Genomic DNA, 57,671 nt, shown 5'->3' with positions numbered 1-57,671 from the left:
GCAATCGCCGCACCCTGCGCTTGCAAAGCCGCTTCGGCGGTTTCAATCGATACCGCCTTAAAGCGAATTTTATCGCCGGAACGCAGTTGCCCCATCTTCCACTGCTCAGCTTCGATAATGGTGACCGGACAGACAAAGCCCCCTAGGCTTGGCCCGTCTTGCGCCAGAATGACCGGCATATCACCGGTAAAATCGACCGCGCCAATAGCATAGGCATTATCGTGAATATTGGAAGGATGCAGACCGGCTTCGCCCCCGTCGGAACGGGCCCAATCCGGTTTCGGACCGACCAGACGAATACCGGTACGGCTGGAGTTGTAATGCACTTCCCAGTCGGCATTAAAGAATTTTTCAATATCACTTTCGGTAAAGAAATCCGGCGCACCTTGCGGACCATAAACCACCGCGATTTCATAGTGATTGGTTAGTTCCGGAATCTGTTGCTCGCTCAGGCTTGGCAACTCTTCTGGGATCTCCAGATTATGCAGTCGTAACACATCACCGGTGCGCAACAAACGACCGCCATGGCCGCCAAAACCGCCTAGCGAGAAAGTGGTTTTACTGCCCATATAATCCGGCACATCAAAACCGCCAAGTACCGCTAGATAAGCGCGTTGCCCCAACGCTTTTATGACTTTGGTTTTCAATTGCTGACCGGCTTTAACCTTGACCGGCTGATACATCGGAATCGCTTTTTTATCTAGCTTCGGCTGCACATCGGCACCGGTCAAACAGATAACCGTATCGGTATCGAATTTCAGACTGATACCGGAGACTGTCATCTCGATGGTCGCGACTTCCTTATCATTATTCAGACAGCGGTTCGCCAACTGGTGCGACAAAGCATCCATTGGCCCGGACGGCGGCACACCAATATCCCAAAAACCGACACGCCCCGGATAACTCACCAGCATTGAGTGCGTTCCCGGGTTGGTGACTTCAATGGTATTCGGCGTATGGCTAAAGCCGTTCAAGAAACGGGTAAACAGACCTGCGCCCTGAACAAAATTATTGTTCTTACTCAAAGCAGCAAGGTAAGCAAGGTTAGTTTCAAAGCCGTGGATTCGCGATTCATGCAAAACTTGTTGTAGCTTTTGTACCGCTTCTTCACGGTCTTTGCCTTTAACAATCAGCTTGCCCAACATCGGGTCATAGAAAGAACTGACCTCGATGCCGCTTTTACACCACGTTTCGATTCGACAGCCATCAGCAATTGACCACTGAGTAATCTTGCCGGTGCTCGGCTGGAAATTCTTAAACGGGTCTTCGGCGTAGATACGCACTTCAATCGAATGGCCGTCTGCGGCAGGAATCTGTGCGGCACTAAGCGGTAAGGTATTGTCATAGGCGACGCGAATCATCCATTCGACCAAATCGACACCGCGCACTTCTTCGGTAATACCGTGCTCTACTTGCAAGCGAGTATTCACTTCCAAGAAATAGAAATCATTGGTATCACTATCATAGACATATTCGACCGTACCGGCCGATTGGTAGTTAACCAATTTACACAATTCAACCGCATAGACCTCCATCTCGGCAACCTGTTGCGGATTAATGCCGACAGCCGGAGTTTCTTCAACCACTTTCTGGTTACGGCGCTGCAAAGAACAATCACGCTCACCAAGTGATACCACTTCACCACGGCCGTCACCAAACACTTGAATTTCAATATGGCGTGCATTGACGACGAATTTCTCCAAGAACAACCCAGCCTGACCGAAAGAGTTTTGGCTTAAACGCTGAACTTGTGCAAAGGCTTCACTTAATTCCGTTTCGCTATCGCATTTCTGCATACCGATACCGCCACCACCAGCGGTGCTCTTCAGCATTACCGGATAACCGATTCGAGCCGCTTCAGTAAGCGCTTCTTCTGGGCTTTCCAATAAAGACGAACCCGGTAGCAACGGAACACCGGCTTTGGTCGCGAGTTCACGCGCGGTGTGTTTCAAACCGAAATCGCGAATATGTTCAGGCGTCGGACCGATAAAACGAATTCCAGCCGCTTCGCAGTCATCGGCAAAACCGGTGTTTTCACTTAAAAAACCATAGCCCGGATGAACCGCTTCGACACCGAGTTTGACCGCTTCAGAAATAATTAAAGGCACATTTAAATAGGTTTCGCTGGCCGCATTGCCCGGCAGGAAGATCACTTCATCCGCCATTTGAACATGCAGTGAAGCGCGGTCCGCTTCCGATGCCAGAACAACCGAACCCATTCCCATTTTTTTGAGGGTGCGGATGACACGAGTGGCAATCGCCCCACGGTTTGCAATGAGCACTTTATTAAACATTTACTTTCCTTTAATTCCGAGCTAAAACAGTCTTTTTATTGTTTGAGTTAGTCGCAACGACATGAGTACGTCGTAATCGTTTTTATTCCCAAACGATTAATTCGACCGGCGTCGGGTTATAACCATTACAAGGGTTATTCAACTGAGGGCAGTTGGAAATCAGCACTAATACATCCATATCCGCCTGCATTTCGACATAACGTCCCGGAGCAGAGATACCGTCGTCAAAATCCAAATGACCGTCCGGCGATACCGGTACATTCATAAAGAAGTTGATATTGGAGGAAAGCTCATCTTTGGTCATGGCTTTGCCGTGATTGCATTCACATTTGCTCAACGCCTTTAAAAAGGAGTCGCGGCAAGAATGCATATGACGTTTATCAATCGAATAACGCACGGTGTTACTTTCCGCCGAACAAGCACCACCAATGGTGTCGTGACGACCGCAGGTATCGTCAACAATCGTCAGCATCGGATTCCCCAGATTAGAGCGCAAAACACTGCCAGTGGTCAGATAAATATTGCCCTGCTCGCGAATGGTATCGGTCGCCGAATAGCGCTCAGCTTGGTCATCGGCTTTATAGAACAAGGTATCCACGGCTTGGTTGCCTTCCAAATCAACAATGCGAAAATATTGACCGGCTTTTACCTCATGCATCCAAGGATCGCCTGCCTTGACCACTTCACGATACACAATGCGGTTTTCATCAAATTCAGGCTTAGTCATTTGGGTTTTCTCCGTAGTAAACTTTGGTGTTGTAGTAAGCGCGTTCATTTTCGCCACGGTGCAAACGACATGGGTCGTCTTGTGCCACCGGATTGGCTTTGAATACTGACAACTCGATTGGTTGCGGCGCATATTCCGGGTTCGGGTCCATCGGATGCTGAGCAAAACTCAGGCTGACAATCGAGTCCATTTCAAAACGCAAATCGACATAATCACCAGCTTTCGAATTGCCTTCAATAAATTCCATTGTGCCTTCATCGCTGACACGAACCTTGCTGAACCAGTTAACGGTCGGCATGATGTCGTTAGTGCCTAGCCCCCATTTTTCGAGCTCGTTTAACAGGTTTTCAAAACCGTTTTTGTAGTAGTCGTTATGCGCTTGCTGATAATCTTTTTCGCCGTACTTTTTCTTCACCGAAGCCGCATTGGAAATACCGCCGATGGTATCGTGCCAACCGCAAGTGTCGGCAATCACCGAACACATCACTCGTCCCATATCGCTAAAACACATATTCGGCACAGTCAAAAATGCAGTTTTCTGCGCTTTCAGAGTATCCGGCATGTTGTAACGTTCGTTCTTCACTTCAAGGTTATTGATAAGCATCGAAACATTCGCAGCACCGTTAATGTCAGTAATACGCAAAACCGTACCGCGGCGAATCACGCCGGACCAGTGCGCCCCACCAGGAAAGGACTCTGTCCAAATATGCCCTTGATAAGTTTCGCTTGCTGCGGCTTGTGTCATGTGATCTCTCCTGTCTTAATTTTGCTTGGTGTAGATTGGCGGAAGTGCTGAATGGGTCAAATACAGATTGCCGTTCTTTACCCCACGATTCGCTTTTAACTCGGCACTGATTTTCTTTAAATCCTGCGCCTTGCCTTGCATTAAATTGACTTCCAGAGTGTGTTGATCCATCAGTTGAATCTGAAGACTGGAAATAATCTCCGCCACATATTTATGTTTCAGTGCGTTTAACTTCTGCTGCAAATCCGGCACCGAATGGTCGTACACCATGGTGAAAGTTCCGGCCATGATCTCATTGGTATGATCCTGACGGAAAGCCGCCGCCTCTTTACGAATTAAATCGGCAATCAAAGCCGAACGGTTGTTGTAACCATTGGCCTTGACTAAAAATTCCAACTCTTCCGCGACACTTCCCGGTAGGGAGACGCTGGTTCTAATTAATTCACTACTCATATCTAAAAAATATCCGGTACATCTGATTTAACGGAAACCATGCGAACCATGCTCAGTTTCTCTTCCATATCGACTTCCTCTTCTTCCGAATGCACCAAGCTTTCTAAATACGCTTTGGTGGCAAGGAACTCTTCCGATAGAAAAGTATCTTCTTTACGAGGTCTTGGCAAGGGCACATTCAGGGTTTCCACCACCTCGCCCGGATGCGCCTTCAACACCAAAATACGGTCTGCTAGGTAAATCGCCTCTTCTAAATCGTGCGTGATAAAGAAGATGGTGATATCGATGTTTTTCCAAATCTCCAACAGATACTTTTGCATCTTCAAACGGTTCTTTGGATCCAGCGCCGAGAAGGGTTCATCCATCAACAATACCTTTGGCTTATTAGCCAAAGCACGGATAATCGCCACACGCTGTTTCATGCCACCCGACAACTGATGCGGATAAGAGTTGGCAAAACGCTCTAGCCCAACCAAATCAATCCACTGCAAGGCTTCTGCTTCAGCAGAGATTTCCGACATACCGTTTTCCACCAAACCAAACATGACATTCTTCTTAACCGTCAGCCACGGGAATAGCGAGTAACTTTGAAAAACCATTCCGCGATCCGGACCAGGACCTGAAACCACTTCATCATTGATACTAATCACGCCTTCTTCATAGGTTTCTAATCCGGCAATCAAACGTGCCAAGGTCGATTTACCGCAGCCAGATGGTCCAACCACGCAGACAAATTCACGTTTGTAGGCGGTAAAATCAATATCGTTTAAAACTTTGACCATCTTGCCGTCATGCCCAAAACTCTTATGCATGCCGGAAATCTTCAAACTTGGTGGACGTTGTAGAATCCTCTGGTTTCGATCTTCAATTTCCGGCGTATTCCACTTAGCTAACGGATGCTCTGTTGTCACAAGATTCCCCTCGATTATTTGTTTTGGTGCCATGGGAACAGGCGTTTACCGAAGTGCGCTAAAATCATGTCGGTAATCAGACCGATTAAACCAATCATCAAAATAGCTGCGAACACATTGTCGAAATTCTTATAGCGCGCCTGCTGAGTAATAAACCATGTAATCCCTGAACTGGTTCCGATTAATTCAGCAACAATTAGATAAGTCCAAGCCCACCCGAGCAAGATACGCATGTCGCGGTATAAATCTGGCAACACGCCCGGCAGAATCACTTTGCCAATCATTCTGCGACCTTTACAGCCAAGTGTTAACGACGCTTCAATCAGCGCGATATTCAATTTTCGAGTGGTTGCCGCGACAATCAGTACCATCTGGAAGAAAGTTCCAATAAAGATAATGGCGATTTTCGGCGCGTCATAGATCCCTAAGACCGCAACCGCCAAAGCTCCAAAGGCCGGAGCCGGTAGATAACGGAAAAATTCGGTAAAGGGTTCAATTAGGTAAGATGCTGAACTGTAAGTACCGGCTAAAATCCCCAGCGGCACACCGAACAGCATCGCCCAGAAAAAGCCCCATGCAATGACCTGAATTGAGTGCAATAAGCTCTCGTGCAACCAAGGTTCATTACTGCGTTTTGGAGGCGTGGTAAAGGCGGTGTACATCGCCGTCATCACTTCATGCGGTGCCGGCAAATAAACGGGGTTCGACGGAATCCCTTGCGGCAGTTGCTCCACAGTTGCTTCAGGTGTTTTTTCCAGAATCTTGTTACGCTCGATTTCAAAGACTTCTCTATCGACCAAAGAACCTTCACGGAAATAACTGACCTGCCCAGGGCTGGTGATTTCCATCTGCGGATGCCAAATATATGGACTGTAGCTCACCAAACACCACAAAAGAATCGGCAGCAGAAAACTGGCGGCGGTGAGAAGACGTTTTGAAGTTTTGTCTAATTCAGTTCTGGGACTCGCCCAACTGGAAAAACGCTCATTCATGTGCTCATTACCATTCGGTTTAGGCCTTTCGCAGCTAAGAATACACCGCAAACGCCAATTTATTACTAATTACTAAAAACGTAATAAGCAATGGGCATACCAAATGTAAAAAACGCTTAATACAAAGGTTTACTGGCTCCTTTCCTGAAAACAATCAAAAAAATTGCACCAAAAAATTACATTAGACGAACCAATAAGGAAGGAAATTTAAAGAATAAATAGAAAGTAGAGCATTGATCAACCGTGTATCCAAGCCAAATAATAACCAACTTAAAATCAATCACTCAGCACCAAATTTAGCGCTCTTAGAAACGAAAAAACCCGGTATAAAACCGGGTTTTAAAATATGGTGGCTACACCGGAGTGCAAAAAGCGATGATAATAACTTGATATTTAACACATTTTTAAAATTAAAAAACCAAAATACCGTCACTAACACCGTCAACAACACAATCCAAATACCACCAATCTAACCCAACTCTCTTCATATTTTGATTAAACTATTTTCCGTTCACAAATTTTGGATATAGAAATGACAAACGAAGAATACCTTGAGCTTGTAAAACTAAAAGCTAAACAGAATGACCCTGCTGCTTTACATCTATTAGCAATGATGTACAAGGATGGCAAATCCAATAAACAAGGTGATCCATTTGAGCAAAATCTCTCAAAATTTCTTGAATGTGAAAAGAAAGCTGCAGAATTAGGCAATATTGATGCCTTAATGACTCTAGCAAAAACTTACAAAGATGGACTCGAACCAGACATACAAACAGATAATGATTTATATATTCACTACTTATCAGGAGCAGCAAAAAAAGAAAACATAGAAGCTCTAAACCTACTCGCAAATGAATATTTAAATGGAAAAGTTATTGAAAAAAATTTAAATAAGTTTTATGAATTAACTCAAACTGCAGCTTCTACAGGAGATTTAACAAGCTTATTTAATTACGCGATCGCTCAGAGAGACGGGCTTGGCACTGAAAAAAACCTCAATGCTTATACATCAATTCTTAGGGAGCTTGCTGAGCAAGATTACGCTGATGCAATCTACAATTTAAGCCTATGCTATCAATCAGGAGATGGAGTTCCGCAAAGTGATGAATCTTTTGTAAGCTGGACAATAAAAGGAGCTAATTTAAATCATCCAGAAGCGGTATTAAATTTAGGACTGATACACAAAAAAGGGCTATTAACACCTGTAGACATTAATAGCTACAAATACTGGCTGAATAAAGCTATTGATCTAAACAGTGGTCGGGCTCACTTCCAACTGGGTATGGAATACTATTCGAATGGAATTTTTCCACAAAACAATGAACGGTTTGTTCGCTTACTAGAAGCAGCAGCAAAACTCGGCTTTGTTGATGCTTCAGTCAACCTAGCTTTTTACTTCAAAGACTCTGGTAACTCTGAAGAAGCATTAAAGTGGACTAGGTTTGGAGCTGAAAATAATATTCCTCAATCTCAGCATAACCTTGCAATAATGCACAAAGAAGGCTATCACGAGACCGTTAATCTCAGCAACTATATATATTGGTTAGAAAAAGCAGCAGAATCCAACTATGCGCCATCTTTAGCAAATCTTGCACATGCATATTTATCTGGTATTGGAGTGAATGTCGATTACGACAAACATATCGAACTACTAGAAAAAGCAGCTGAGATAGGGGATCCTAATTCAATTCATTTCCTAGCTGAATATTACTACTTCGGTTCAATTGCACAAGAAAAACGGGCATTCCCAGAAGACTTAGATAAAGCTGAAGAGCTTTTCAGAATAGTTGAAAAGTTTAAAGCGAATGGACTAAGAGGTTTTATTTATGCTAACTCAATCGAAGCATCAAAGAATAGCTCTGTGATGACAAAAGAATCTTTGACAATAATAATTTATAACCTTTTAGAGCTTCACAAAAAAATAATTGAGATAAAAGAAAATAAACACAAAGTTAATGCCAGTGAATTTGGAGAAATATCACATTTCACATCATATTCGGCATTACAGAGCATGTTGCAAAATAACTCTACCAATGTGCTAAGACTCTACAACGCTGCTTATATGAATGATCCACTTGAAGGCAGAACTCTTACAAGAGAAACTTCTCTTCTTGAATGGATTTTCGACAGAGAAAATAAACATGAATTGCATTCTTATGACTTTGGAAAACAAAAGTATTCAATCTATTTAGCATCATTTACTTTAGAAAAAGCAGATCGACTGGATTTATGGAGAGCTTATGGAAATGACGGGGATGGTTTCAGCATATCAGTACCATCTTCAATTTTTATAAATAATAATAACTCTCATTTAATTCAATCTAGTTACAGCAGTGATAATACCGTTCAAAATAACGATGAAGACGGGCTTAACTTTAACTTGTACAAAGTTATTTACGACAATCGTTCAACCCAAGAAACTATTGATCTAATTAGTCCATACATCAAGAATATCAAAGCAATACTCGAATCCATCGAAGATAAGCCAAGAAGAATGATTAAAAACACCTTAAAAGTCGTTTTAAGTGATCTTTTGTATTTGTATAAAAATGAAGAGTACTCCAGTGAAAAAGAGGCTCGGATAATTACATCTCAGAAAATGTCATCAAACCTTCTTAAAATTGACGAGTATCGTACACCTGGAAGACTATTTATGACTACCAAACCATTTCTATTCTCCTGGCCAAAATCAAAAATCACCATTGGCCCTAAAGTAAAAGACAAAGAACATTATTTCCTTAAATTACAATACGATTTAACAAATTTAGGCTTCGATAACACAACTGAAATTCTTTTCTCCTCAATAGAATACAGAGATTAATGATCTATTTGGGCAGATGGGGCAAGCAGGGCAGGTCAGTGTTTATAAGGGTTTCGGCTGCCCAAACATTTGGGGCAGAGTTGGGGCAGTTGGGGCAGCTGCCCCACTTGCCCCAAGCCTGCCCCAGTTCTGCCCCACGGTAAAACATGGCTCAAACCCGCATGGTTATGGGCTTGCCCCAGTTGCCCCACCTGCCCCAAGTATTTATCACAAAAAATAAAAAATCAGTCATCTGTTTCACCTAGCAGCTCCCCTAAAATTGCATACATTCTCGGACGCTTTTTCGTCGTATTCGACGGAAGCTTGCAATCAAAACGATCTGCATCATGCTTCAAGAAGCCTTTCTCTTGCAACTCTGATAAAGCCATCTTGTAGCTAATTCCTTTACAGACCTCATTCTTAAACGTTTCAGGATAAATGTAATAAACATCCTGCCGGTTCTCATGATGTTTAAAGCCGGCACGATCCCGAATAACATTAGCAACAAAGGCCGGTTTCCCTGATAGCGGCTGAGCATTCGTTTGCAAAGCTTCAAACCTCCCTTCCTCATTACGTTCAATAAAGCTCTTAACCAGATTCAGGGCTTCTTCAGCTTCGGTATTGCCGGAACCTCTATCCTCCAGCCATGCCTTAAAGCACTCTGAAATTGCCTTCATGGCATCATCTGGCTCCCAAGAAACTAAGCCGAGTTCGTAAGCCAACTCACCGGCCGCAGCAACAAGAGCAAACCGGGAGAGTACCCTAGATACCTGACTATCACTCCCAATTTCAATTCTATTTCTGAATTCGTCATAAAAGAATTTTGCCTGTTCCTTATTTCGAGAATGGTTTTCTATATATTTCTCAATAAATTCCATTCCTAACGAACCATGATGATATTCCGCCTTTTCCTTTAAATGATCTGCCAACTGACTACCATTAGAAAATTCATGCAGATTTTCAAACACCCCGAATTTCCCTGTATCAGCCGGAATATTGGCAATACGAAGAGTCTGGCCATCTTTCGGACTTTTCCCGATACTTTGCATCATTGAACGAAGATCAATTTCCCCATTCGACAAAAACAAGAGTCTCCATGTTTTGGTTTCCCGATTCTCAAAACCTTTATTACTTCTTTCTTTCCCCTGACCATTAGCCAACATATAAACAGTGTTATCCATTTTCAGGCGGTCAGCTTCCCCTATTTCATCAAGGATTAATGTATTATCGTTATGAACCAAGGCCACTTCTTCTAAGGCATTGTCAGTCGTTCGCCACGTTTTAAAACGACTTCGATCACCCCAAACACTTACCGCAACATGGTTAATGGTGCTCTTACCAATTGAAGAACCGCCAACCACATGAAAGCCACCTCCAGTAACATTTAAATCTCGCATCAAAGTACCGGCTAATGCCAAAGATACGGCAAAGATTAACCGAGAATTTCCGACAGCGTACTTACCTATTTGAGCATTCCAATGAATCAAGTTACCATGATTCACAAACCCTAGATTTGAACTGCTCGTACTCTGATAAATTACCGACTCATTTTCCGGCAATTTACCAAACGTCTTACCGGGAAGAACGTAAACATCTTTATACCAGCCAACCTTCTCTACGCTTGTTGCTCGCTTTGAGGGTTTACAGTTGTTTAGGTACTGGCTTAGAAGGTTTCGGCCTTTTGAAGTGTGGGAAATATTAAGCCCCATGTTCAATAGCTGCTCTCGGTATTTTTCACCATTACCACTAAGCATACTTTTCGGCATAGACCAAAAATGTGTATGGCCGTCATCATTGGTAAATTTAAGCTGAATACCCCAGTTTTTTGAATCAACATCACTTTGATAAGAAATTACTTCCAAGGCACCACAGATCCAAACTCGACTTTCTTTTTCATCATTTGGATCCTCGTAATAAACCCCATCCTTTTCCAGTGAAAATCCATAAGGCAACTGAGTCGGCTTTTCCTTCGCTTTTTCAAACTCGTTTTGGTCTTCCGGTGCTTTTACTTGATCTAACATGACTGACCTCCCTTGCAATCTAAAAGGAAGCGGTCATTCCAATCAGAACCGGACTCACCTTCGGAAAACTCCGGTATTGAATAAGAGGCATTAACAAGTCTCGCGGTAGCAATAGCTTTATCTCTTCCGGTATTTACCGGGTTCTTAAAGTCATTATCTCCGGCAATTATCATTTCACTGCTTGGAAACTTTTCTCGGAAATACCGGGAAACCGGTAGCAAATTTCCGGCATTAAACGCAACCACCACCATGGCATCATTAACGTAACGTTCTTTTAAGGTTGCTCCAGTAGCAAATCCCTCACAGGTAACGATCTGCCCGGCATTTCCCGGAATAATGAAATAGGAACCTTTAGGCTTACTTTGCAGTGGAGGAAACTTTCCGCCATTTGGCTTAATAAACTCAACTGTTTGAATTTTTCCTTCTAGAAAACTTTCGGAACTGTACCGAGGAATCATCAAACAATCTTGTCTTTTCAAATGATGAATTAGCTTTGCTAACTCCGGCGGTACCGGTGTTTTTCCAGAGAAAAACCGAACCCCATTAGGTTGAATCCCTTTTCGCAAAAGATAGGGATAATTTGCCGGAACATTTTCCGAACTTAGTTCAAACAGAACTTCGGCATTACCGGCCGATCGCAAAACCTCTTTTCGGTAATTCTGCACTTCTTTGGCTTTTTGCTTAGCCTGCTCTTTTTTAATTCGTGCAATTTCTTCCGGTGATTTACGGGAGTTTTCCGGAAAATAAACCAAATCTTCACCGGTAGTAAAATCTTTGATTAAGGCATTTCCATCGGAAAAAACTCGAATCGAAGCAGATTTGTTCGGATGCGTTTTTCCTTTTGCTGGAATTCGAACCCACTTCTCTACCGGTAAATGTGCCGGCAATGAATACCCGTTTAATGATGCAAATTCTTGCAAACTAATTCTCTCAGCCATGAGTCACCTCCTTATTTTCGAAAGTAACCACAAAGCCAAAACAACCAAGTTCAATCAAAAACTCGTTAACGGTATCGAGAGATTTGAAAATCTTATCTTTGGAACCATCAAGCGTTTTCAACGTTGAAACTTGCTGATCTATCGTTAACAGATCGACAACCCAACCAACGTTCACAGCTCTTGCTTTGATTTCAGTAATGAATTGATGCTTTTTGAGTTCAAGCAAAACATCTCGATTGAAACGCTTACGCCCTAAAAGCTTATTAAGAATTTGTTTTTGGTGAGTATTTACCGGATACGGCAAATTCTGGATACAGTTATCCATGAGTGTTCTCCTTGGTATTTTAGGAGTCACTTCCTGTCCTGCTAAAAACATGGAGGCGACCGAAAGTCGGGTTAGCAGACCGCTACCAAGGGAACGGCAGGACAAAAGTCCTCCCAACTTCCGGGCACCACAATAGAATGGACATAAAAAAACGCCAAGATCATAAGACAATGACGGCGCTATTTCTACGCCTTGATAAAACGGCCTGCTAAAACCGGAGTTTGAATTTGCAAACTCGTAGCCATTATAAGCACGTTTAAATCCATTGAAAATGATTTTTCCATTGATTGACGGTGCGAACATCATCTTTTGGCTACTCATGCCACACCTCCAAAACCTAATTTTTCAAAAATTGAATCATCAGAATAATCCGGCTTGCATCCATTAAACGAATAGAAACCCAATGCACCGGTTTCTACATTCAAAAAGTGCATTGACTGAAAATCAGAAGAGATATAAACCCTCAAATGAGGGAATAAATCCGGGTTGGATTTAGGTATTAAAGCAGCCCAATGCTCGGTAGATAGTGATTCAGGTGACAGGTACCCCATCGCATCAAAACTTTGTTTTAACTTTGCTAAGTTAGCATCAGCTTTGCTATGATGATTTCCGGAATAAAAAAGTGCTTTTTTTTCGATGAAGGCTCTTTTGATTGCCGCTACGTGAGAGCCACCATCGCCCATGGTGGTTTTCTTTTTCATCATGACACCACCTCCAAAGAGATTTCCCTCTCTTGAACACGCTTTTCAATCCATTCGTTGATTTCTTCTTCAAGCCAACCGCTAGAACGCTCTGATAGTTTGATTTGTTTAGGAAAAGTACCTTCTTTGGCTTTCTTATAGATCGTCGCGCGGCTTAAACCACATCTCTTTGCAACTTGATTCACTTTTAAAATCATTTCTGACCTCTCTTTTTTGAATTACAAAAAACAAGACGTTACGAGCCTTGCTTGGAGGTCATTAGACGGATTGAGAAAGGGTAAGAACATACCCAGAAAAAAGAGAGAAATACCTAAAAAACGGTGTTTAGGTATTTGAAATAGGCTGTTTGTAATGGCTGGAAACAAAACCCTATTTTTTCGCTTTTACGAAGAAATAGGGTTTTATCAGAAAAGCTCTAATTTTTCTTAAGCTTCCCTTTATTAGCCTTGAAATGAACTAAATTCTGATTATCAAAAAATCCACCTATTGTTTTTTCACTTGAAGGAGGAAATAGCTTATCTTCATGATAAAACTCATCTAAAACTCGCCAAGCTTGCTCACGACCTTCAAAGCCATGCTGACTTTTGGAAAAAGGGGCATCATTCAAATCCAAGCCAAGCAACACCAAATAGTCTTCTAATTTTTCTAGCCTGCGAACCTGAACCGGCACCTTAGCCCTTTTTGTTACTTCAATTGCTTTAGAACTATGATTATCTAAGCACTCTTTATAACTTTGATAATCCGCACTCGTGATGAAAATCTCAGAAGGGAATCTAGAAATAGAAAACCGGCCGAAGTGCTTAGTATCCTTACGTTTCTGAGTTTCGGCATCAAACCCAGGGATAGTTACCCACCTAAAAGGAAATAACAATTTTCTTGAACCATCAATTTTTGAGTGGTGCTCGACCAAGCTTATACTCACCCTTGGCTTTGAAAAAACAGGCTTACTGAATTGAAGTTTTTTTATAAAAACGCTATTACTCTTCATGCTAAAAAGCTCTTTTGAATCCCCTTCTCGATTAAAACAAAAAGAGTTTTCGCCAGATTTAAGCCTGATAAAAAGCTTTAAGTCATATTTTCTTATCAATTGATTCAAGGTATGAACAGAGGTTTCAGAAAATTCGCCCAAGCATTCCATCTCTAAAAATTGGGACAATAAGTATTCATCAAGAATTGGGATCGCCATCAAGTACCTTCAATTTCAAAAATTTGAAAATAGCTTAACACCCTAAAAAAATAGGATGTATCCCTTTCAAAAGAAATATTGCACTTTCTGCTCACTGAAACTTTTAGATAAAGATTATGCTTGAAAGGAATTGCTTTCCAAGTGAACAACTACCTTTGCCCAATCTAATGAACTGATATGTTTTCTTGCTATTCGTAACGTAACTTTGGCAAACCAAGGACAATTCATTAAATAAAACAAACCAACCAGACCGATCAAGAAATAAGAGGAATGATTCATCTGCTGAAAAGTGCCTGCATAACCTAAATAGACCATAGCCAAGCGCTCATTGATTTCTTTAGTTGATATCATTCCTACCTCACACTTAGTCATTACGCTTGCTTTAAACCCGTAAACGTTAACGGGTAGCAAATTCCGTAACGTTTAACGTTACGTTAACGGATTTACTGGTGAGAAAACAGAGGAATAATCTTCCGTTCATCTATTAGACGTTTTCTATTTTCCAACTGTGCTACCCGTTGCGAAAGCTGTTCATTCTGAATTCTGGATTGAGTTAGCTCATTTTCCAAAAATTCGACTTTTGCTTGTAACTGTTTTGATTTTGCTTGCTCTTCCCGCAATTCATGACGAGCATTTAAAGCCGCTCTGTTATAACTTGAGACCATTTCCATGGGAACAACTGCCTTTTGTGAATAACTGGTTTTTAGTTTTCGATCGTGATTCTGAATCTTTGCGTTTGTCCATTTATCACCATAAAAAGACAGATCCCCATTAACCAATCGAAGCAAAATGTAATACCACTTCGGAACTCTAGCTTGATAGCTCATATCATTTTCATATCGACGAATAGTTTCAGGCGAAATGCCAGCTATCTTAGCCATTTCATCACGACTCAAATTCGCTAACACTCTTAAATCTCTGTATTGAAAATCATTTTGAGAAATAATCGAGTCCAGAAAGAAATTCGAAAACTCTCCAAAGGGCTGTTTAACAAAACCGGAATTAACCAAGCTCTGTTTAACGAGATTTTTTATTCGTCGTTTTGACACAAATCATTCCTCCCTGGCTGTTATTCTGTCTAATTCATCAGCCCACTCTTGCATCATCTCTCTACGTTGATCCAAGTACTCGGCATGGTTATAAGCCGCCCGGGTTTTATTACCTTCTAAATGGGACAACTGACGCTCAATCACATCAGAAGGCCAGCCCATTTCGTTTAAACGAGTAGAAGTCATTCCCCTAAAACCGTGAACGGTCATCTTTCCTTTGAATCCAAGACTATGAAGAGCTTTAGAAGCTGTATTTTCACTTAGAAACCCTGTCTTAGCCGTATTACTAAAGAAAAGATACTCTCGGTGCCCTGAAACCAGTTGAAGCTCTTGTAGAAGCTTTAACGCCTGCTTTGACAATGGAACAATATGCTCTCTCCTGCTTTTCATCTTACTTGCCGGAATTCGCCACTCTTTCGCGCTAAAATTAAACTCATCCCACTTCGCACTTCTCAGCTCTGTTGGTCTCGTTAACGTTAATGGAGCTAACTTCAATAGAACCACCGTTTTGAAATCCCCTTTATATCCATTAATGGCTTGCATTAATTTAGCTATATCACGGGTGTCCGTTAACGTTTTGTAATGATGTTCTTTATGAGGAGTTAAAGCTTTGGCAATCCCCCTCGCTGGATTTGTAGTGCATAGCCCTTTAAGAATTGCATAATCAAAAATTTGAACTGCAATCCCTCTAACCTTTTTCACCGTGGCATGAACACCCCGATCTTCCATTGGCTGTAAAGCTTCCAAAAACTCTAAGGGAGAAATATCGCCAATTGGCTTATTAGAAACAAATGGAAACAGATTCTTTTCCATCTTTTGCGAGTTTTTCTCAAATGTACCCGGAGTCCACTTTTTGCCTTTTAGCTGTTTATCCATAAACTCAAGAGCAACATCTTTAAAGGTCGGCTTAGGCTTGGCTTTTTCCTTAGATTCCTTCGGATCAACTTTGTTATGCAACAAAGCCGTTAATTCACTGTTTTTCAGCCGGGCTTCTTTTAGTGAAAGGATTGGATAGACCCCGATCGTGATTGTTTGACGCTTACCATTAAATCGGTAATCCCTGCGCCATGACTTATGACCAGTCTTTGAAACATGAATATACAGCCCGTCTTTATCTGACTGCTTATAGGCGTTTTCTTTGGCTTTTAGGTTTTTAACTTGAACATCAGTTAAAGGCATGACTCCAATCCCTTTAATTTAAAGGTTTTCCGGAGAAATTGACGGTATTGAGACACAAACCAAACTCCAGTACCGTCAAGAGTACCGTCGATTTTATAGAAATGTCAATGGATTCAGAGAGACGTAATAAGACGCTAAATTACAGGAAAAGCCTGTAAACACGTTATTTCAGGCATAAAAAAAGCCGTCATGAGACGGCTTAATTTAGAAATATGGTGGCTACACCGAGATTCGAACTTGGGACCCCATCATTATGAGTGATGTGCTCTAACCAGCTGAGCTATGTAGCCTAAATGTGGTGCGTATTATATGGAAAATATAGATAGCGTCAACCCCATTTTGATTTTTTTTAAACATTAAATCTAAAATGCATGACATCACCGTCTTGGACGATATATTCCTTACCTTCCAAACGCTGTTTACCGGCCGCTTTGGCGCCAGAATCACCTTTACAAGCAACGAAATCTTCGTAAGAAGTGACTTCGGCACGGATAAAGCCTTTTTCGAAGTCGGTATGGATTACACCAGCCGCTTGCGGAGCCGTCGCACCTTTCTTAACCGTCCAAGCACGAACTTCTTTCACGCCCGCAGTGAAGTAGGTCTGTAGACCTAGTAAATCATAAGCAGCGCGAATTACACGGTTTAGACCCGGCTCTTCTTGTCCCATCTCTTCGAGGAAGTCGACTTTATCTTCGTCATCCAACTCTGCGATTTCCGCCTCGATTGCTGCACAAACCGGCACCACTACCGCCCCTTGCGCTTCTGCAATTTCACGAACCTTGTCTAGCAGAGGGTTATTTTCAAAACCGTCTTCATTAACGTTCGCGATATACATCATCGGCTTGATAGTCAGTAGTTGAAGGTCTCGCAATAGCAGTTTTTCATCATCGGTTAGTTCAACCAGACGAATCAGCTTACCATCTTTGATTTCTTCTAAAACACGTTCATACAGTGCCTGACGCGCTTGCGCTTCTTTATTACCGCTCTTACCTAGCTTGGCTTGGCGCTGAGCATTTTTTTCTAGCGATTCTGAGTCCGCCAAAACCAATTCCATATTGATGATTTCAATATCAGTGACCGGATCAACTTGCCCTGCGACGTGAACGATATCGTCATTTTCAAAACAACGTACGACTTGTACAATGGCATCTGTTTCACGGATGTTCTGCAGGAATTTATTGCCCAGACCTTCGCCTTTAGAAGCCCCTTCAACCAGACCGGCAATATCCATGAAATCAACCGTTGCCGATAACACACGCTCAGGGTTTACGATTTCCGCTAACGCATTTTCGCGAGGGTCTGGAACCGCAACCACACCGATATTCGGATCGATAGTACAAAACGGATAGTTTGCAGACTCGATGCCGGCATTGGTTAGAGCGTTGAAAAGAGTTGATTTACCAACGTTTGGCAGACCAACAATACCGCATTTAATTGCCATGAAAGTTTCCTCGCTTGCGTTGCAGGGTAGGTAAGAAAAGGTATTGGTTAAATTAGGATTTGGTGTGTAGCGTCATCATCGCTTTTTCGATTTGACCCGAAATTAACTCGGGAACGACTTTACTGGCAGCGTAACTGGCGTCATCAATCAACTGGCGATCGGTTTTGGATGGCGCTTTAAGAACATAATCGACAACTTGATCTCGATGCCCGGGATGACCGATACCAAGACGCAAACGCATGAACTCTTTACCCATCGCCGCGATGGTATCACGAAGACCATTATGGCCGCCGTGACCGCCGGCTTTTTTCAATTTTGCCGTACCCGGCGGTAAATCCAATTCATCGTGCACAACAAGAATCGATTCAACCGGAATTTTATAGAACTTTGCCAAAGACGAAATCGATTGGCCGCTGCGGTTCATAAAGGTAGCCGGCTTCAATAACCAGAAGTCCATACCATTACTTTGAACGCGCGCCGCTTCACCTAAAAATTTGGTTTCTGGACGAAATACCGCACCGTATTGTCGCGCTACTTCGTCCACAAACCAAAAACCAGCGTTATGTCGAGTTAAATCATACTTGTCGCCCGGATTTCCAAGACCGACAATAAGTTTAATCTGTGACATAAACGCTGGCTCTCAGTGTTAAGCGATTGAGGTTAAATTAACCTTTACGCTTAGGCTTACCGATGTTAACAACCGCTTGGTCATAGTCAGTGTTGCCGTGAGTCAATGCAGTTAGGATAACACCTTCTGGCATAGTCAACTCAGATAGACGTAGGCTGCTACCAGCTTCCATTTTAGAAACATCAACTTCAACAGAGCTTGGTAGATCTTTCGCAGCACAACGTACTTCTACAGTAGGTTGTAGGAAAGACATAAGACCACCCATTTTCACACCAGGCGCAGCTGCTTTACCAGAGAAGTTCAGAGGAACTTTCTTAGTAACAACCATATCACCGCTCGCGCGTTGTAGGTCCATGTGTGCTACTTCGTTAGTTGCTGGGTGACGTTGAATGTCTTTAACAACGACTTGCTCAGCATCACCACCGTTTACGTCAACAGTTACAACAGAGTTAAACATTGCTGTGTTATCGAAAACGTGGGCTACGAAGTTACCGTCGAAAGAAACTGAAACGGCGTCTTTATCGCCACCGTAGATGATTGCTGGTACACGACCCGCGTGACGAAGGCGGCGGCTCGCACCTTTCCCTTCTTCAGAACGGATTTCTGCTGTCCAATTTTGGCTCATTGCTTTTCTCCAAAGTAGATAAGCGTTTAATGCATGCTTATCAAATTAATAAAACTCGTGTTCGCGACCAAACACAAGCAGAGCGCGGATTATACTAAAATTCCAAAAAATTTCCACTGCTTTTTCAATACCTTAGCCAAAAAGAAAAAGCCTGTAAGAATAACCTTTGATTACAAAATGCCTAAAACGCAAAAAGCGCCTAAAAAGGCGCTTTATAAGGAGTTCGATAACGGCTTAATGCTTCATTAACGCCGTTACCGACTCTTCTAAGTTAATGCGACGGATAGTTTCGCCTAGCAACTCCGCAACGCTGACGCGACGGATTTTTTCGCACTTACGTGCCGCATCGCTTTCCGGAATCGAGTCGGTAACCACCAATTCTTTCAAGACCGAGCCTTGAATATTTTCAACTGCCGGGCCGGAAAGTACCGCATGCACAACATAAGCTGAAACACTTTTAGCGCCACGTTCCATTAAAGCGCCTGCCGCCTTACAAAGCGTACCTGCGGTATCGACCATATCATCAATAATAATACAGTCACGCCCTTCAATCTCACCAATGATATTCATCACTTGTGCAACATTCGCTTTTGGACGACGCTTATCGATAATCGCCATATCAGCGTCAATCGCTTTCGCAACCGCACGAGCACGTACCACGCCACCCATATCCGGTGAAACAATAGTTACATTCTGCAAATCCTGAGTTTGGTTCATATCTTCAACCAAAAGCGGAGAACCGTAGATATTATCTACCGGGATATTGAAGAAACCTTGGATCTGGTCAGCGTGCAAGTCAACAGTTACTACACGGTCAGCACCGGCTGAGGTAATCATATCAGCGGATAAACGCGCTGTGATTGGAACACGTGCAGAGTGAGGGCGACGGTCTTGGCGAGCAAAACCATAATAGGGGATTACAGCTGTAATACGTCCGGCTGAAGCACGTTTTAGCGCATCAATCATCACCAGCATTTCCATTAGGTTAACTGCAGGTTCTGGAGTACAGGTAGGCTGTAAAACGTAAACATCCTGTCCACGAACAGATTCTTTTATTTCGACCATGATTTCGCCGTCGCTGAAACGACCAACGTCCGCTTTGCCGAGTGGGATATCTAAATATTCAGAGATCTTTTCTGCTAGACTGACATTTGCGTTTCCCGCAAAAATCATGACATTTTTTGTAGCCATTTAAGGCGCTCCTGTTCAGAGGAAAAAATGATTTGGGGAATTCGGAAGGCAGATAATGGCAGGGATAGCAGGATTCGAACCTGCGGTACACTGGATCAAAACCAGATGCCTTACCACTTGGCCATATCCCTGTTGTATCTGTGTCATTCGAGACAGGTGCGTATGATACAGCCATTTTTTGAAAGTTCAACATTTTTTTAGAAAAAATTCGGCAAACTTTATGACCTTATACCACGCTACTTATCAACTACCTTTCTGAATCCATTCTTGTAAATTCGTAAACTCTTGATTTTTCTTAAAACGCTCGGAAAATTCATCCCATAACGCTTGCGCTTTGCCTTTCATCCCCGCCATCCAGTAGGCACGAATCAAATGCTCGCCAACCACTTCATCGTCTTTGACGGCGTAAGCTTTTTCCAGATAAGGCACCGCGTCTGCATACCGTTTTTGTTGAAATAGAACCCAACCCATACTATCAAGAATGAAAAAGTTATCCGGCTCTATTTGCAAAGCACGCTCAATTAAAAGCTGAGCTTGCGGCAAATTAATACCCTGCTCGGCATAGTAATAACCTAGGCCGTTCAACGCATCGACATTGTTTTCATCCAGATGCAGCAATTGTTGCATGTTTGTTTCGTAATCTGCAAAACGTTCTAAGGCATAAAAGATATTCGCCTGTTCCAACAGAGCGCGTTGATTATCTGGCTGTACATCCAATAATTGTTGTAATACATCGGCTGCTTCGGAATATTTATCTTCTAAACGCAAAAAAATCGCTTTAGCCAATAGCATCTTAACCTGATTGGCTTGTTTACTAACATCAACCTTCGCTAAACTTTGATAAGCCTTATCTTTTTCATTCTGCGAAAAATAAATCTCCGCTTGATGTAACAGCGCATCAGTTTGATAAACCGGCGATTCTACCTTGGAAAAAAACTGTAACGCTTCTTCATTTCGGCCTTCTTCTTGCAGCGCATAACCAAGATAATAATTACCAATTTCTGTATAGGCCGGAATTTCCAGCAATTCGGTAAACGCCTGTTTCGCCGGGACAAACTCTTTATTTTCTAACTGTAATAATGCCAAAGCAAACTTGGCTGAATATTGTTCAGGATTCGCATCAACAATTTTTTGATAACGCACTTGTGCATCGGCATTCATACCAGCTTGCACTTCAAGACGTGCTAGGCGTTCCTGCAATTCAATATCTTCGGGATTTTTCTCGGCATAGCTGCGGAGTTGCGCAATACCCTGCTGGTATTGCCCCATCTGCAGATAAATCTTAGCCAATAGAGTGTAAACTTGATCCCTTTCTTCAAAATCATCAAATGACAGCGACTTATTTAATCCCTCCAACGCAAGAGGATAATCTTTCTTAGCCGCAGCAATCATGCCTTGACCGAGATAACTTGCCCATTGTTGAGAATATCGCTCGACAATCAAGTTCATGAAATCCTGCGCAATCACTAAATCGCCAATCATGCCGGACACAGCACGTTTTGCAGCAACTAAAATATCCTGGTTGATATCAGCCGGAGTCAGGTCTGCATAATTCTGCCACTCTTCTAACGCCTGCGATAAATTACCGGCTCGCAAACTCAGCACAAAACTTGCACGCCAAGCATCCTCGGCTTTAGGATCCAACTTACGCCATAAAGCCACGGCCTCATTAATGTTATCAGCACTGAAAGTTGCCATAGCGACATTAAAGGAGTGCTTGGCAATTTCCGTATCTTGCGTCTCTTCTGCCAGTTGATAATAGATCTGATAAGCCTGACCGGTTAAACCGCGCTTAAGACGCATTTCAGCTTGCAGTAACATAAACATCTGCTCGGCAGTCAGACGTTTATCGGAAATAAAATTATGAATTGGCTCAACCGCCGCTATAACAGAATCCGTTTTCTCACTGACCTCTTTACTCGGTTCCGCTTGCTCACTATTAGCCAAATTAATCACAGGGGCATTATTTTTCTCAATACCTGCATCTACCGATGCACAACCTTGTATACCGAGCAAACTGGCGCAAAGTACCAATGAACGAATCGCAGTCGGTTTAAAAGGTAGAGGTATAAACTGTGGCAATTTTGTTTTCATAATGTCTCAAATGTTAAAGCTATAGACGAGCGGTCATTAAGTTTAGAAGTGATGAAAAATGATGCTTATAAAGCACTTCTGGTCACAGAATACGACAGATTTGAACCAGGTTCACGAGAACCATCTTTTCAGGTCTACTGCAAAACTGCAATCTTAATATTGTAACGATAAGTAAAAAGGTTAACTGCCATCAATCTTGGGGAAACCTTGAATATTCCTACGTAGAGCGATTTATCGCATTTTTTCACCTTGCCCGATATGCCTAAATAAATGATTCCATTACCGAAGCAACGACAATGCCGGGCGATAGACAAAAACTTGCAATTATGTCGATAATTTAGCAGAATTACGCCTCTTTGGATGCGTCTGCATACGCTTTTTGGGTCAACGGTAAACACTTAATATGAAGCTAATCACTCTCGGTGTCAATCACGAAACGGCTCCTGTCGATATCCGTGAAACCGTATCGTTTACCCCTGACTTAGCCAAAAAAGCCTTTCAAGAACTGAAAGCGCAATCCTTAGTTTCCGAATGCATTATCCTTTCTACCTGCAATCGCACCGAGATTTACAGCACTCAGAAGAACGAAGCTGACGTTGAAAAAATTCGCCAATGGCTACATGATTTTTTTAATTTACCGGAACGTAGTATCGAGCCATTCCTATACCAACATCAAGACATTGATGCGGTTAAGCACATTATGCGTGTTGCTTCAGGTTTGAACTCCCTAGTACTAGGTGAACCGCAGATTTTCGGACAGATTAAAGACGCCTACAATGCTGCGCACAAGAATGACGGCATCCACCAAACTATGGACACGCTGTTCCAGCACATCTTTAAAACCGTCAAGCAAGTCCGTACCGACACCGCTATCGGCACTAGCCCGGTTTCAGTCGCATTCTCGGCTGTTTCGCTTTCTAAACAGTTCTTTGGTGATCTTAGCGAACAAACGGCTGTTTTGCTCGGTGCCGGTGAGACGATCGAATTAGTGGCACGTCATTTAAAAGAAGCCAATATCGGCAAGCTGATTATCGCTAACCGTACATACGAACGCGCCCATCGTCTGGCGGAAAGCGTTGCCGGTTACGGTATTCAGTTAGAAGAGTTAGACGACCACCTTCATGAAGCGGATATTGTTATCGGCTCGACCGGTAGCCCTTATGCGATTCTAAAACGCGACCAAGTTAAGCAAGCCTTAAAGAAACGCAAAAACCGTCCGATGTTTATGGTTGATATTGCCGTGCCACGAGACATTGAAGCCAGCATCGGCAATTTAGACAATGTTTATCTATATACCGTCGATGACCTGCAAGAGATTATCGAGAGCAATAAACAATCGCGCCAAAGCGCCGCCCTGCAAGCCGAAGAAATCATCGATCTGCAAGCGGAAAACTTCATGGCGCAACAAAACGCCATCGCGCAGGTTAAACCGATTATCCAAGAGTATCGCCAACAAGCGATGCAGATTAAAGAACAAGCGTTAGAACACGCCTTGCATCAAATTGAACAAGGCAATGATATCGAAGACGTCATTAAACGTCTTGCCAATCAATTGACCAACCGTCTACTACATACTCCGACTGCCAAGCTGAATAAAGCCGGTCTGGAAGGCGATCAGAACCTTATCGATAATGCCGCACAGCTACTTATCTGCCGTGACGATCCGGTCTGCAAAAAATAGCTAGGCCAACTCGCCGTACCTCCTGCACGGCAGCATTCACCCTATTCATACAAATTTAAGAGATAACCACCGTGAAACAGTCGATTCGCATAAAACTAGAAACCTTAGTGGAACGCCTTGAAGAGCTAAACCACCTGATTTCCGATCCGGATGTCATGGCTGATATGAACAAATTCACAGCACTGACTAAAGAGCATGCACAATTGACGCCAGTGGTGGAGACATTCAATTCCTATATTAGTGCCGAAAGCGACTTGAATGAAGCCGACGAAATGCTCCGTTCCGGCGATCCAGAGATGGCAGAAATGGCTAAGGAAGAAATTCCTGAACTGAAAGCGGCGATTGAAGGTTTCGAACAAGATTTGCAGAAAATGCTGCTACCGAAAGATCCTCGCGATGAGTCCAATATCTTCTTGGAAGTACGTGCCGGTACCGGTGGAGACGAAGCCGCGATTTTCGCCGGCGACCTGTTCAAAATGTATTCTCGTTATGCAGAATCGATGAAATGGAAGGTCGAAGTCATCAACTCCAATGAAGGCGAGCATGGCGGTTATAAAGAGATTATCGCGCGTATTATCGGTGCCGGCGCTTATTCGCGCTTGAAGTTTGAATCCGGCGCACATCGCGTACAACGTGTACCAGCCACTGAAACTCAAGGCCGTGTCCATACTTCAGCAGCAACGGTGGTTATCATGGCGGAAGCACCGGATGTCGAACAGGTCGAACTGAATCCGTCCGACCTAAAAGTGGATACTTTCCGTGCCTCGGGTGCAGGTGGTCAGCACGTTAACAAAACCGATTCAGCAATCCGTATCACTCACTTGCCGACCGGCACAGTAGTGGAATGTCAAGATGAACGTTCGCAGCACAAAAACCGTGCCCGTGCCATGTCGCTTTTGGCAGCACGTATTATGGATACCAAACAGCAAGCACACGATGCTGAAATCGCCCAAGAGCGTAAGAGCTTAGTCGGCAGCGGTGACCGTTCAGAACGAATTCGCACCTACAATTATCCGCAGGGCCGCGTCACCGACCACCGCATCAACCTAACCCTTTATAAATTGGATGAAGTGATGAACGGCGGCTTGAATCATGTCATTGACCCGCTGATTCAGGAACATCAAGCGGAACAGCTTGCCTCATTGAACGCAGACAGCTAAATAGATGCAGGTCGGCTATTCCATTGAGCAGGTGCTGACACAAGGTTCTCAAGCCATGGAGCCTTGTGCCTTTGTCGATTCTCCAAAACTGGAAGCTGAAATCCTGCTGGCACATCTGCTCGATAAAGACCGCACCTATCTATACACTTGGCCGGAAAAAATTGTCGATAATGATGTCGTCGTACAGTTTCGCAATTTATGTCGTGAACGCATGCTCGGCAAACCGATTGCCCACCTGATTGGTGAACGCGAGTTTTGGGGGTTAAGCCTTAAAGTCACGCCAGACACGCTTATCCCGCGTCCAGACACTGAAACCCTAGTGGAAACCGCACTGCAACTTCTCGCCGACAAACCGCAAGCAGAGATTGCCGATTTAGGTACCGGCACCGGTGCTATTGCCCTAGCACTAAAATCCGAATTGCCACATGCCACTATCAGCGCCGTCGATTTTTCTGAAGCCGCGCTGGCCGTCGCTAAGAACAACAGCGAAACTCTAAACCTCCCGATTACCTGCTTACACGGCTCTTGGTGCGAACCTTTGGCCGGTAAACAATTTGACCTTATTGCCAGCAACCCACCCTACATTGAAGAACAAGACCCGCATCTTGAGCAAGGCGATGTACGCTTTGAACCGATTACCGCTTTAACTTCTGGCGCCGATGGACTGGACGATATTCGCTTGATTAGCGAACAAGCCAAAGCGCACCTCAAAGCAGCGGGCTGGTTGCTAATTGAGCACGGGTATAATCAAGCACAAGCGGTGCAAGAAATTCTGCGCCAAGACGGTTATATCAATATCGAAAGCCGCCAAGATTACGGCACTAATGACCGCATTACTTTCGGGCAGATGCCAAGCAGCAAATAGGACGGATTATGAATCCCAATAAAACCGAACTAAGTAACGAAGAACTTTCACGCTACAGCCGCCAAATTCTAATGCCGGAAATCGACTACAGCGGTCAACTGACCTTGGCGCAGTCGCACGCGGTGATTTTCGGTTTAGGAGGTCTAGGCTCGCCGGCATCGCTTTATCTGGCTGCCGCTGGCATTGGCAAACTAACGCTGGTCGATTTCGATGAAGTCGATGACTCCAATCTGCAACGTCAAATCGTGCATCGCGAACTCAATGTCGGCCAAGCAAAAGTCGCCTCGGCAAAAAGCAATTTAGCCCAACTAAACCGCCTAATTGAGATTGCAACTATCGACCGCAAATTAAGTGAAGAAGAGATACAAGAATTGGTTATCAGTGCTGATGTGGTTCTGGATTGTACCGATAATTTCGCGTCGCGCTTTGCCCTGAACCGCACTTGTCACAAAGCACAAAAGCCGTTGATTTCCGGTGCGGCAATTCGCTGGGAAGGTCAACTGAGCACCTATGATTTCCGCAATCCTGACAGCCCATGTTATCAATGCCTTTACTCGGAAGACAGCGGTCAAGAACTGACCTGTTCACAAAATGGCGTACTGTCGCCCGTGGTCGGCATGGTCGGTTCGATGCAGGCAATCGAGGCGGTCAAAGCGCTGCTTGGCTTACCGACTCTAACAGGAAAGCTAATGATTATTGACGCTTACACAATGATGATTCGCACCCTAAATCTGAAAAAAGACCCAGAGTGCCAGCACTGCTCTTAAACAAAGAAAACTCACAATAATAAATTACTGGACGCGTCCGGCTTTAAACGGATTACCTTGCGGCTCGCTAACCGGCTTCTCTGTTTCCTCCGGATACTTATCTACAAAGATAATCACCCGACGATTCAACGAGCGACCATAAGCCGTGTCATTATCCGCCACAGGATTATTATCCGCCTTACCGGAAATAGTTATTTGTGATGAAGCCAACCCCATATAAATAAAAGTTCTGGCAACCGTCGCTGCACGCCCTGCCGACAACTCCCAATTAGATGGATAGACGAGATTACTAATGGGAATATTATCGGTATAACCGGTGATGGTAATCGCCTGATCACGACCAGCTAAGGTCTCGCCCAGCACCTCTAACTGTTCACGCGTAGCGTCGGTAATGGTGGCGCGACCGCTCTCGAAAAAGCTATCCGAGTGTAAAGTGATTTTCAAGTAGTCGGCAGTCTCTTCGATTTCAACATCTTTCGGATTCACGTCCTTAAGCGCTTTCTCGACTTCATCGCGGCTAACCGGAGGCTTCATCTCCAGATCAATCAACTCAACTTGCGGCGTAAACAGTTGTTGATCATCGACTTCGGCACCTATTGGCGGTTCACCTTGCATGGCATTGACAAAAGCTTGACGGTCTTTAGGATCGACAATCGAAATCAGCCACAGAACTAAGAACAACACCATCAGGACGGTCATTAAATCCGCGAGAGCTATTTTCCATGAACCTCCGTGCGCGCCGCCTTCATCCATATCCGACATACATTATTCCTCATCCGGCCTTGGAACAGCGAACTCCGGCGGCACAATCTGACGACCAATTTCCACCGATAAACTCGGCGATACACCGTTAGCATAAGATTCCATAAATGAGGCCGCCATTTCAAACAAATTTCTATCCTGACGAATCATCACTTCTATAGCATGCACAAACGGCGCCATCACTGCAAAAGCGACAAAGACTCCCGTTAGAGTACCAACCAGAGCGGCTCCTATAGCACCACCAATCACAGCAACATCCATATCACCGCCTAGCATATCCATGGTCAGAATAACGCCCATAACCGCGGCGACAATCCCAAAACCCGGTAACCAATCGGCAACCTTACCGGCAGCACGCGGCACTTCCATCATTGAGTTAATCATGGCACTAATCTGACGGTGCAAATGGTCATGAAAATTCTGTGACGCAGGCGGGTTTAATAATAAGTAGCTGAAATTTTCAGTGATGAACTTCTTCAAGTCAGGATGCTTCAAAACACGAGAATATTGCGAGAAAATAGGACTATCTTCCGGCGCCAAAAGATGCTTTTCCAATGCCAAAACACCGGAACTGCGAGATAGGCGAGATAACTCTTCCAATAGCGCCAAGGTCTCTTGATAAAGCTCTTTGGAAACACGGTCTCCGGCAAAGTAGCGTCCGAGAAAACGCATGGTACGCATCCAGACATTGACTGGTGTTGAAGCCATAAAGGCACCAATCGCAATCCCTAAAATGACCACCAATTCAGATGGATGCCACAAAGCGGCGAGGTTTCCACCCATCATCACAAAACCACCTAAAAAGCTGGCGATGATAATCAAGATGGCAATCGGTTTAGCAATCATAAGCGACCTATAAACGACTTACATGAGACATATAAGACAACGAAAGCGCGGAGTGCGCCCTTCTAAAAAATTGACGTAAAAGAGTTAACGGCCATAAGCAAAAATCTTTAGCATAGACCAGAAATTGAATTAAGCAATTGCTGTACCAGAAGTTATAACACCCAATCAGACAGCGCTTCTGACTAATTACGGTCAACCTAATTTACTCTTAATTATCATCAACTTAAAAGCGACTAGCAGACCTAGTTTTCCACCTTGTCGATCGCGATGACTTTTTTCAGGGTACGCGGCAAAACAATGCCGCGTTTAGCGCGCGAACCCAAAGCTTCTTGCAGTGCAGTCGGCCCGAACTGCTTTTCATACTTATCCGTTCTTAAGGTCAGTTTATCGTTTTCGTTAAAGGCCAAGACCGCATTGACCTCTTCGCCTTTTGGTAGTTGAATCAATTTATTGCCCTTGCCCTTCGCCAACTCCGGCAATTCCTCCATCGGAAACACCAATAAACGCGGTTCACTGGTAACCACCGCCAACAATGGATTATCGGCAACCGCTGAAGGCGTCAATACCTTGGCACCTTTTGGTAAGGTAATCATCGCTTTACCGGCTTTGTTTTTCGAATAGAGATTTTCAAACTCGGTAACAAAGCCATAACCAGCACTACTTGCCAGTACAAATTTGTCTTTCGGATTCGCTAACAGCACCTTCGTAAAGCTGCTATTGACAGAGGGTTTTAAGCTACCGGTTAATGGTTCACCATGCGAACGTGCCGACGGTAAACTATGCGCCGGCAGTGAATAGCTTCGTCCAGTCGTATCGAGGAATACAGCCATTTGCCGACTCTGCCCGCTCGACTGCGCCAAGAAAGAATCACCGGACTTATAACCAAGATTTTGACCGTCAATATCGTGGCCTTTGGCAGCGCGCACCCAACCATTTTCGGATAAGACAACAGTCACCGCTTCCGACGGCAATAAGTCTTGCTCGCTCATCGCTTGCGCGCCTTTGGCTTCGATTAACGGCGAATTTCGCTCGTCGCCATACTCTTCGGCATCGGCCAATAATTCTTTTTTCACCAAGGTTTTCAATCGCGCTGCCGAACCGAGAATCTTCTCTAACTTATCGCGCTCTTTCGCTAATTCTTCCTGCTCGCCGCGAATTTTCATCTCTTCGAGTTTCGCCAAGTGACGAAGTTTTAATTCCAATACCGCTTCCGCTTGAATATCGGTCAAACCAAAACGTTCCATTAGTACCGGTTTTGGCTTGTCCTCTTCACGGATAATAGCAATCACTTCATCAATATTCAGGAAGGCAATCAACAAACCGTCCAAAATATGCAAGCGAGCCAACACCTTATCCAATCGATATTGCAAACGTCGGCGTACGGTCTCTTGACGATACTCCAGCCATTCGCTCAGCATCATATGCAAATTCTTGACCTGCGGACGACCGTTCAGACCGATAACATTGAAGTTGGCGCGATAGCTCTTTTCCAAATCCGTCGTCGCGAACAAATGCAACATAGTGGTTTCGACATCAACACGTTTGGAACGGAGTTCAACCACTAAACGCACCGGATTTTCATGATCCGATTCATCACGCAAATCCACTACCATCGGCAGTTTCTTAGCACGCATTTGGGTTGCGATTTGTTCTAAAACCTTGGAACCGGAAACCTGATAAGGCAAAGCATCGACCACCACATTGACGCCGTCTTCGACCTGATAACCGGCACGCTGTTTAATTGAACCCTGACCGGTCTGATACATTTTCTTCAGCTCGTCGGCGCTACTGATAATCTGCGCTTTGTTCGGATAATCCGGCCCGGGCAAATATTCCAGCAACTCTTCCAAGGTAATCTTTGGCGATTCAAGCAGTGCCACACAGGCATTAATCAGTTCACGCAAATTATGCGGAGGGATGTCGGTCGCCATACCGACAGCAATGCCCGAAGTGCCGTTCAGTAGCACATGCGGCACACGCGACGGCAAAATAGTCGGTTCATCCATGGTGCCGTCAAAGTTCGGTGTCCAATCGACCGTACCTTGGCCAATTTCCTGCAAAAGCAACTGGCTGAATTTCGACAAGCGGGATTCGGTATAACGCATCGCCGCAAACGATTTCGGATCATCCAGAGAACCCCAGTTACCCTGTCCATCAATCAACGGATAACGATAGGAGAAATCCTGCGCCATCAACACCATCGCCTCGTAGCAAGCAGAATCACCATGCGGATGGAATTTACCAAGTACGTCACCGACAGTACGCGCCGATTTTTTGAATTTAGCCGTTGCCTTTAACCCCAATTCAGACATGGCGTACAGAATGCGTCGTTGTACCGGTTTCAGGCCATCGCCGATATGCGGCAAGGCGCGATCCAGAATGACATACATCGCATAATCCAAATACGCCTGTTCGGCAAAATCGGCAACACTGCGTTGCTCGACACCATCGTAATTCATTGTGGTTTGATCCACGCCTTATCCCCTCTATCCAGAAAGCAATGCTGTTTTATTCTGAGTCCGACATCTTACCAACTGCGCAAGAGACAAATGATTTAGCCTTTGCGCCCATAGCACGAGCACCTTCCACCGAACCGGTTTCCGGATAACCCATTTTTAATAATGCCGCTTTAACTTCGATTAGAATTTGTCCAGAATCATCATCGCTTTGAAAAGCAACCATACCTTGTTCAATATCGACCTGTACGTCACTCAGTTGCTCTATCTGATTTAGCTTTTTGCTAATCGAACCGGCGCAACCGCCGCACTTGATATTATCAACCTGTAATTGATATTCCATCTCGGCCTCCTTTCGCTAACCAAATAAGCGATAAAAATTTGAATCTCAGCATTTTAGCTTAGCATAAGGCCTGTTGAAAATTCATATTTGACTCTGTTTCGGCTGAAAAATTCAGCAATCAAGGCGCTCTGATCGCAGTTAAGCTCACAAAATTCGATAGAATAAGCATTTCTCATCCATCGCCAATGACCTCAACATGAATCACTTCACTAACCACTACAGACAACTACCAAGCCATTTCTACCAAGTCATCAGCCCTGAACCGTTGATTGATGCTCGCTTAGTGCACTACAACCGTTCTCTCGCAGCAGAGATTGGTATCGATTTAAACGATCAGCAAATCCGCCAACTGACCAGTGGCGAAGCAATGCCGGAAGACTTCACCCCCTTGGCGCAAAAATATACCGGCCACCAGTTCGGTTACTACAATCCGGATTTAGGCGATGGACGCGGTTTATTACTCGGACAAACATTACACAATGATCGCTCGTGGGATTTGCATCTAAAAGGCGCTGGCATGACGCCTTTCTCACGTCGAGGTGACGGCCGAGCCGTTCTACGCTCCGCCGTACGTGAATATTTGATTGGCGAGGCACTACATTATCTAAATGTTCCGACCACTCGCTGTTTAAGTCTGTGCCATAGTCCAGAACCGGTCTATCGCGAAAAAATTGAAAACCGTGCTAGCTATATCCGTACCGCGAAAACCCATGTGCGCTTTGGGCATTTTGAATGGCTGGCAGAAATCAATGACCGCGCCAGCTTTATTCAGTTGGCTGACTATGTGATCGAGCTCGTCTACCCTCATCTTGCCGATGAACCGGAAAGCACCCGCTATGCAGAACTGTTACGAGAGGTTTGCATCAACACCGCGCAGATGATTGCCAAATGGCAAGCGGTCGGCTTTTGCCATGGGGTTATGAACTCGGACAATATGTCGATTGCCGGCGAGACCTTCGATTTTGGCCCTTACGCTTTTTTGGACGACTTCAAAATTCACTACATCTGTAATCATTCCGACAGCGAAGGCCGCTATGCCTATAGCCAGCAACCCAATATCGGCTTGTGGAATTGCCAAGTGCTCGGGCAAGCCTTCGCGATGTTATTAGACAGTAAGCAGATTGAACAAGCGCTGGACGCTTATGTAATTCATTACAACCAAGCTTATCTGCAAGCGATGGGAAATAAATTCGGCCTAGCAGATATTAATGAAAACGACCGCGACTTTATCGCCGACAGTCTGATCTTAATGGACCAAAGCGATATCGACTTTCATCACTTTTTCAAAAAACTGGCTTTACTTGAAAGCGAGCGTGAACAGCAATGGAATGATTTTATCGGCGACAGCAAAGCGTGGCGCGACTGGCAGCAGACTTACCTAGCCCGAACCGAAAAGCAGCAACGCGAACATCGCCAACGACAAATTCAGCAGCAGACTGTCGATTTTGTTCTGCGCAATCATATTGCACAGGAAATTATCGAAAATTGCGAAAGCGGTGATTACCAACTGCTTGCCCAAACCATGCAGTGGCTACAAACGCCAAACAACCCACCGTCAGAATTGCAAAACAATTACCGCCACTTTTTGGAACAGCCAAATGCAGCAATGAAAGGCATCGCTCTTAGCTGCTCTTCGTAAAAAATCATTTACAATACGCTTTTTGGCGAGCTTTTCGCTTAGCACCATTTATACGGCGATTTCTCAGGAGAAATTATGTCAGTAACCGAACCTTCAGGCTCTAGCACAAAATCCGCATACGAACGACGTTGCGGAGAAAGGGTCAGTATTAATCTGCCGGTGGAGTTCATCAAACCTTGTTCTTTGAACGGCAAACTGATCGATCTTTCCCTATGCGGTTGCGGTGTTTTGATGAGTGAACCGCTACAACCGAAAGACGAGTTTTTGGTACATATCAATTTACCGAGTGAGGACGGCTACATCAAAATCGATCTATCCTGCGTCGTAGCACGCTGCGACAAGGTTCGCGGTCAGTACTTAACCGGTCTGGCGTTTAATCAGATGAAGCCTTACCAAGCTTACGAGATTAACGCTTTTTTTAACTACCACCAACGCTTTGATTCATAGTCTAAGCATTCAGAAATCGGGAAACTAGGAAACACAGTAATGGATTCTATTAGTGTGAAAACCGACCGCACGGTCACTCTTATCGGTAAAAACGGCCAAGTTGCGGCAGTACTTGCCGACTTATCGATAGAAAATGCCGGTGTGCAGTCGCCACGCGGAGCAAGAGTGGGCACCGAGCTGGAACTGGTTTTCGAAATCCCTACTTCCGAATACTTCCGCACCTTAAAAATTTTAGGCAAGGTCACCCATCGACATAACAATGACAAAGGGGCATACTTAAAATTGCACTTTCAAAATATTACACCGATTCAGCGCCAATATATTCTGGAATTTATCGAATACAAACAACGCTTGGCGCAAATGAGCCAAAAGCGTCAGCCACGCTTTTAAAGCACGTTTAACTCACCCTGAAAAATTTTACTCTAAGCAACACTAACAACACTCGTAAAAGCACGCATCACAAAATTTTAACGCCTGTTATTTAGCAATTCGCACCGCTGATAAAAAGTGAATACTTATTCCCAAACAAGCCGTTTTTAAGCAGCTAGCAATAAGATATTCTTTACATTATTGACAATGGTGAACAAAATGCGCGATAACGGACCTGTCACTCAAAAAGAGCACGTGTTACCACTTGGTACCAAAATTGTTTCTCACACCGATCTCTACGGAAATATCACTGCCGTTAATGAAGCCTTCCTCGATGCCAGTGGCTACGAATGGTCGGAACTGGTTGGAGAACCACACAATATCCTGCGCCATCCAGATGTACCGGCAATAGTGTTCAAAGATTTCTGGGACACCATCCAAGCAGGTAAACCTTGGTCGCAAATCGTTAAAAACCGTTGTAAAAACGGCGATCATTACTGGGTGCATGCCAATGCAACGCCGGTATTTGAAGATGGCGAAATCACCGGTTATATGTCATTGCGCATGGCTGCAACCGAAGAAGAAAAACAACTTGCCACCTTTGCCTACAAAGAGATTGAGGCCGGTCGCATGACCATCAAAAACGGTGTGGTTCAAAGCAGCGAAACCCGCCTTAACCCACTGCGTCACTTCAACACAGCGTCATTGGTCATCCTAATTGCTGCACTGGAGATGTTTACCGCTTTTGTGCCGACTTTCTTCCCTAACATCCTTGAACTGATCCCAATATGGCTATTTGAATTACTGCAGTTCACTTTTGTCGCGTTGATAATCTTCATTATGTACAAGCACAATCAGAAACTGACATTAATAGAGAACAATCTAACCGCTATTTCCGGTGGAAAATTCGACAACCATATCGACAGTTTCGGCAGCAACCGCGTGCAAAAAATTCTCGGCCGGATTCAATCAATGCAGATTAAAATCGGGACTGATCTTGACCAAGCGCATGAAGACTTGCTTTCCGCAACACGTATCGAACAAGCCTTAAAATCCGCTAGCACAAATATTATGGTGGCTGACCGCTTCCGTAGCATTATTTTCGTCAACGACTCTTTGCAGAAAATGCTCGAAGAAGTTGAACCGGACCTACAAAAATACCTGCCAAATTTCGACAGTCAGAATCTGATTCATAAAAACATTGATGTATTTCACGTCAATCCAAGCCATCAAATCCAGATTCTCGACAATTTGAAAGACACTTACAAATCACGCATTCAAATCGGTGACGTAATTCTGGATTTAACCGTTGACCCAATCCACGACGAGCAGGGGCAACGTATCGGCTTTATCACCGAATGGAAAAACATGACTCACCAATTGGAAATTGAAAGCAATATCGAGCGAATTATTGCCGAAGCCGCACAAGGTCAATTAGCAAACAAAATCGAAACCGAACACCTTAAAGAGTTCGAGAAAGAGATTTCCAAATCGGTTAACACTCTTTTATCTAGCTTCTCAACCACGTTGAGTAATGTCTCTGCGGTTCTGAGTAAAATGAGCGAAGGGGATTTAACACAACGCATGAGCGGTGAATTCCAAGGTCAGTTGGAAACCATGAAAGTCGAGATTAACAACTCGATGACCAATATGGACTCAACCCTTAACAACATCCGCACCGGTGCGACGGAAATCGGCACTATGGCACACGAAGTTTCTACCGCCAGTGAAGACCTTTCCGAACGTACTCAACAGCAAGCAGCTAGCTTAGAAGAGACCGCTGCGAGTATGGAAGAAATTACCTCGACGACCAAACATACTGCCGACAATATGAAACTGGCAGATGAAATTTCCCGAGAAACCGCGATGACCGCACAAGAAGGCATTGAGGTTATGAAACAAACCATTACGGCAATGCATGAAGTCACCGAGATGAGTAAAAAAGTCAGCGAAATTACCGGCGTCATCGATAGCATTGCCTTCCAAACCAATCTATTAGCCTTAAATGCAGCGGTCGAAGCGGCACGAGCCGGCGAACATGGCCGCGGCTTTGCCGTAGTAGCCGGAGAAGTTCGTAGTTTAGCGCAACGCTCAGCGGAAGCAGCCAAAGATATTTCGAGCCTGATTTCCTCAACCACCACGCAAATCGAGAAAGGCACCGAACACGTTGAGCATACCAATACCGTATTTGAAGGTATGGTAGAAAAGGTCAAAAAGCTCGAATCGCTGGTTTCCGAATCTTCGCAAACCTTTTATGAACAAGCAAAAGGGATTGAACAGATTAACCTAGCGATGGCGCATCTTGACCAAGCCACTCAACAAAATGCCGCCTTAGTTGAGCAACTTTCGGCCACAGCGACCAATATGAGTGAGCAAGCCACCGACCAAGCAAACTTTATAGCCCGCTTTAAACTAAGCGAACAGAACGATGCGAAGGTAGCAGAGAAAAAACCTATTACAGCACCTAAGCCCGCTCGTTCCGAAACAACGCCAACATCGAATAGTCAGGATAACTGGGACGAGTTTTAATCGCTAAGACGAAAAAGCCTCGAAGAACATCAACATTACTCTTCGAGGCTTTTAGCAAACGCAGAACAAGTCCAAATGACCTTAGGCAAAGTAAAATTTTACAAAGCCTCTGTCTCGACTTACCCCTTCCGGCGTCGAGTTCTTCGTTTCGGCGAGGTTTTCAAGAATAGCTTCGTTGTTAGCACTCTTTAACTCAACGACAAATTCGTTGATAAGGCTGTAACACCTTATTCAATCCTTCCAAAGTAAATTGATACTGATGCTGACCGAGTGTTCGATGCTCAACCGTCACCGTGATTTGCTTACCGGTTTCTAAGCCATTCAACAACCGTGCATAAGTTTCTTGCATTAAACGCATATTCTTTTCAATTTTACCGCTATCGATTTCAAATCGAATCTGGTTTAGGTAACGATCTGCTGTCAGCTCAGCTTTTAAAATCGCCTGCAAAGGGACCATTCCGTTTTTACCGTCGAGTTGATAGCTGACACTCATAAAACGCGGCGTTTCAGAAATAATCTCATCTTCAAACAACAGCACCTGCATTGCCGGAAAAGGCGACATTGCCGAACACGTCACTCCAAAAAAAACCTCCCTATCTGGAACCTTGGTATAAGCCTCCAAATCCAAAACATCACCCTGAATATCTTGATAAAGGCTTAGATGATAAGCACCGACCTGCTCGGTTTTATCCGGCTGCGCGAAAACAGTACTGCTAACACCGCAAATGATCACGACACCAATAACAAATTGCTTAATCACTGAATTTATCCTTTTCATATTTATCCCAAATTCTACCAATGGTAGTGATCTAGAAGCTGTTGAAAATTCAGTCTTAAATTGAATTTTCAAGCGAATGATTTAATCAATACAAATCTAAAACCGTAAATTTGCTCGCCTTAGCTATTCAACTCGTTATCTGTATCTCTTTCAATGAAAGAGATAAGTATAACCACCCCCCTTATTCATGGTATGGGTAAAAATACTATTCAGCTTTAAAATTAAAAAAAAATTTACATTCAAAATAAAACTCTAATCTCTAATCTAAGGAGAACCTTCATGAAAGCACCCTTTCTCTTCGCACTAGGTCTACTCACCGCCTTTTCAACTGGCTGCGTGAGTAACAACAGCACACAACAAACTCTTGTCAAAAGTTCAGAAAATGCTCGAGTTACAACAGATGATATAGACAAACTCGTTAATAAAAAAGCTGTTTATATTGGTAATTTTGGTGTGACTTTTGTGGTTCAGGACTCAAGTAGCAGTAAAGCTGAAAGCCCAATGATACGGCACAATAGTGGCGATTATGCCAAGGCACATTTAGTCGCAAAACTATCAGGGGTTTCGGACAATACATTTCAAGCAATTACCGATCAAGCTTATAACACCTTTGTTAAAGACTTAGAAAAGAAAGGCTACCAGGTCAAGAATTATGCAGACCTACAAACTAACAGCCTATTTAAAACAATGACAAAGCTGTCAACACCTCACTTCCCATCGCCTCAAGGGCTATTCCAGAAAATGAAAGGGAGCAAAAACATGATAGCCTTTGCTCCGTCAAACATGAGCTTAATTTACAATTTTGATGCACCTTATTTAGGCAAATTTGGTGAATTGGCAGAACAATTAAAAACGCCTGTTTTATCGGTCAATTACAAGGTCCACTTTGCTTACTTTGATAAAGATGCGGATTATAAAGTTGACTACATCGAGTCAGTTCCCTTAGGGAGTAAGAGCCCGCAGAAAACAGCAAATTTATCAGCCAGTGTCAGTTTAGGACAGGGAATTCAGGTTGTAAGCGGGTCTAAACTAATCGTTATGCAAGATAACGGTGGCACCTTTAACAGAAACAGTTCAGTAACCCTAAAAGATCCGGTGGTCGCTATCGGAGCTTATGGCCGTAATAAAGATACAACTTCCGACGCCACAAAAGCAGCAAACGCTTTGAGCTCAGCCTTAGGCATGTTTAGCGGACGCAGCTCAAGCACTACCGAAATTTCGATTACAGCAGAGCCTAAGTATTACGAATTTGGCGCCAATAAAGTTCTCAATGAAGCAACTAATCGCTTAGTTAAAGCGCTACCAATGCAAAACTAGAAGGGAATTAACCATGCAAACAATCATAAAACGCATTTTGATAGTTCCAGTTTTAATTTTTGGACTATTCCTTACCGCTTGTAATAATAGCAATCCATCATCAAATGAAACGACACCAGCTGCTGGGCTTGCAGGAACGGCTGCAACCGGAGCTCCAATTAAAGGTTTTGTTTTTGCTAAAGATGCTAGCGGAAATGAAATCAACATCGCTACCATGTTAGATGGCTCTTTTACACTTGATGCTGCTAACTTAACAGCCCCAATTGTATTAAAAGTGGTATCAGAAGACGGCTTAAAAACCTACTATTCTTTCGCCGAGACCAACAATCAAACTGTCAATATCACCCCCTTAACCCATCTAGCACTTTTTCTGGCCGTCAATAAAATCAACCTTGATACGCTTTATGATGATTGGGATGGAAGCAATATCACCCTAGAAAATGTACTTGTCGCACAAGCAAAAATAAACGCCAACCTGCGTGATCAAATAACTGAAAAGGGGTTAGATCCTAATAGCTACAATTTCTTAACAACACCGTTTGTTGCCAATAGCACTGGATTTGACAAACTATTGGATGAAATAAGAGTAAGTGTTGATTTGGCAAACAGCAGTTTCTCATTCGAGATTCCAGCATTACCCAATTTTACATTTGATGAAGCAATTTCTGTCGATGGTATTTCTTTTGAAAATAGCAATCCCAGCAATGGCTTAAATGAGAGTCCAGCAACGATTCTTGCCGAACATGCCAAGCAATATACTTTTACCTTTACAGAATCTGCTCCAGGATCAGGAATTGCTGATGGTACCCAACGAACATTTGCACTAGGTACCGACGGCTCTCTCGTGATTGACGGTAGCACCACCCTAACAAATCCAGTGTTATATAAAGGAAATCCTTACGAAGCCATCTGGACAGACAACACCAATAACCTCAAATACGCAGCTTCATCCATTGTGACAGGCGAAACACTAAGAGAAATCAATATTAGTAATAATCTAAATTACGACCAAACTGGTTTTAAATTTTATGGTCAGTTTAATGATGCCTCGTCAAACAATAGCGGTTCGACTTGCAGCGGTACTTATGGAAGTGTGACGCTTTCCGGCGAAGCCAATGTCACCGCTCTGACTGGCACTGAATTCTGCCCAGGCGCTGGCTTTGAAGTTCCTGAAAGAGCGACGGCAATCTACTTTACTGATAACGTCATTCCCAACACGACAAGAAAAGGGGGAATCATTGCACTCCAAGTACATTACACAAATAATCTATTTGATATGTCTCCAGGCTTTATCCAGCTAAAATACACTCAAGACGGAACAATTGTTTATGAGAAATATTTAGACAACGGAACCCTGAATGACTTCAATATAACCATCGACGCCGATACCAAAACGGTTAACTTCAACAACACGGTGTTACCTGCCAAAGCATGTAACACCTGTACCGGCGAAGGAACCATGATCATCAACGGTTCACTCATCTTTAATTAGAGCTAAAAACACTTTAATTACTACTTTAAACAGGTGTTAAAACACCTGTTTTTTTTGTGATACTATGCCATTTAGTCGTACATCAAGGGTAAAACCATGAACCATGCCTTAATACTAGAGGACCAGCCTGAAGCCCGCACTTGGATGGCCGAAAAGCTTTTGCAAGCATATCCGACAATTGAAGTTAAGCAGGCCTGTTCCCTTGATCAAGCATTCAAACATTGTAAAAAGATTACTTTTGACCTTGCTTTAATTGATATCAACCTGCCTGATGGTACAGGCAATGAGCTAATATTGAACCTAAGTCAAACCTCCCCCCAAACCATTAGCATAGTTGTCACCATTTATGACGATGAACATCACATCTTTCCAGCCCTGCAAGCTGGCGCAAAAGGCTATTTACTCAAAGACATGCCTGCAGAGAAGTTCATTGAGCGCTTACAAGGAATTACCAGTGGCGAGCCTGCTTTAAGTTCTGAAATCACACTGAAATTAGTGCGGTATTTTTCCACAATCAATCCTGAACCTGGCCCCCTACTCACTGCCAGAGAAAAAGAAGTACTCACTCTGATTGCTAAAGGTTACACACAACCTGAAGTTTCTCAATTACTTGATTTAAGCCCACACACCATTAATGGCTACATCAAAACAATCTACCGCAAACTAAGCATTAATTCACGAGCAGAGGCCACCCTGGAAGCGGCACGTCTTGGTTTAGTCAGACCCTAAAGGGAAAAACTAAGTATCTACCTAGGTTCTTTTATGAAAATTTCATCCCAACATCGCCTATTATTTGCAAGCATAATTCTATTACTGGGAGTTTTAACTGCTATTGAAATGGCACTAAAAGCCCCTATGTTAGACATTCATATCACGTATGAATCAAATTCTCAGCAGTATCTAATTTCTCCAACAAGTCCCTCTACGCAAAACTTGTTTAGCAATAACAGTAAGATTGAATCATTAGGCGGCATCAAAATTAGGCATGAACTGTTAGTTGAGGAGCCAGACCAATTAAATTCATGGACTGACTACAACCAGTTCATGGTAGATATGAAACAGCTTTATCAAGCTTCTATGAAAGGCCAAATCAGTGCCGTGATTAATGGAGAGTCAATTGAACTACCGGTGCGAGAGCGAAGACTAGTAGATTTACCTTGGTTATTCTGGCTTCAGGCTGTCATTGCCTCCTTGGTGTTTTTAATTGCCGCCGGCGTTTATGCTTTTAAAGTAAATAATGTGGGTGCGCAACAATTTTTCTTTGCTGGGTTTGCGCTAGGGGTTTCCGCTCTTAGTGCGGCCGTTTATAGTTCTCGTGAATTTCTCTTAGATGGCAATCTAATCTTAATACTTTCCATAAGTAATCAATTTGGTGCTGTATTTTTTACCGTTGCTTTAGTGGCTTTATTAGGACACTATCCACAAAAATTGTTTAAACGTTTTAACCTAACACCTTGGGTAGTTTTAGCAGGAAGTTTGAATTGGATACTTTTTAGCATGCAAATTTATCCCGATCCTAGCTGGGTTTACTCAGGCACACTAATATTGTTTGCTATCAGTTTTGTCTTAGCTTTCCAACAGTGGCAACGCACACACAACTTGCCTATTGAAAGAGCTTCTTTGAAATGGTACTTACTGTCGATTTACCTTGGCACGGGTCTATTTGCTGCTTTTATCTTGATACCGGTTAGCCTTGGCGTTGACCCTACAGCTAGCCAAGGAATGATGTTTTTAGTGTTTCTATTTATGTTTGTGGGCATTGCCTTTGGCATTATTCGCTATCGCTTGTTCGACCTAGATCGCTGGTGGTTCAATGCTTGGACTTGGTTCTTAGGAGGGCTGCTACTGATTTTATTTGATGCATTTTTAATTAGCGCTATTGGTATGAATTCAGAAAATGCCCTCATGTTATCTCTAGCTTTAATCGGCTGGCTTTATTTTCCTATCCGTCAACTATTTATGGGTAAGCTATTTAAAAAGGAAAATAAACAAAATGAACAGATCAACCACCTGATACAAAAGCTTTTTAGCGCCCAAAACGCCAATGAACTCAATCAAATATGGCAAGAAAATTTGCAAGAGACATGGGGTGCTCTTGATTTGGAAGAGGTAAAAGGAAAAATTAAAGCCATTCAAATGAAAGGTTCTGGACAGGTACTAAAAGTTCCACATCTATTTAACGAAACTCATTTGCTCTTTAGCTATCCAAGCAAGGGGAGTCGATTGTTTAACAAACAAGATGTTCATTTGGCGAGCTTATTCAGTCAAATTGGTCAACAAGCTTTAATCGGTCTAAGTGCGCGCGAGCAAGCCATTGAAGAAAAAAATAGAATTTTTAGTGATTTACATGATGATGTCGGTGCAAAATTACTTTCCATGCTATACAAAACTGAAGACTCAAGCCTGCAACAAATCACTCGAGCAGCATTGCAAGACCTCCGCGATATCGTCTCCCAGCCAAATACAACTCACGCCTGTTTAGTAGAAAGCCTTTATCATTGGAAAGAAGAAATGCAAATTAGGCTCAGCGAAAAACAGATCCTACTGCATTGGAGTCAAAGCACAATGCCCTCCAAAAAATTTTCCAGCTTAACCTTAAATCACATAATGCGTATTTTGCGTGAAGCAACCAACAACATCCTAAAACATGCTAAAGCAACTGAGGTCTGGATAAACATTGAACACTCTCAAGATATGCTAAATATTGAAATTCTAGACAATGGCAAAACAACCGACCCAAATGACTGGAACTTGGGTCGAGGAACACGCAATATGCGTCATCGTTGTCAACTATTAGGAGGACAAGTTAAGTGGAAAAAAACCAAGGGCTGTCAAGTAAATATCAGCATACCATTAGACCTTAGATCAATGACTTAATGCGCCATGTAAATTAAAAAAAGGGCTACCCCAGATAACACAAAATTTTGTATTACCGGAGAATGAAACTCCTAAAGGGCAATTTCACCTTTTTTAAAGACGTGTAAGTGACAGTTTAATAAAAGTAATTCAAAGAACTCAACTAAAGCAACTGCACAATCGGTTAAAAGGCAACAGGTCTAGGACACCCATACTAATTATATTTTTATGTGGCATCATCAAGACTTAAACACTGGCTAAATCACCTTTCTGTTCCAGCCAGGATTTACGATCTGGACTGCGTTTTTTCGCCAACAGCATATCCATCACTTCGGTGACGTTTTGCTCTTGACTCTCTTCGTCCAGCTGCAACTGCACCAAACGACGGCTTTCCGGCAGCATGGTGGTTTCTCGCAGTTGCGCAGGATTCATTTCACCCAAACCTTTGAAGCGCGTAACCTGAATTTTACCCGGCAACTTCTCTGCGGAAATTCTGTCCAATACACCTTGACGCTCGGCTTCATCCAAAGCATAGAACACTTTTTTACCGACATCGATTCGATACAACGGAGGCATGGCTACATAGATATGCCCTTCTGCAACCAATTTCGGGAAATGTTTCACAAACAATGCACAGATTAACGTAGCGATATGCAGACCATCGGAATCGGCATCCGCCAAAATACAGATTTTTCCATAGCGCAAAGCACTAAGATTTTCAGAACCTGGATCTACCCCAATCGCCACAGAAATATCATGAATCTCTTGCGAGGCCAAAACCTGATTCGATTCAACTTCCCAAGTATTCAGAATTTTGCCTCGTAACGGCATAATCGCTTGGAAACTTTTATCACGAGCCTGTTTGGCAGAACCACCAGCGGAATCGCCTTCCACCAAAAACAGTTCTGTACGCGCTAAATCGGTGTCAACACAATCTGCTAATTTCCCCGGCAAAGCCGGGCCGGAAGTAATTTTTTTACGCACTACTTTTTTGGCTTTACGCGCACGACTGCTGGCATTAGAGATCACCATCTCGGCGATTTTTTCGGCCACTTCGGTATGTTGGTTCAGCCATAAACTCAAGGCGTCTTTAACCACGCCGGAAATAAACGGCACACACTCACGAGATGACAGACGCTCTTTAGTCTGACCGGCAAATTGCGGCTCTTTAACTTTAGCCGAAAGTACAAAAGCAACATTCAACCACGCGTCTTCCGGGGTGATTTTAATACCGCGCGGAATCAAATTACGGAACTCGCAAAACTCACGGATTGCATCTGTCACCCCGGCACGCAGACCGTTTACATGGGTCCCGCCTTGCGGCGTTGGAATCAGGTTGACATAACTTTCATTCAACGATTCACTTGGCTCTTCTAACCATGCAATCGCCCATTCAACTTGCTCATGCTCGGCAATGCTTTCGCCGACAAAACCTTCTTGCGGCAAGCGGTCGCGACCATCCAGCGCATCATTCAAATAATCTTTTAAGCCCTGCTCATATTGCCAAGTTTCTTTTTTGCCGTCTTTTTCATCAACAAAATTCACTTTTAACCCAGAACACAGCACCGCCTTAGCGCGTAGTAAATACAACAACTTGCTAATCGAAAATTTAGCACTATCGAAGAACTTGGCGTCCGGCCAAAAACGCACCATCGTGCCGGTGTTTTTCTTGCCGACCTTACCGATCACTTCTAACGACTGTTGCAGTTCACCATTGGCAAAGGTAATTTGATGTAATTGCGCATCGCGACGAATCTGTACTTCCACTTTCGTCGACAAAGCATTCACTACCGAAATACCAACTCCATGCAGACCACCGGAAAAGTTGTAGGATTTATTGGAAAACTTACCGCCGGCATGCAGGCGCGTCATAATCACTTCCACCCCGGGAACCCCTTCTTCCGGGTGCACATCAACCGGCATACCACGACCGTTATCCAGCACACTCATGGAACCATCCGCATGATGAGTAATGGTGATTTCACTGGCGTGCCCGGCAAGCGCTTCATCGACGCTGTTATCGATAACTTCTTGTGCTAAATGGTTTGGGCGGGTAGTGTCGGTGTACATCCCCGGACGCTTACGCACTGGCTCCAAGCCGGTTAGGACTTCAATTTCCGCTGCATTGTAATTTTCGGCCAAGGCAAAACTCCTAAGGTGACAATTCGGGTGATAAAATGACGCAAATTTCAGAGCCGATAATACCATAATTTGCGGTGTTATCAGTCACTCCGACTGACCGAAATCAAGGATGACCACCAAGATGAGCGAAATCAAATTGCAACCAAGCTGGCTAGCCCATTTACAAAGCGAATTCGAACAGCCCTACATGCAGAGCCTGAAAGCGATGCTACAACAAGAGAAGGCAAACGGAATCACGATCCTGCCACAAGGTTCACTGTGGTTTAACGCCTTAAACTCAACCCCACTGGAAAATGTCAAAGTGGTGATTCTTGGTCAAGATCCATATCCAACTATCGGCCATGCACACGGCCTGTGTTTTTCGGTTATGCCGGACGTTAAACCATTGCCGAAATCGCTCAATAATATTAACCAAGAACTATGGGAGGATTTAGGGGTTGATAATCGCCACAGCGGTTATTTGCAACCTTGGGCGGAACAAGGAGTGTTATTACTGAACGCGGTCCTCACGGTGCAAGCCGGCAATACCAACTCACATCAAGGCAAAGGCTGGGAAACCTTTACCGACAAAGTGATTGAACTGGTCAATCAACATTGCGAACACTGCGTGTTTATTTTATGGGGTGCTTATGCACAGAAGAAAGGCGCCAAAATCGATACGCAGCGCCATCTGGTAATTAAAAGTCCGCATCCGTCACCGCTATCTGCCTATCGTGGATTCTTCGGCAGCAGACCTTTCTCACAGACCAATCAATACCTGCAAGCTCATGGTAAAGCGCCGATTAATTGGCAGCTGCCACTTGCTCAGGGGCAGACGCAACAACCGCCAATCCAGCATCCTGTAGGTGACGCACAAAGCCAGCAGTAATTAGAATCTCAATCCGGCGGTTCTGTTCCTTACCGGTTTCATTGTCATTACTTTGCACCGGATGATGCTCTCCGTAGCCGGAAATCGAGAATTGCTCAGCCGGCAAATCGGAGGCCTTAAATAATTCTTCCATAACCGTTTGGGCGCGCATGGCACTTAAAAACCAATTATTGCGCAAAGGCGACGTCGGTTGAATTGGATCATTATCGGTATGCCCTTCAATAACAATTTCCGAATTCCAATAAAATCCCTCTTCGGCAGCGTAATCCAAAATCGCCCTTTTTTGAGGGTTGATGCTGTCTTGTAAAGTAAACAACCGACTCTGTTTCAATAAAATACCTAAGTACTGCAATTCTTCTTTTAACTGTTCAGACGGATAATAATCAGCACTATTAAAAGCCGCTGCACTTTGCACCTTAAGCAGAATGCCTTGCGGGGTTCTCACCACCGACACCACCTGAAGTCCTTGGTTAGTGATCTGCTGTGCCAGCTCCTCATAAGCTTCACTCACTTGCTGATCAGCCCAAACTTGCAACTTAGAAACTTGAGTCTTATTGAGCACAATGACCATAATAAAAAAGGTAATCAACAAGGTTACCACATCGCCAAATGCCAATAGCCAACCACTCCGTGCGCGCTTTTCCGGTGACTGAATCAACAAACGCGAAATCACTGCTCCACTCCCACAAGCATTGCACTCTCACGCAGCGACTTCAACGGTAGATTACTGTTTTCCAACATGATCAGTTTCGGCAAAAGATAAACCTCCACCCGGCGATTTTCCGGCGAAAATTTATCTTCGACCAACGGATGAAAACTACCGTAACCAGCAATCGTAAAATACTCACGTGGCAAAAGACTATATAAGCGCAGAAACTCCATCACTGCATAAGCACGATAACTACTGAGCTCAACATTGTCTTTAAAACGTGCATTCGGCAACATTGGATGCGCATCGGTATGGCCTTCAATACGCACAAAAAACTGTGCATCAATATCAACCGCCTGCAAATGGCGAATCCAACGCTGATAATATTCAGGCGCTTGCGGCAGATTAAGGCTTTCGATAAGTTTCGCCATCTGCAATAAGTAAGGAGTGAGTTCTGGATTAATCGTGGCTTGTGCCGATTCGAACAAATTATGCGCGGCTAAAACATCCGGATTTAAGGTCAGACGCACTCCTTTATTCAAGGTATTCTCAACCTGCAACCAGTCTAAACCACGTTCTTGTTTAATGTTTTCGGCTCGCTGATAAAGTTCGACCACCATATTTTGATAAGCGCGTTTCGGCGGAACGGTTTCCAATTCAATCATGGTCAAGATAAACAAGAAAATCGCCAATAGCGAAGTAAACAGACCGATATACACCAGCAGCCAAGTCGGCGTAGCTGCGACCGGATTACCTTTGAAAAGCAGAGAACCGCCTTTGGAATGTTTACTTAGAGAAAGCATAATGCCACACTCCGCTAAACAAGTTCACCGAGACGTTGTTGCGTTTTCTCATGCACAAACGACATGAGCTGCTCTTTAATTAACAATGCAGGTTCATTGGCTTTCATTGCCACCACAGCATGGATAATCATCTCATTGCGCAATAAGTCCTGCTCGCTCAAAACCTTCAATTTACCGGCAATCGGCAAGAACAGCATATTCGCCAGCAACACACCATAAAAAGTGGTTACCAGAGCTAAGCCCATACCATGTAATAAACCGGATAGCATGTCATTGGTTGGCGAAGTGGCTAGTGAATTCAAATCGACATTCACTTCGGTGGTCATCATAATAATCAAGCCCATCACCGTCCCCATCATGCCAAATGCCGGTGAATAAGACGCCATATTGATAAACACTTCCTGAGAATTCAATTCTTGTAAACGAGTGGTCATCAGACGTGTCTGCAATGCGCTGCGTAGCTTCTCTTTATCCTGATACAGCAACATCTCATTCAGTGCAATGCGCAGGAAGTTATCATCGACATTTTCCAGATGATTTTCTACCGCCAATTGCCCTTTTCGTTTGCTGAGCATAGCCAAATCGAAGATCTCATTGATAAGGTCTTCATCTGAACGCGACTCACGCGAGAAGATTTTGTAAACACCCGGAAAAATCGACCAAACTTGATTAAGCGGATAATTAATTAGCACGGCTGCAAAAGTCCCGCCAAGCACCAACAGCAACGCCTGCCAGTTGAAGAAAGCATGAATGAATTGCTGTTGCTCTTGATCGAACATGCTTGCCGAAAGCAGCAAGATCGCCAAAGCGATTCCTAAAAAACTAGCAAGCCGGCTCATAGCTCGTCCCTCTTCGTTTAGTTGAGCAAAGTGCCAACAGACTCTAGGAGTGAGTTGATACTTCCGTGCCCTCTGTCGGCTTTTGCTCAGCGAGAGAAGGCGTTGAAAAATATTGCTGGTACCAATCCGCGGTCAATTGGTTAATGTCCGCAGCACTTAAATCGGAAACATCGTCGATACGCTTAATATAAACGTCAACCGTTCCCGGACGTTTCATAAAACTGTTTTTCGGCCAGTAGCTTCCGCCGTTATGGGTCACCAGATAAATCGGCGCTTTGGCTTGCTTGGCAAGCATAGCACCACCGATATTGATCTTCCCAAGCTCGTTCGGCGGCATACGCGTGCCTTCCGGGAAAATCACCACCCAATTACCATTATCCAAACGCTCCTGCCCTTCCTGCAAAATCTGCTTTAAGGCTTTACGACCGGCATTACGATCAATGGCAATCGGATGCAGCAATTTCATGCCCCAACCGAAGAACGGGATGCGTAGCAACTCTTGCTTAAGCACATAAGCCTGACGCGGAAAAATACGCTGAAACTGCAAGGTCTCCCATGCCGATTCGTGTCTAGCAAGGATTAGACCAGCTTTTTCGGGCAGAATTTGGTCTGCGCCATGCACTCGCACTTTAATACCGCAAGTAATACGCAACCACCATAGACAAAACGTAGCCCAATGCGTCATGACGCCATAACGCACCTTATTAGAAAACGGCAAAGTTAGCTGTCCGAATACTGAAAACAGTACTAAAGAGATAGTCTGCCCAATAGCAAATAGGCTCGAACGTAGGATTAACAGCAGTTTCATCAATTCTCCTTCAATAATTGCTGCACGACTGACAATAAATTGTCATAGACAGGAATGGACGCCAATAAAGTATCTTGCGTCGCCAAGGTTCTTTCGCCTTTGCCACTGCGAACCAGATACGGTTGCATCTGCATCGCTTGCGCGGCACGAATATCGCCCAGTGTATCACCAACCATCGGCGCACCTTGCAACGGAATGCCCAACGCTTTTTCAATTGCCTGCAGCATCCCCGGCGCCGGTTTACGCGACGGGGAGTTATCACCGCCTAGATAAGGCGAGTAGCTAATCCAGTCAACGCCGTGCGGTGCCAGCATATTTTGCATTTTCCGATGCATTTCACTCAGAGTAGCACGACCATAGTAACCGCGCTTGATGCCGGATTGATTGGTTGCGACCGCCACTTTCCAACCCGCTTGCTTCAACAGTTTAATGGCTTCAATCGAGCCTTCCACCGGCAGCCATTCATCGGCAGATTTAATAAAAGCATCTGAGTCTTCATTAATCACGCCGTCACGATCTAAGACAATGATTTTTTGCATCTTAATTTATTCCATTTTCGGCACGGAAAAAAATTCCCGCACTGGGCGGGAATTTCAATTCGCAAATATCGGTCGCTTACAGACGCGAGATATCGGCAATATCGGTAAACAGTTGGTAGATTTGGTTTAGTAATGCCAAACGGTTGTTTTTGACCGATTCATCATCGGCCATAACCATTACGCCATCGAAGAAAGCATCTACTTCGGCACGGATTGTCGCCAACTGTTGCAAGGCGGCAATGTAATCTTTGCCTGCGACCAAATCGCTAACTTGTTCACGTAGTTCGTCCAACTTCGCAAATAGTGCTGATTCTGCATCGTTGTCAAACAACCCGGTATCAACGGTTTCGGCAATATCGCCATCCACTTTTTTAAGTAGGTTAGCGATACGTTTGTTTGCCGCACTTAGGCTTTCTGCACCTTCAATTTGGGCAAAAGCCTTGACCGCTTCGATACGCTTAGCGAAATCGAGCGGATGGCTCGGCGCACAAGAACGCACCGCTTCAAATTGTTCCGCAGTAACACCTTGGTCAGCAAAATACGCTTTTAAGCGGCTGATTACAAAATCGTAAATATCGGCAACCAACTCGTCGGTGGTTTTCACTTCTGGGTGCAGGTCTAACGCAAAGCGAATCATCAATTCAAGATCGAGGTCTAGCTCTTTTTCGATAATAATACGCAGCATACCCAGCGCTGAACGACGCAGAGCAAACGGGTCTTTATCACCGCTTGGCACCTGCCCGATACCGTAAATACCGGTGATGGTATCCAACTTATCGGCAATCGCCACCGCTTGTGCAACCGCAGAAGATGGCAGTTCATCGCCGGCAAAACGCGGTTGATACTGAGCATCCAAAGCGTCAGCGACTTGCTGATCTTCGTTCTGTTCCATCGCATAGTAGCGACCCATAATCCCTTGCAGGTCAGAGAACTCACCAACCATTTCCGACATCAGATCACACTTTGATAGACGTGCAGCGCGTTCCAGCATTTGCGACTCGGCACCTAATGGCTTACCAACTTTAACTGCCAAGGTTTCCAGACGCTCAACCTTATCGAACAAGGTACCCAACTTCTGTTGGAACACCACGGTTTTCAAACGCGGTAGGAAATCATCCAACGGCTGTTTACGGTCTTGATCCCAGAAGAATTTCGCATCCGATAGACGCGGACGAATTACACGCTCGTTACCTGATTTCACTGAGGCAGGATTTGAGCTTTCGATATTAGAGATAGTGATGAACTTGGCCATCAACTTGCCATCGGCATCCAACATATGGAAATATTTTTGGTGATCTTTCATCGCCGAAACTAATGCTTCGGAAGGCACACTCAAGAACAGCTCGTCGAAGTCACCGACAATCGCCTGCGGCCATTCGTTTAACGCGGTAACTTCTTCCAATAGATCTTCGTCAATCTGGGCAATACCGCCTTCGGCTTTTGCCGCCGCCTCAACTTGCGCACGAATCATATCGGCACGAGTATCGAATTCCGCTTGCACATAACCTTTAGTGCATAGCGTATCGATGTAATCCGCAGGCTTGGCAATGGTGATTTCAGTCGGCGCATGGAAACGATGCCCGCGCGTGGTGTTGCCTGTTTGGTGACCTAGAATCGTTGCCGGAACAACCTGATCATCCATCAACATAACTGCCCAATGTACCGGACGTACGAATTCAACATCCGACGCACCCCAACGCATACGCTTAGGAATCGGCAATTTAGCCAGTGACTGATTAACAATTGCAGGCAATAATTCTGCCGCGTCTTGGCCCTGTTGTTCTTGCATAAATGCCATCCACACCCCTTTCGGCGTGTCGATTTCAATTAAGTCTGCCACATCAGCTCCGCAACCGCGCGCAAAACCTTGCAACGCTTTGCTTGGGTTACCGTCGGCATCAAACGCGGCTTTTTTCGCTGGGCCTTTTTTCTCAACGGTTTTATCTGCTTGGCGTGCTTGCAGCTCTTGAATACGCACCGCTAGACGGCGAGGAGAAGCGTATAGAGAGACTTCACCAAAGCTCAGTTCGGCTTCAGCAAGACCGGCTTCAATACCTGCACCAAACGCTTGGCTCAGTTTTTTCAGAGCCTTAGGCGGTAGTTCTTCGGTACCAATTTCTACTAGAAAATCGACAGTCTGAGTCATTATTTTGCCTCCCCTTTTGAATCTTTAACCAAAGGGAAGCCCAGTGCTTCACGTCCTTCATAATAGGCTTCGGCAATTTGGCGAGCCATAGTACGCACACGCCCGATAAAACGTGCACGCTCCGTTACCGAAATCGCGTGACGTGCATCCAGCATATTGAATGCGTGCGACGCTTTTAGCACTTGCTCATAAGCCGGCAGCGGTAATTTATCTTCAACCAGCTTGGCAAAAATCTGTTCACACTCGTCAAAAGTACGGAACAGAATTTCCGTGTCGGCTTTTTCAAAGTTATAGGTCGACATTTCCACTTCGTTTTGGTGGAACACATCACCGTAAGTCACTTTACCGCCCGGCCCATCAACCCAAGTCAAGTCATACACCGAGTTCACTCCTTGTAGGTACATGGCAATACGCTCAAGGCCGTACGTGATTTCACCGGTAACCGGACGGCACTCTAGGCCACCGACTTGTTGGAAGTAAGTGAACTGGGTAACTTCCATTCCGTTCATCCAAACTTCCCAACCAAGCCCCCACGCACCTAACGTTGGCGACTCCCAGTTATCTTCAACAAAACGGATATCGTGCTCAAGCGGGTCGATGCCCATACGCTTTAGCGATTCCAGATATAGCTCTTGGATATTGTCCGGCGACGGCTTTAACATTACTTGGAATTGGTAGTAATGTTGCAGGCGGTTCGGGTTTTCTCCGTAACGGCCGTCAGTTGGACGACGGCAAGGCTGAACGTAAGCAGCACGCCATGGCTCAGGCCCGATTGAACGCAGGAACGTCGATGGGTGGAAAGTCCCAGCTCCCATCTCATTATCGTAAGGTTGCATAACCACACAACCTTGCTCGGCCCAGAAGGCCTGAAGGGTCTGAATCAAACCTTGAAAGGTGTTGATATCTGTTTCTGCATTTGCCGACACAGGGAAAACCTCTTTAAAAAACTTTATACATATTAAAACCTACCGCCAACATGAACTTATCAAACTAAAGAAACGCAGAACAACTCAATGGGGACTTATTCTGCGTTTCCCTAAAAGATTGGCGAAGGGTCTGAATTTTAGAAAATTGGCTGATTATAGCGCATAATCATCCTAGGTTTAACCTTATAGATGAGAGAAACATATGAGCAAAGATAGACTGCAAATTGATGCGAAGGGGCTGAAATGTCCAATGCCAGTCATTAAATTACAACAAGCGGTACGGAAAGCCGAAACTGGGACGGAAATCAGCATTGCCTGCACGGATAAAGGTGCGGAAAAAGATATCGGCAGCTGGTCTCGCGTTAATAAGCATCACTTACTCTCTGTAGAGAATATGGATTATGGTTTGCTGATCACTATTAAAGTGAACGGATTAGAATCTTAAACAGATTAATTCTGATTCATTTTCTCCCAATTACTCCATTTTACGCAGTAAATGTACAAGACTTTTTTAGCCCAACGAATTTGACTATAATCGAAGAGTAAATTAGGGTACTTGGATAAAGTTAATTCTTACTCTCGAAACGTACCTCGCAAACAATAAATTGGAGTAACCGGTAGAGCCGAAAAGGCTCTTCCAAAGTGGAAGATTATGAAAAACTGGCCTATTACATTACCTGTCGCAGGTCTAGCCATGCTAGGCGGCGCTTTAATGCTGACACTTACCGCCATCCCAACAGCTTCAGACGCAAACTTGACTGCTGAACCACAGCCACTTCCGCTTCCAGAATCGATTAGTGTCGCCAACGCGAATGTTTCCACTGTAGCCAGAGCTGAAACGCAAACTGCAGTGTCCAAAAAACTGATTGAAAAAACCGTCAAAATCAAGCGCAATGACTCTCTAAGCACGGCACTAGATCGAATCGGTATCGGTGCGAGCACGGTTTATCGCATCAGCCAAACCAAAAACAGCAAAATGTTGACGCAGCTGAAAGTCGGTGACGAACTAAAAGTATTCGTTGACTCTGATGGCGCTCTTCAGAAAATCATCTACCCGAAATCCTTAACCGTCAGCCACGAGTTAGTACGCACCGACACCGGCTTTCATATTAGCCAACATGAAAAACCGGTCGAAATCCGTACTCGTACGGCCTACGGCGAAATTAAAGGGGCTTTTTATCCTGCTGCTGAACGTGCTGGTTTAAGTCCGAAAAGCATTATGCAATTAGCTGATATGCTTGCTTGGGATGTCGATTTCGCGCGTGAATTGCGCGGTGGCGACTACTTTAAAGTCATATATGAAACTCGCTATCTGGATGGCGAATACATCGGCGACGGTGACATTCTTGCTGCCCAAATAACGACTGACGGCGGCAAACAGATTCATAACGGTTTTATTATGCGTGACGGTGAAGAAGTCATCGGCTTCTACGACGAAAACGGTAAAAACCTGAAGAAAGCCTTTTTGAAAGCTCCGATGGACACAGTTCGCATCACCTCTCGCTTTAATCCAAAACGGATGCACCCAATATACGGCTACAAGCGTCCGCACCGTGGCGTTGATTACGGTGCGCCGGTCGGTACGCCGATTCGCGCCACCGGCAATGGCCAAATTACCTTCCGCGGCGGCAACAAAACACGCGGCTACGGATACTATGTGAAAATTCGTCATAACAACGGCTATGAAACCCTCTATGCACACATGTCACGTTTCGGTAAATTCAAACAAGGGCAAATGATCAAACAGGGACAAATTGTCGGTTATGTCGGCAGCACAGGTGCTTCTACCGGTGCGCACTTACACTATGAGTTCCGTATTCGCGGCAAACACGTAGACCCGCTGAAAATCAAATTTCCGGCCGCCGGTCCAATTGCCAGTAAATATCGCAAAGAATTTACCCAGCGCAGTAACTTCCTACTGGGGCAGTTGAACCGCTTGGACCAGAGCACGCAGCTGGCCTATAACTTTGAGTAAAACAACTCAAACCGAGCTCTATATCGGTTTAATGTCCGGCACAAGTGTCGATGCGATTGATGCGGCACTGGTCGCTATTAACGAAAATGATCTTAGACTCGAACATTTCATCAGCACCCCTCTTGACGACTCTTTAAAGCAAGCCTTATTAGCCTGTAACCAACAACAGCAAATCCGCTTACATGAATTGTGTCGTCTGCAAAGTGAACTCGGGCAAGCTTTTGCCAACAGCGTGCAAAACCTTCTTTCAGCTAGCAATGCCTCGGCAAACCAAATTCGCGCCATCGGCAGTCACGGTCAAACTATTTTCCATGCGCCGGACGTACAGATGAGTTTGCAAATCGGTCATCCGGCGATGATTGCCAAACAGACCGGTATTACCACCATTGCCGACTTCCGCATTGATGATATGGCGCTTGACGGACAAGGCGCACCTTTTGCACCGGTATTTCATCAAGCACTATTTGCCGAAACCGACAATACCGCGATTGCCGTCAATATCGGCGGTATTGCCAATATCAGCGTGCTGTCGGCACTGAATACGAATACACCGATTACCGGTTGGGATTGCGGTCCAGGAAATGGCTTGATTGACGAAGCCTGCCAGAAATACCTGCAATACGCTTACGATAAAAATGGCGCAACTGCCAGAACGGGACAAATAAAAGAGAGTCTGCTGGAAAACTTATTGGCGGATGATTACTTTGCCAAAACGCCGCCGAAGAGTTCCGGACGCGATTATTTTAATTGGCAATGGTTGGAGAGCGCTTTAGGTAAGCAAACCTTCGACAGCATATCCATTGCCGACTTGCTGGCAACCTTGACTGAACTGACCGCTATTACCATCGCTCATGAAATTAATAAGCTGGCAACCGATACCGATACCGATACCGATAACAAAGTACCGGTATGGATTTGCGGAGGCGGCGCTTTTAATGAGTATTTAATTGAGCGCCTTGCCACACATTTACCAAATTGTTCAGTGCAATCTAGCCAAGTGGCCGGCCATAATCCAGATAGCATTGAAGCGATGTTATTTGCGTGGCTTGCCTATAAACGCCTGCATAATCAACCGGTCGCCTTGAGCGCCGTTACCGGCGCAAGCCGCGATGCGGTAATGGGCGGCATCTGGCATCCATAATATTATTTACGCTCTTTCTTAGCCTCACGGAACGCACTCACATTTGAACGCAGCGCTAATTCGGCAGGATAAGGATGGATGATTTTCTGAGTGGCCAGATACTCACAACCATAATGATGAATCCAACCCTCAATTAATTTCATCAAACTAACCAGCGGCACAATTCCTAATTTAAACTCGCCCAATGTCTGCTGGTAAAACGCTTTCTCAGCATCGCTTAAATCCTCTTTAAAATAAGCATACATATGTTCGATGGTATTCATCATTTTGCCGCGTGAAGTCTTTGTTCCCACTGCCTCTATAAACAGTTCTCCGTATGCTTGCAGGCTCTCCTCAAGATGGTTTTTATTGGCCTTGGCAACAATCGGTCCCATTTGACGATATAGTGCTTCATTTTTCGAAAGTAGCAGATATTTATAATCGCGATGGAATGCTTGAAAACCGGCAACGGTCGGCTCATTTTCGACAAATTCACGCCAGCGAGCCGCCGAGAAAATATGCATCATAAAGTTTTCGCGCAACCAAGCATCTTGCAAACGCCCTTCTTCTTCAATGGCAATCTTCGGAAAACTCTCGCGTAAGTTTTTGGTGAACAGTCCCATATCCATCGGGTCTTGCGAACCAAACCATTCACCGCTTGGACGATACACTTTGATCCGTTCCAAACCGCAGCTTGGTGATCGCGATTTAACCACCGCTCCGTCAATATTCTGCCTAATCAGGAAATTCATTTTCTTATCGGTATAGTCTTGCAAGCCGTCGGTATAATCATTACCGGATTTTGGACCAATCACGCGAATCTGTCCTTCAACCCCAACCAAACGCACCGTTTCGCGCGGCGTACCGATGACTGCCGCTTCAGGACAGAAACGCTTAAATTCAACGTAATCTGCCAATTTATAACGCACAAAATCATACTGCGCATGACCGCCGTTATAACGACACTCGGTACCTAGCAGGCAATCGGAAATCGCAATTCGCGGTTTCGGAAATTCAGGCTGATTTAATTGTTGATGTACCACGGCTTGCATAAAACTCTCTCGCTTTTTATTGGCGCTCAGCTTGGCCTAAACACACACCGCCGTCCACCGGCAAACTAATGCCAGTCACGTACGGATTATTCATTAAATACTGCACGCTCTGCCAAATCACTTGCGGACCCGGTTCAAACGGCAAAGCTTGACGTGACAGTCGGCTTTGGCGCTCTTCTTCACTGTCATGTGCATGGAACATCAGCAGGCCGGGAGCAATATCATTCACCTTAATCGCCGGAGCCAACTTACTGGCAAAGACACGCATCTGAGTTTGCAATGCCGCTTTTGAACTCAGATAAGCGATGTACTCACTGCGATTCAACTGCACGCTGGCATCGGAAAAACTGATGACATCGCTGCCACCGGCACAGTTTGCCAGTAAAACCTGCAAACCAAGAGTTAACTGATACGGCGCTCGCACATGCACATTAAAAAGCTGCTGATATAAATCCGTTTGCTCGGCAATCTGTTGGTCGGTAATCCAAATCGACGCATTGTGAATCAAAGCTCGCAGACTCTTCACCTCAGCTTTCAACTGCTCGATAAAACCCTGTACTTGTTCGCTGTCATTGAAATCGACCTGAAAAGCACGCGCCCCTTGTGCAATCAACGCATCGATTTCCGGGCGCGGTTTACGATAGGTTATCAATACCGGAAATTCCCCCTGCTCCAGAAACTGTTGTGCCAAATGCAAACCGACACGCTGCCCTGCACCAGTGATTAATACCGCTTGTTCAAGTTGCTCCACGCCAAACCTTTAAAAATAAGTTATTGATGGAATAGATTTAAATCCCTATCGCCTCTATTGTAAAGTGACAGCTAGCAATAAAAAAGATATTTGTATAACTTTTTAATACAACTGTACAATTTTATTATTCAAAAAAGAATTTCAGCTCATTGAACCAATAGTTTGGAGGTCTCTAATGAATATTACTATCCTCGGCGGCACGGGGCTGGTCGGCTCCGCCTTACAACAGCAGCTCAGCACCCAACATCGCGTCACCGTTTTCGGTCGCCAAGTGTTTCGCAGTCCAAAAACGGTAATGGAGGCGATAGCCGATGCGGAACTGGTCATTCAATTGGCCGGTGCCAATATCGGAGCGCGCTGGAACGCAATCTATAAACAGGAAATTTGGGACAGCCGCATCGAAAGCACAAAAATGCTCGGGCAGGCACTACAAAAGCTAGACAAAA

Annotated in this window: 53 protein-coding genes and 2 tRNA genes (2 of these 55 cut by a window edge); 18 read left to right on the top strand and 37 right to left on the bottom strand. The window is 44.4% G+C overall.

The window, feature by feature from the left end; all coding sequences use genetic code 11:
- The 6 genes from uca to J3998_RS05980 form a co-directional block, all read right to left on the bottom strand.
- Positions 1-2,294: the 5' portion of an urea carboxylase gene (uca, locus tag J3998_RS06005; protein ID WP_208148572.1), read on the bottom strand. The gene continues 1,342 nt to the left of window position 1, outside the view; 2,294 of the gene's 3,636 nt are visible here — the first part of the coding sequence; the start codon lies at positions 2,292-2,294; the stop codon falls past the left edge of the window.
- Positions 2,295-2,376: 82 nt separating this feature from the next.
- Positions 2,377-3,021 (bottom strand): urea amidolyase associated protein UAAP2, encoded by a 645-nt coding sequence (locus tag J3998_RS06000; RefSeq protein ID WP_208148571.1) that lies wholly within the window; start codon positions 3,019-3,021, stop codon positions 2,377-2,379.
- Positions 3,014-3,766, bottom strand: coding sequence for an urea amidolyase associated protein UAAP1 (locus J3998_RS05995; protein ID WP_208148570.1), 753 nt, complete (start codon positions 3,764-3,766; stop codon positions 3,014-3,016). The genes J3998_RS06000 and J3998_RS05995 overlap by 8 nt, the downstream gene beginning before the upstream one ends.
- Before the next feature lie 15 nt (positions 3,767-3,781).
- Positions 3,782-4,219 (bottom strand): nickel-responsive transcriptional regulator NikR, encoded by a 438-nt coding sequence (nikR, locus tag J3998_RS05990; protein ID WP_208148569.1) that lies wholly within the window; start codon positions 4,217-4,219, stop codon positions 3,782-3,784.
- 2 nt (positions 4,220-4,221) lie between these two features.
- On the bottom strand, positions 4,222-5,130 hold the full coding sequence (locus J3998_RS05985) for an ABC transporter ATP-binding protein (RefSeq protein ID WP_341829251.1): 909 nt from the start codon (positions 5,128-5,130) through the stop codon (positions 4,222-4,224).
- 14 nt (positions 5,131-5,144) lie between these two features.
- A complete protein-coding gene (locus J3998_RS05980; RefSeq protein WP_208148567.1) occupies positions 5,145-6,122 on the bottom strand; it encodes an ABC transporter permease in 978 nt (325 codons plus the stop codon).
- Positions 6,123-6,654: 532 nt separating this feature from the next.
- Between J3998_RS05980 and J3998_RS05975 the strand changes: the two genes are divergently transcribed.
- The gene (locus tag J3998_RS05975) at positions 6,655-8,943 is read left to right on the top strand and encodes a DUF2971 domain-containing protein (protein WP_208148566.1); all 2,289 of its coding nucleotides are present in this window, start codon (positions 6,655-6,657) and stop codon (positions 8,941-8,943) included.
- A 224-nt stretch (positions 8,944-9,167) separates the two neighbouring features.
- Here J3998_RS05975 and J3998_RS05970 read toward each other — a convergent pair whose 3' ends face one another.
- The 16 genes from J3998_RS05970 to J3998_RS05895 all read right to left on the bottom strand — a co-directional run bounded on the left by J3998_RS05970 (position 9,168) and on the right by J3998_RS05895 (position 22,300).
- Positions 9,168-10,943 (bottom strand): DUF927 domain-containing protein, encoded by a 1,776-nt coding sequence (locus J3998_RS05970; protein WP_208148565.1) that lies wholly within the window; start codon positions 10,941-10,943, stop codon positions 9,168-9,170.
- Positions 10,937-11,881 (bottom strand): toprim domain-containing protein, encoded by a 945-nt coding sequence (locus J3998_RS05965; RefSeq protein WP_208148564.1) that lies wholly within the window; start codon positions 11,879-11,881, stop codon positions 10,937-10,939. The genes J3998_RS05970 and J3998_RS05965 overlap by 7 nt, the downstream gene beginning before the upstream one ends.
- Positions 11,874-12,527: a hypothetical protein gene (locus J3998_RS05960; protein ID WP_208148563.1), complete on the bottom strand. Its 654-nt coding sequence runs from the start codon at positions 12,525-12,527 to the stop codon at positions 11,874-11,876. Before J3998_RS05960 ends, J3998_RS05965 begins: the two co-directional genes overlap by 8 nt.
- A complete protein-coding gene (locus tag J3998_RS05955; RefSeq protein WP_208148562.1) occupies positions 12,524-12,910 on the bottom strand; it encodes a hypothetical protein in 387 nt (128 codons plus the stop codon). Before J3998_RS05955 ends, J3998_RS05960 begins: the two co-directional genes overlap by 4 nt.
- Complete coding sequence (locus J3998_RS05950; protein ID WP_208148561.1) at positions 12,907-13,104, bottom strand: helix-turn-helix transcriptional regulator; 198 nt, start codon at positions 13,102-13,104, stop codon at positions 12,907-12,909. The genes J3998_RS05955 and J3998_RS05950 overlap by 4 nt, the downstream gene beginning before the upstream one ends.
- Before the next feature lie 218 nt (positions 13,105-13,322).
- Positions 13,323-14,093, bottom strand: coding sequence for a hypothetical protein (locus tag J3998_RS05945; RefSeq protein ID WP_208148560.1), 771 nt, complete (start codon positions 14,091-14,093; stop codon positions 13,323-13,325).
- 114 nt (positions 14,094-14,207) lie between these two features.
- The gene (locus J3998_RS05940) at positions 14,208-14,465 is read right to left on the bottom strand and encodes a hypothetical protein (protein ID WP_208148559.1); all 258 of its coding nucleotides are present in this window, start codon (positions 14,463-14,465) and stop codon (positions 14,208-14,210) included.
- 71 nt (positions 14,466-14,536) lie between these two features.
- On the bottom strand, positions 14,537-15,142 hold the full coding sequence (locus J3998_RS05935; RefSeq protein WP_208148558.1) for a helix-turn-helix domain-containing protein: 606 nt from the start codon (positions 15,140-15,142) through the stop codon (positions 14,537-14,539).
- Positions 15,143-15,145: 3 nt separating this feature from the next.
- On the bottom strand, positions 15,146-16,321 hold the full coding sequence (locus J3998_RS05930) for a tyrosine-type recombinase/integrase (RefSeq protein ID WP_208148557.1): 1,176 nt from the start codon (positions 16,319-16,321) through the stop codon (positions 15,146-15,148).
- A 213-nt stretch (positions 16,322-16,534) separates the two neighbouring features.
- Positions 16,535-16,611, bottom strand: a tRNA-Met gene (locus J3998_RS05925).
- 59 nt (positions 16,612-16,670) lie between these two features.
- The gene (gene ychF, locus J3998_RS05920) at positions 16,671-17,762 is read right to left on the bottom strand and encodes a redox-regulated ATPase YchF (RefSeq protein ID WP_208148556.1); all 1,092 of its coding nucleotides are present in this window, start codon (positions 17,760-17,762) and stop codon (positions 16,671-16,673) included.
- 52 nt (positions 17,763-17,814) lie between these two features.
- Complete coding sequence (pth, locus tag J3998_RS05915; RefSeq protein WP_208148555.1) at positions 17,815-18,390, bottom strand: aminoacyl-tRNA hydrolase; 576 nt, start codon at positions 18,388-18,390, stop codon at positions 17,815-17,817.
- 37 nt (positions 18,391-18,427) lie between these two features.
- Positions 18,428-19,015 (bottom strand): 50S ribosomal protein L25/general stress protein Ctc, encoded by a 588-nt coding sequence (locus J3998_RS05910; RefSeq protein ID WP_208148554.1) that lies wholly within the window; start codon positions 19,013-19,015, stop codon positions 18,428-18,430.
- A 234-nt stretch (positions 19,016-19,249) separates the two neighbouring features.
- The gene (locus J3998_RS05905) at positions 19,250-20,206 is read right to left on the bottom strand and encodes a ribose-phosphate pyrophosphokinase (protein WP_208148553.1); all 957 of its coding nucleotides are present in this window, start codon (positions 20,204-20,206) and stop codon (positions 19,250-19,252) included.
- 56 nt (positions 20,207-20,262) lie between these two features.
- Positions 20,263-20,337 (bottom strand) — tRNA-Gln (locus J3998_RS05900).
- 112 nt (positions 20,338-20,449) lie between these two features.
- Positions 20,450-22,300: a tetratricopeptide repeat protein gene (locus J3998_RS05895; protein WP_208148552.1), complete on the bottom strand. Its 1,851-nt coding sequence runs from the start codon at positions 22,298-22,300 to the stop codon at positions 20,450-20,452.
- A gap of 403 nt (positions 22,301-22,703) precedes the next feature.
- On the opposite strand from J3998_RS05895, the gene hemA reads away from it, so the two are divergent.
- The 4 genes from hemA to J3998_RS05875 all read left to right on the top strand — a co-directional run bounded on the left by hemA (position 22,704) and on the right by J3998_RS05875 (position 26,773).
- On the top strand, positions 22,704-23,981 hold the full coding sequence (hemA, locus tag J3998_RS05890) for a glutamyl-tRNA reductase (RefSeq protein WP_208148551.1): 1,278 nt from the start codon (positions 22,704-22,706) through the stop codon (positions 23,979-23,981).
- Between the two features lie 71 nt (positions 23,982-24,052).
- The gene (gene prfA / locus J3998_RS05885; RefSeq protein WP_208148550.1) at positions 24,053-25,141 is read left to right on the top strand and encodes a peptide chain release factor 1; all 1,089 of its coding nucleotides are present in this window, start codon (positions 24,053-24,055) and stop codon (positions 25,139-25,141) included.
- Between the two features lie 4 nt (positions 25,142-25,145).
- Positions 25,146-26,006: a peptide chain release factor N(5)-glutamine methyltransferase gene (gene prmC / locus J3998_RS05880; RefSeq protein WP_208148549.1), complete on the top strand. Its 861-nt coding sequence runs from the start codon at positions 25,146-25,148 to the stop codon at positions 26,004-26,006.
- An 8-nt stretch (positions 26,007-26,014) separates the two neighbouring features.
- Positions 26,015-26,773, top strand: a complete 759-nt coding sequence (locus tag J3998_RS05875; protein ID WP_208148548.1) for a HesA/MoeB/ThiF family protein — start codon at positions 26,015-26,017, stop codon at positions 26,771-26,773.
- 24 nt (positions 26,774-26,797) lie between these two features.
- Here the strand turns inward: J3998_RS05875 and J3998_RS05870 are convergent, their stop codons facing one another.
- From J3998_RS05870 to J3998_RS05855, 4 genes are all read right to left on the bottom strand, one after another.
- Positions 26,798-27,535, bottom strand: coding sequence for an OmpA/MotB family protein (locus J3998_RS05870; protein ID WP_208148547.1), 738 nt, complete (start codon positions 27,533-27,535; stop codon positions 26,798-26,800).
- Between the two features lie 3 nt (positions 27,536-27,538).
- Complete coding sequence (locus J3998_RS05865) at positions 27,539-28,381, bottom strand: motility-associated protein (protein ID WP_208148546.1); 843 nt, start codon at positions 28,379-28,381, stop codon at positions 27,539-27,541.
- A gap of 242 nt (positions 28,382-28,623) precedes the next feature.
- Positions 28,624-30,855 carry a DNA topoisomerase IV subunit A gene (gene parC, locus J3998_RS05860; RefSeq protein WP_208148545.1) on the bottom strand — a complete coding sequence of 744 codons (2,232 nt, stop codon included), beginning with the start codon at positions 30,853-30,855 and terminating at the stop codon, positions 28,624-28,626.
- Positions 30,856-30,889: 34 nt separating this feature from the next.
- Entirely contained in the window at positions 30,890-31,180 is a 291-nt protein-coding gene (locus tag J3998_RS05855; protein ID WP_208148544.1) for a heavy-metal-associated domain-containing protein, read from the bottom strand.
- Positions 31,181-31,376: 196 nt separating this feature from the next.
- On the opposite strand from J3998_RS05855, the gene J3998_RS05850 reads away from it, so the two are divergent.
- From J3998_RS05850 to J3998_RS05835, 4 genes are all read left to right on the top strand, one after another.
- Positions 31,377-32,819, top strand: a complete 1,443-nt coding sequence (locus J3998_RS05850; RefSeq protein ID WP_208148543.1) for a protein adenylyltransferase SelO — start codon at positions 31,377-31,379, stop codon at positions 32,817-32,819.
- A 75-nt stretch (positions 32,820-32,894) separates the two neighbouring features.
- Positions 32,895-33,266 carry a PilZ domain-containing protein gene (locus J3998_RS05845; protein ID WP_208148542.1) on the top strand — a complete coding sequence of 124 codons (372 nt, stop codon included), beginning with the start codon at positions 32,895-32,897 and terminating at the stop codon, positions 33,264-33,266.
- Positions 33,267-33,305: 39 nt separating this feature from the next.
- The gene (locus J3998_RS05840) at positions 33,306-33,656 is read left to right on the top strand and encodes a PilZ domain-containing protein (RefSeq protein WP_208148541.1); all 351 of its coding nucleotides are present in this window, start codon (positions 33,306-33,308) and stop codon (positions 33,654-33,656) included.
- Positions 33,657-33,854: 198 nt separating this feature from the next.
- Positions 33,855-36,164: a methyl-accepting chemotaxis protein gene (locus tag J3998_RS05835; protein WP_208148540.1), complete on the top strand. Its 2,310-nt coding sequence runs from the start codon at positions 33,855-33,857 to the stop codon at positions 36,162-36,164.
- Between the two features lie 193 nt (positions 36,165-36,357).
- On the opposite strand, the gene J3998_RS05830 is transcribed toward J3998_RS05835, so the two are convergent.
- Positions 36,358-36,924 (bottom strand): hypothetical protein, encoded by a 567-nt coding sequence (locus J3998_RS05830; protein WP_208148539.1) that lies wholly within the window; start codon positions 36,922-36,924, stop codon positions 36,358-36,360.
- Between the two features lie 297 nt (positions 36,925-37,221).
- On the opposite strand from J3998_RS05830, the gene J3998_RS05825 reads away from it, so the two are divergent.
- From J3998_RS05825 to J3998_RS05810, 4 genes are all read left to right on the top strand, one after another.
- Positions 37,222-38,259 (top strand): hypothetical protein, encoded by a 1,038-nt coding sequence (locus J3998_RS05825; protein WP_208148538.1) that lies wholly within the window; start codon positions 37,222-37,224, stop codon positions 38,257-38,259.
- A gap of 13 nt (positions 38,260-38,272) precedes the next feature.
- A complete protein-coding gene (locus J3998_RS05820; RefSeq protein ID WP_208148537.1) occupies positions 38,273-39,751 on the top strand; it encodes a hypothetical protein in 1,479 nt (492 codons plus the stop codon).
- Positions 39,752-39,847: 96 nt separating this feature from the next.
- A complete protein-coding gene (locus tag J3998_RS05815) occupies positions 39,848-40,480 on the top strand; it encodes a response regulator (protein ID WP_208148536.1) in 633 nt (210 codons plus the stop codon).
- Between the two features lie 33 nt (positions 40,481-40,513).
- Positions 40,514-42,628 (top strand): ATP-binding protein, encoded by a 2,115-nt coding sequence (locus J3998_RS05810; RefSeq protein ID WP_208148535.1) that lies wholly within the window; start codon positions 40,514-40,516, stop codon positions 42,626-42,628.
- Between the two features lie 225 nt (positions 42,629-42,853).
- On the opposite strand, the gene parE is transcribed toward J3998_RS05810, so the two are convergent.
- A complete protein-coding gene (parE, locus tag J3998_RS05805; RefSeq protein ID WP_208148534.1) occupies positions 42,854-44,749 on the bottom strand; it encodes a DNA topoisomerase IV subunit B in 1,896 nt (631 codons plus the stop codon).
- 121 nt (positions 44,750-44,870) lie between these two features.
- Here parE and ung point away from each other — a divergent pair, with 121 nt between their 5' ends.
- Complete coding sequence (ung, locus tag J3998_RS05800) at positions 44,871-45,617, top strand: uracil-DNA glycosylase (RefSeq protein ID WP_208148533.1); 747 nt, start codon at positions 44,871-44,873, stop codon at positions 45,615-45,617.
- On the opposite strand, the gene J3998_RS05795 is transcribed toward ung, so the two are convergent.
- From J3998_RS05795 to glyQ, 7 genes are all read right to left on the bottom strand, one after another.
- The gene (locus tag J3998_RS05795; protein ID WP_208148532.1) at positions 45,532-46,290 is read right to left on the bottom strand and encodes an OmpA family protein; all 759 of its coding nucleotides are present in this window, start codon (positions 46,288-46,290) and stop codon (positions 45,532-45,534) included. The genes ung and J3998_RS05795 overlap by 86 nt on opposite strands.
- On the bottom strand, positions 46,287-47,069 hold the full coding sequence (locus tag J3998_RS05790) for an OmpA/MotB family protein (RefSeq protein ID WP_208148531.1): 783 nt from the start codon (positions 47,067-47,069) through the stop codon (positions 46,287-46,289). The genes J3998_RS05795 and J3998_RS05790 overlap by 4 nt, the downstream gene beginning before the upstream one ends.
- 14 nt (positions 47,070-47,083) lie before the next feature.
- Positions 47,084-47,908: a motility protein A gene (locus J3998_RS05785; protein WP_208148530.1), complete on the bottom strand. Its 825-nt coding sequence runs from the start codon at positions 47,906-47,908 to the stop codon at positions 47,084-47,086.
- 43 nt (positions 47,909-47,951) lie between these two features.
- Positions 47,952-48,716: a lysophospholipid acyltransferase family protein gene (locus tag J3998_RS05780; protein WP_208148529.1), complete on the bottom strand. Its 765-nt coding sequence runs from the start codon at positions 48,714-48,716 to the stop codon at positions 47,952-47,954.
- Complete coding sequence (gene gmhB / locus J3998_RS05775; protein ID WP_208148528.1) at positions 48,716-49,255, bottom strand: D-glycero-beta-D-manno-heptose 1,7-bisphosphate 7-phosphatase; 540 nt, start codon at positions 49,253-49,255, stop codon at positions 48,716-48,718. The genes J3998_RS05780 and gmhB overlap by 1 nt, the downstream gene beginning before the upstream one ends.
- A 76-nt stretch (positions 49,256-49,331) precedes the next feature.
- A complete protein-coding gene (gene glyS, locus J3998_RS05770) occupies positions 49,332-51,401 on the bottom strand; it encodes a glycine--tRNA ligase subunit beta (protein WP_208148527.1) in 2,070 nt (689 codons plus the stop codon).
- Positions 51,401-52,327: a glycine--tRNA ligase subunit alpha gene (gene glyQ / locus J3998_RS05765; RefSeq protein WP_208148526.1), complete on the bottom strand. Its 927-nt coding sequence runs from the start codon at positions 52,325-52,327 to the stop codon at positions 51,401-51,403. The genes glyS and glyQ overlap by 1 nt, the downstream gene beginning before the upstream one ends.
- Positions 52,328-52,529: 202 nt before the next feature.
- On the opposite strand from glyQ, the gene J3998_RS05760 reads away from it, so the two are divergent.
- The 3 genes from J3998_RS05760 (at position 52,530) to J3998_RS05750 (ending at position 55,443) form a co-directional block, all read left to right on the top strand.
- A complete protein-coding gene (locus J3998_RS05760; protein ID WP_208148525.1) occupies positions 52,530-52,772 on the top strand; it encodes a sulfurtransferase TusA family protein in 243 nt (80 codons plus the stop codon).
- A gap of 207 nt (positions 52,773-52,979) precedes the next feature.
- Complete coding sequence (locus J3998_RS05755; protein ID WP_243750614.1) at positions 52,980-54,302, top strand: peptidoglycan DD-metalloendopeptidase family protein; 1,323 nt, start codon at positions 52,980-52,982, stop codon at positions 54,300-54,302.
- Positions 54,295-55,443 carry an anhydro-N-acetylmuramic acid kinase gene (locus J3998_RS05750; RefSeq protein WP_243750613.1) on the top strand — a complete coding sequence of 383 codons (1,149 nt, stop codon included), beginning with the start codon at positions 54,295-54,297 and terminating at the stop codon, positions 55,441-55,443. Before J3998_RS05755 ends, J3998_RS05750 begins: the two co-directional genes overlap by 8 nt.
- 2 nt (positions 55,444-55,445) lie before the next feature.
- On the opposite strand, the gene J3998_RS05745 is transcribed toward J3998_RS05750, so the two are convergent.
- Both J3998_RS05745 and folM read right to left on the bottom strand, forming a co-directional pair.
- Positions 55,446-56,474: a YbgA family protein gene (locus J3998_RS05745; protein WP_208148524.1), complete on the bottom strand. Its 1,029-nt coding sequence runs from the start codon at positions 56,472-56,474 to the stop codon at positions 55,446-55,448.
- A gap of 16 nt (positions 56,475-56,490) precedes the next feature.
- Positions 56,491-57,225, bottom strand: coding sequence for a dihydromonapterin reductase (gene folM / locus J3998_RS05740; RefSeq protein ID WP_208148523.1), 735 nt, complete (start codon positions 57,223-57,225; stop codon positions 56,491-56,493).
- Positions 57,226-57,400: 175 nt separating this feature from the next.
- On the opposite strand from folM, the gene J3998_RS05735 reads away from it, so the two are divergent.
- Positions 57,401-57,671 carry the 5' end (the start) of a TIGR01777 family oxidoreductase gene (locus J3998_RS05735; protein ID WP_208148522.1) on the top strand. 596 nt of this gene lie beyond the right edge of the window, so only the first 271 of its 867 coding nucleotides appear in the window; it begins with the start codon at positions 57,401-57,403; its stop codon lies beyond the right edge, outside the window.

Source organism: Thiomicrorhabdus marina, from assembly GCF_017571465.1.
In the GTDB taxonomy this organism is placed as follows: domain Bacteria; phylum Pseudomonadota; class Gammaproteobacteria; order Thiomicrospirales; family Thiomicrospiraceae; genus Thiomicrorhabdus; species Thiomicrorhabdus marina.
Note: the sequence above shows the minus strand (reverse complement) of the source record. Positions and strands in the feature narration are given on the sequence as shown.

Bases quoted from the DNA above. Each gene is read 5' to 3' on its own strand.
- J3998_RS05865 (WP_208148546.1), bottom strand. From the start codon at position 28,381: ATGATTGCTAAACCGATTGCCATCTTGATTATCATCGCCAGCTTTTTA.
- J3998_RS05835 (WP_208148540.1), top strand. From the start codon at position 33,855: ATGCGCGATAACGGACCTGTCACTCAAAAAGAGCACGTGTTACCACTT.
- J3998_RS05955 (WP_208148562.1), bottom strand. From the start codon at position 12,910: ATGATGAAAAAGAAAACCACCATGGGCGATGGTGGCTCTCACGTAGCG.
- J3998_RS05905 (WP_208148553.1), bottom strand. From the start codon at position 20,206: ATGGCTACAAAAAATGTCATGATTTTTGCGGGAAACGCAAATGTCAGT.
- J3998_RS05850 (WP_208148543.1), top strand. From the start codon at position 31,377: ATGAATCACTTCACTAACCACTACAGACAACTACCAAGCCATTTCTAC.
- J3998_RS05965 (WP_208148564.1), bottom strand. From the start codon at position 11,881: ATGGCTGAGAGAATTAGTTTGCAAGAATTTGCATCATTAAACGGGTAT.
- J3998_RS05760 (WP_208148525.1), top strand. From the start codon at position 52,530: ATGAGCAAAGATAGACTGCAAATTGATGCGAAGGGGCTGAAATGTCCA.
- J3998_RS05755 (WP_243750614.1), top strand. From the start codon at position 52,980: ATGAAAAACTGGCCTATTACATTACCTGTCGCAGGTCTAGCCATGCTA.
- J3998_RS05870 (WP_208148547.1), bottom strand. From the start codon at position 27,535: ATGTCGGATATGGATGAAGGCGGCGCGCACGGAGGTTCATGGAAAATA.
- J3998_RS05815 (WP_208148536.1), top strand. From the start codon at position 39,848: ATGAACCATGCCTTAATACTAGAGGACCAGCCTGAAGCCCGCACTTGG.
- J3998_RS05820 (WP_208148537.1), top strand. From the start codon at position 38,273: ATGCAAACAATCATAAAACGCATTTTGATAGTTCCAGTTTTAATTTTT.
- J3998_RS05825 (WP_208148538.1), top strand. From the start codon at position 37,222: ATGAAAGCACCCTTTCTCTTCGCACTAGGTCTACTCACCGCCTTTTCA.
- J3998_RS05840 (WP_208148541.1), top strand. From the start codon at position 33,306: ATGGATTCTATTAGTGTGAAAACCGACCGCACGGTCACTCTTATCGGT.
- pth (WP_208148555.1), bottom strand. From the start codon at position 18,390: ATGTCACAGATTAAACTTATTGTCGGTCTTGGAAATCCGGGCGACAAG.
- J3998_RS05895 (WP_208148552.1), bottom strand. From the start codon at position 22,300: ATGAAAACAAAATTGCCACAGTTTATACCTCTACCTTTTAAACCGACT.
- J3998_RS05790 (WP_208148531.1), bottom strand. From the start codon at position 47,069: ATGCTTTCTCTAAGTAAACATTCCAAAGGCGGTTCTCTGCTTTTCAAA.
- J3998_RS05980 (WP_208148567.1), bottom strand. From the start codon at position 6,122: ATGAATGAGCGTTTTTCCAGTTGGGCGAGTCCCAGAACTGAATTAGAC.
- J3998_RS05950 (WP_208148561.1), bottom strand. From the start codon at position 13,104: ATGATTTTAAAAGTGAATCAAGTTGCAAAGAGATGTGGTTTAAGCCGC.
- ychF (WP_208148556.1), bottom strand. From the start codon at position 17,762: ATGGCAATTAAATGCGGTATTGTTGGTCTGCCAAACGTTGGTAAATCA.
- prmC (WP_208148549.1), top strand. From the start codon at position 25,146: ATGCAGGTCGGCTATTCCATTGAGCAGGTGCTGACACAAGGTTCTCAA.
- J3998_RS05930 (WP_208148557.1), bottom strand. From the start codon at position 16,321: ATGCCTTTAACTGATGTTCAAGTTAAAAACCTAAAAGCCAAAGAAAAC.
- ung (WP_208148533.1), top strand. From the start codon at position 44,871: ATGAGCGAAATCAAATTGCAACCAAGCTGGCTAGCCCATTTACAAAGC.
- glyS (WP_208148527.1), bottom strand. From the start codon at position 51,401: ATGACTCAGACTGTCGATTTTCTAGTAGAAATTGGTACCGAAGAACTA.
- hemA (WP_208148551.1), top strand. From the start codon at position 22,704: ATGAAGCTAATCACTCTCGGTGTCAATCACGAAACGGCTCCTGTCGAT.
- J3998_RS05945 (WP_208148560.1), bottom strand. From the start codon at position 14,093: ATGGCGATCCCAATTCTTGATGAATACTTATTGTCCCAATTTTTAGAG.
- J3998_RS05910 (WP_208148554.1), bottom strand. From the start codon at position 19,015: ATGAGCCAAAATTGGACAGCAGAAATCCGTTCTGAAGAAGGGAAAGGT.
- J3998_RS05785 (WP_208148530.1), bottom strand. From the start codon at position 47,908: ATGAGCCGGCTTGCTAGTTTTTTAGGAATCGCTTTGGCGATCTTGCTG.
- J3998_RS05995 (WP_208148570.1), bottom strand. From the start codon at position 3,766: ATGACACAAGCCGCAGCAAGCGAAACTTATCAAGGGCATATTTGGACA.
- J3998_RS06000 (WP_208148571.1), bottom strand. From the start codon at position 3,021: ATGACTAAGCCTGAATTTGATGAAAACCGCATTGTGTATCGTGAAGTG.
- nikR (WP_208148569.1), bottom strand. From the start codon at position 4,219: ATGAGTAGTGAATTAATTAGAACCAGCGTCTCCCTACCGGGAAGTGTC.
- J3998_RS05970 (WP_208148565.1), bottom strand. From the start codon at position 10,943: ATGTTAGATCAAGTAAAAGCACCGGAAGACCAAAACGAGTTTGAAAAA.
- J3998_RS05960 (WP_208148563.1), bottom strand. From the start codon at position 12,527: ATGAGTAGCCAAAAGATGATGTTCGCACCGTCAATCAATGGAAAAATC.
- J3998_RS05745 (WP_208148524.1), bottom strand. From the start codon at position 56,474: ATGCAAGCCGTGGTACATCAACAATTAAATCAGCCTGAATTTCCGAAA.
- J3998_RS05810 (WP_208148535.1), top strand. From the start codon at position 40,514: ATGAAAATTTCATCCCAACATCGCCTATTATTTGCAAGCATAATTCTA.
- J3998_RS05940 (WP_208148559.1), bottom strand. From the start codon at position 14,465: ATGACTAAGTGTGAGGTAGGAATGATATCAACTAAAGAAATCAATGAG.
- J3998_RS05845 (WP_208148542.1), top strand. From the start codon at position 32,895: ATGTCAGTAACCGAACCTTCAGGCTCTAGCACAAAATCCGCATACGAA.
- J3998_RS05855 (WP_208148544.1), bottom strand. From the start codon at position 31,180: ATGGAATATCAATTACAGGTTGATAATATCAAGTGCGGCGGTTGCGCC.
- gmhB (WP_208148528.1), bottom strand. From the start codon at position 49,255: ATGCAAAAAATCATTGTCTTAGATCGTGACGGCGTGATTAATGAAGAC.
- J3998_RS05875 (WP_208148548.1), top strand. From the start codon at position 26,015: ATGAATCCCAATAAAACCGAACTAAGTAACGAAGAACTTTCACGCTAC.
- J3998_RS05975 (WP_208148566.1), top strand. From the start codon at position 6,655: ATGACAAACGAAGAATACCTTGAGCTTGTAAAACTAAAAGCTAAACAG.
- J3998_RS05780 (WP_208148529.1), bottom strand. From the start codon at position 48,716: ATGAAACTGCTGTTAATCCTACGTTCGAGCCTATTTGCTATTGGGCAG.